At 66.0% G+C, this 52,997-nt stretch carries 47 protein-coding genes, 1 pseudogene and 2 riboswitches; of the genes and pseudogenes, 19 read left to right on the plus strand and 29 right to left on the minus strand.

What is annotated here, in order from left to right:
• The 11 genes from PHI64_RS13970 to PHI64_RS14020 form a co-directional block, all read right to left on the minus strand.
• On the minus strand, positions 1–644 hold a 644-nt coding region (locus PHI64_RS13970), incomplete at its 3' end, for a cobalamin biosynthesis central domain-containing protein (protein WP_299883815.1).
• Entirely contained in the window at positions 641–1,453 is an 813-nt protein-coding gene (gene cobI / locus PHI64_RS13975) for a precorrin-2 C(20)-methyltransferase (RefSeq protein WP_299883817.1), read from the minus strand. The genes PHI64_RS13970 and cobI, both read right to left, overlap by 4 nt.
• Positions 1,450–2,739: a precorrin-6y C5,15-methyltransferase (decarboxylating) subunit CbiE gene (gene cbiE, locus PHI64_RS13980; protein WP_299883819.1), complete on the minus strand. Its 1,290-nt coding sequence runs from the start codon at positions 2,737–2,739 to the stop codon at positions 1,450–1,452. Before cbiE ends, cobI begins: the two co-directional genes overlap by 4 nt.
• Positions 2,726–3,877, minus strand: coding sequence for a cobalt-precorrin-5B (C(1))-methyltransferase (locus PHI64_RS13985; protein WP_299883821.1), 1,152 nt, complete (start codon positions 3,875–3,877; stop codon positions 2,726–2,728). The genes cbiE and PHI64_RS13985 overlap by 14 nt, the downstream gene beginning before the upstream one ends.
• Positions 3,878–3,885: 8 nt before the next feature.
• On the minus strand, positions 3,886–4,563 hold the full coding sequence (locus PHI64_RS13990; protein ID WP_299883822.1) for a precorrin-8X methylmutase: 678 nt from the start codon (positions 4,561–4,563) through the stop codon (positions 3,886–3,888).
• A gap of 7 nt (positions 4,564–4,570) precedes the next feature.
• Positions 4,571–5,455: a sirohydrochlorin chelatase gene (locus tag PHI64_RS13995; protein WP_299883824.1), complete on the minus strand. Its 885-nt coding sequence runs from the start codon at positions 5,453–5,455 to the stop codon at positions 4,571–4,573.
• Positions 5,452–6,252 (minus strand): precorrin-4 C(11)-methyltransferase, encoded by an 801-nt coding sequence (cobM, locus tag PHI64_RS14000; RefSeq protein WP_299883826.1) that lies wholly within the window; start codon positions 6,250–6,252, stop codon positions 5,452–5,454. The genes PHI64_RS13995 and cobM overlap by 4 nt, the downstream gene beginning before the upstream one ends.
• Before the next feature lie 3 nt (positions 6,253–6,255).
• Positions 6,256–6,882 carry an energy-coupling factor ABC transporter permease gene (locus tag PHI64_RS14005; RefSeq protein WP_299883828.1) on the minus strand — a complete coding sequence of 209 codons (627 nt, stop codon included), beginning with the start codon at positions 6,880–6,882 and terminating at the stop codon, positions 6,256–6,258.
• Positions 6,883–7,089: 207 nt separating this feature from the next.
• A riboswitch (cobalamin riboswitch) is annotated at positions 7,090–7,310 on the minus strand.
• 57 nt (positions 7,311–7,367) lie between these two features.
• A complete protein-coding gene (locus PHI64_RS14010) occupies positions 7,368–7,703 on the minus strand; it encodes a hypothetical protein (RefSeq protein WP_299883830.1) in 336 nt (111 codons plus the stop codon).
• Positions 7,700–8,143 (minus strand): MotA/TolQ/ExbB proton channel family protein, encoded by a 444-nt coding sequence (locus tag PHI64_RS14015; protein ID WP_299883832.1) that lies wholly within the window; start codon positions 8,141–8,143, stop codon positions 7,700–7,702. Before PHI64_RS14015 ends, PHI64_RS14010 begins: the two co-directional genes overlap by 4 nt.
• Before the next feature lie 7 nt (positions 8,144–8,150).
• Entirely contained in the window at positions 8,151–12,533 is a 4,383-nt protein-coding gene (locus tag PHI64_RS14020; RefSeq protein WP_299883834.1) for a cobaltochelatase subunit CobN, read from the minus strand.
• A 131-nt stretch (positions 12,534–12,664) separates the two neighbouring features.
• Positions 12,665–12,888, minus strand: a riboswitch (cobalamin riboswitch).
• A 169-nt stretch (positions 12,889–13,057) separates the two neighbouring features.
• Here PHI64_RS14020 and PHI64_RS14025 point away from each other — a divergent pair.
• The gene (locus PHI64_RS14025; RefSeq protein ID WP_299883836.1) at positions 13,058–14,053 is read left to right on the plus strand and encodes a hypothetical protein; all 996 of its coding nucleotides are present in this window, start codon (positions 13,058–13,060) and stop codon (positions 14,051–14,053) included.
• 42 nt (positions 14,054–14,095) lie between these two features.
• On the opposite strand, the gene PHI64_RS14030 is transcribed toward PHI64_RS14025, so the two are convergent.
• Both PHI64_RS14030 and PHI64_RS14035 read right to left on the minus strand, forming a co-directional pair.
• A complete protein-coding gene (locus PHI64_RS14030; protein WP_299883838.1) occupies positions 14,096–15,700 on the minus strand; it encodes an NAD(P)/FAD-dependent oxidoreductase in 1,605 nt (534 codons plus the stop codon).
• 103 nt (positions 15,701–15,803) lie between these two features.
• Positions 15,804–16,160 (minus strand): HPF/RaiA family ribosome-associated protein, encoded by a 357-nt coding sequence (locus PHI64_RS14035; protein WP_299883840.1) that lies wholly within the window; start codon positions 16,158–16,160, stop codon positions 15,804–15,806.
• A gap of 123 nt (positions 16,161–16,283) precedes the next feature.
• Here PHI64_RS14035 and nhaR point away from each other — a divergent pair, with 123 nt between their 5' ends.
• A complete protein-coding gene (nhaR, locus tag PHI64_RS14040; protein WP_299883842.1) occupies positions 16,284–17,222 on the plus strand; it encodes a transcriptional activator NhaR in 939 nt (312 codons plus the stop codon).
• A gap of 99 nt (positions 17,223–17,321) precedes the next feature.
• Here nhaR and PHI64_RS14045 read toward each other — a convergent pair whose 3' ends face one another.
• From PHI64_RS14045 to PHI64_RS14070, 6 genes are all read right to left on the minus strand, one after another.
• Positions 17,322–18,269 (minus strand): Tim44 domain-containing protein, encoded by a 948-nt coding sequence (locus tag PHI64_RS14045; protein ID WP_299883844.1) that lies wholly within the window; start codon positions 18,267–18,269, stop codon positions 17,322–17,324.
• Positions 18,270–18,395: 126 nt separating this feature from the next.
• Positions 18,396–19,241 carry a ChaN family lipoprotein gene (locus PHI64_RS14050; RefSeq protein ID WP_299883846.1) on the minus strand — a complete coding sequence of 282 codons (846 nt, stop codon included), beginning with the start codon at positions 19,239–19,241 and terminating at the stop codon, positions 18,396–18,398.
• A gap of 67 nt (positions 19,242–19,308) precedes the next feature.
• A complete protein-coding gene (locus tag PHI64_RS14055; RefSeq protein WP_299883848.1) occupies positions 19,309–19,641 on the minus strand; it encodes a DUF2149 domain-containing protein in 333 nt (110 codons plus the stop codon).
• A gap of 2 nt (positions 19,642–19,643) precedes the next feature.
• The gene (locus PHI64_RS14060; RefSeq protein ID WP_299883850.1) at positions 19,644–20,123 is read right to left on the minus strand and encodes a MotA/TolQ/ExbB proton channel family protein; all 480 of its coding nucleotides are present in this window, start codon (positions 20,121–20,123) and stop codon (positions 19,644–19,646) included.
• Between the two features lie 27 nt (positions 20,124–20,150).
• Positions 20,151–24,116: a cobaltochelatase subunit CobN gene (gene cobN / locus PHI64_RS14065; RefSeq protein ID WP_299883852.1), complete on the minus strand. Its 3,966-nt coding sequence runs from the start codon at positions 24,114–24,116 to the stop codon at positions 20,151–20,153.
• Positions 24,117–24,118: 2 nt separating this feature from the next.
• Positions 24,119–26,404, minus strand: coding sequence for a TonB-dependent hemoglobin/transferrin/lactoferrin family receptor (locus PHI64_RS14070; protein WP_299883854.1), 2,286 nt, complete (start codon positions 26,402–26,404; stop codon positions 24,119–24,121).
• Positions 26,405–26,756: 352 nt separating this feature from the next.
• On the opposite strand from PHI64_RS14070, the gene rpsD reads away from it, so the two are divergent.
• The 11 genes and pseudogenes from rpsD to PHI64_RS14125 all read left to right on the plus strand — a co-directional run bounded on the left by rpsD (position 26,757) and on the right by PHI64_RS14125 (position 34,225).
• Positions 26,757–27,368, plus strand: a complete 612-nt coding sequence (gene rpsD, locus PHI64_RS14075) for a 30S ribosomal protein S4 (RefSeq protein WP_299883857.1) — start codon at positions 26,757–26,759, stop codon at positions 27,366–27,368.
• A complete protein-coding gene (locus PHI64_RS14080; RefSeq protein WP_299883858.1) occupies positions 27,365–27,664 on the plus strand; it encodes a hypothetical protein in 300 nt (99 codons plus the stop codon). The genes rpsD and PHI64_RS14080 overlap by 4 nt, the downstream gene beginning before the upstream one ends.
• Before the next feature lie 479 nt (positions 27,665–28,143).
• Entirely contained in the window at positions 28,144–29,565 is a 1,422-nt protein-coding gene (gene ccoN / locus PHI64_RS14085; protein ID WP_299883860.1) for a cytochrome-c oxidase, cbb3-type subunit I, read from the plus strand.
• An 18-nt stretch (positions 29,566–29,583) separates the two neighbouring features.
• Positions 29,584–30,195 (plus strand): annotated as a pseudogene (ccoO, locus tag PHI64_RS14090) (cytochrome-c oxidase, cbb3-type subunit II); the annotation flags it as partial.
• 15 nt (positions 30,196–30,210) lie between these two features.
• Entirely contained in the window at positions 30,211–30,561 is a 351-nt protein-coding gene (locus tag PHI64_RS14095) for an OmpA family protein (protein ID WP_299883904.1), read from the plus strand.
• Positions 30,562–30,603: 42 nt separating this feature from the next.
• Positions 30,604–30,795, plus strand: coding sequence for a cbb3-type cytochrome c oxidase subunit 3 (locus tag PHI64_RS14100; RefSeq protein ID WP_296568123.1), 192 nt, complete (start codon positions 30,604–30,606; stop codon positions 30,793–30,795).
• Complete coding sequence (ccoP, locus tag PHI64_RS14105; protein WP_299883863.1) at positions 30,788–31,708, plus strand: cytochrome-c oxidase, cbb3-type subunit III; 921 nt, start codon at positions 30,788–30,790, stop codon at positions 31,706–31,708. Before PHI64_RS14100 ends, ccoP begins: the two co-directional genes overlap by 8 nt.
• 98 nt (positions 31,709–31,806) lie before the next feature.
• The gene (ccoG, locus tag PHI64_RS14110; protein ID WP_299883865.1) at positions 31,807–33,246 is read left to right on the plus strand and encodes a cytochrome c oxidase accessory protein CcoG; all 1,440 of its coding nucleotides are present in this window, start codon (positions 31,807–31,809) and stop codon (positions 33,244–33,246) included.
• A gap of 12 nt (positions 33,247–33,258) precedes the next feature.
• Positions 33,259–33,792 (plus strand): FixH family protein, encoded by a 534-nt coding sequence (locus tag PHI64_RS14115; protein WP_299883867.1) that lies wholly within the window; start codon positions 33,259–33,261, stop codon positions 33,790–33,792.
• Positions 33,793–33,805: 13 nt separating this feature from the next.
• Positions 33,806–33,946 carry a DUF3149 domain-containing protein gene (locus PHI64_RS14120; RefSeq protein ID WP_299883869.1) on the plus strand — a complete coding sequence of 47 codons (141 nt, stop codon included), beginning with the start codon at positions 33,806–33,808 and terminating at the stop codon, positions 33,944–33,946.
• A 36-nt stretch (positions 33,947–33,982) separates the two neighbouring features.
• A complete protein-coding gene (locus PHI64_RS14125; protein WP_299883871.1) occupies positions 33,983–34,225 on the plus strand; it encodes a hypothetical protein in 243 nt (80 codons plus the stop codon).
• 91 nt (positions 34,226–34,316) lie between these two features.
• Here the strand turns inward: PHI64_RS14125 and PHI64_RS14130 are convergent, their stop codons facing one another.
• Positions 34,317–34,760 carry a universal stress protein gene (locus tag PHI64_RS14130; protein WP_299883873.1) on the minus strand — a complete coding sequence of 148 codons (444 nt, stop codon included), beginning with the start codon at positions 34,758–34,760 and terminating at the stop codon, positions 34,317–34,319.
• Between the two features lie 168 nt (positions 34,761–34,928).
• Here PHI64_RS14130 and phaC point away from each other — a divergent pair, with 168 nt between their 5' ends.
• Positions 34,929–36,662 (plus strand): class I poly(R)-hydroxyalkanoic acid synthase, encoded by a 1,734-nt coding sequence (gene phaC / locus PHI64_RS14135; protein WP_299883875.1) that lies wholly within the window; start codon positions 34,929–34,931, stop codon positions 36,660–36,662.
• On the opposite strand, the gene PHI64_RS14140 is transcribed toward phaC, so the two are convergent.
• Positions 36,644–37,171 carry a DNA-deoxyinosine glycosylase gene (locus PHI64_RS14140; protein WP_299883877.1) on the minus strand — a complete coding sequence of 176 codons (528 nt, stop codon included), beginning with the start codon at positions 37,169–37,171 and terminating at the stop codon, positions 36,644–36,646. The two genes, phaC and PHI64_RS14140, sit on opposite strands and share 19 nt — an antisense overlap.
• Before the next feature lie 126 nt (positions 37,172–37,297).
• On the opposite strand from PHI64_RS14140, the gene PHI64_RS14145 reads away from it, so the two are divergent.
• Positions 37,298–38,455, plus strand: a complete 1,158-nt coding sequence (locus PHI64_RS14145; protein ID WP_299883879.1) for an HD domain-containing phosphohydrolase — start codon at positions 37,298–37,300, stop codon at positions 38,453–38,455.
• Between the two features lie 15 nt (positions 38,456–38,470).
• On the opposite strand, the gene PHI64_RS14150 is transcribed toward PHI64_RS14145, so the two are convergent.
• Both PHI64_RS14150 and PHI64_RS14155 read right to left on the minus strand, forming a co-directional pair.
• Positions 38,471–39,328, minus strand: a complete 858-nt coding sequence (locus tag PHI64_RS14150; RefSeq protein WP_299883881.1) for a pirin family protein — start codon at positions 39,326–39,328, stop codon at positions 38,471–38,473.
• A gap of 13 nt (positions 39,329–39,341) precedes the next feature.
• On the minus strand, positions 39,342–39,953 hold the full coding sequence (locus PHI64_RS14155) for an NAD(P)H-dependent oxidoreductase (RefSeq protein ID WP_299883883.1): 612 nt from the start codon (positions 39,951–39,953) through the stop codon (positions 39,342–39,344).
• A 96-nt stretch (positions 39,954–40,049) separates the two neighbouring features.
• Here PHI64_RS14155 and PHI64_RS14160 point away from each other — a divergent pair, with 96 nt between their 5' ends.
• Positions 40,050–40,988, plus strand: coding sequence for a LysR family transcriptional regulator (locus PHI64_RS14160; protein ID WP_299883884.1), 939 nt, complete (start codon positions 40,050–40,052; stop codon positions 40,986–40,988).
• Here the strand turns inward: PHI64_RS14160 and PHI64_RS14165 are convergent.
• The 6 genes from PHI64_RS14165 to PHI64_RS14190 all read right to left on the minus strand — a co-directional run bounded on the left by PHI64_RS14165 (position 40,938) and on the right by PHI64_RS14190 (position 49,954).
• Positions 40,938–41,960: an amino acid ABC transporter permease gene (locus PHI64_RS14165; protein WP_299883886.1), complete on the minus strand. Its 1,023-nt coding sequence runs from the start codon at positions 41,958–41,960 to the stop codon at positions 40,938–40,940. The two genes, PHI64_RS14160 and PHI64_RS14165, sit on opposite strands and share 51 nt — an antisense overlap.
• 5 nt (positions 41,961–41,965) lie before the next feature.
• On the minus strand, positions 41,966–42,922 hold the full coding sequence (locus PHI64_RS14170; protein ID WP_299883888.1) for an ABC transporter permease subunit: 957 nt from the start codon (positions 42,920–42,922) through the stop codon (positions 41,966–41,968).
• 3 nt (positions 42,923–42,925) lie between these two features.
• On the minus strand, positions 42,926–43,957 hold the full coding sequence (locus tag PHI64_RS14175) for an amino acid ABC transporter substrate-binding protein (RefSeq protein WP_299883890.1): 1,032 nt from the start codon (positions 43,955–43,957) through the stop codon (positions 42,926–42,928).
• A gap of 106 nt (positions 43,958–44,063) precedes the next feature.
• Positions 44,064–45,518, minus strand: coding sequence for an efflux transporter outer membrane subunit (locus tag PHI64_RS14180; RefSeq protein WP_299883892.1), 1,455 nt, complete (start codon positions 45,516–45,518; stop codon positions 44,064–44,066).
• 4 nt (positions 45,519–45,522) lie between these two features.
• Complete coding sequence (locus tag PHI64_RS14185; protein WP_299883894.1) at positions 45,523–48,723, minus strand: efflux RND transporter permease subunit; 3,201 nt, start codon at positions 48,721–48,723, stop codon at positions 45,523–45,525.
• A gap of 10 nt (positions 48,724–48,733) precedes the next feature.
• On the minus strand, positions 48,734–49,954 hold the full coding sequence (locus tag PHI64_RS14190; RefSeq protein WP_299883896.1) for an efflux RND transporter periplasmic adaptor subunit: 1,221 nt from the start codon (positions 49,952–49,954) through the stop codon (positions 48,734–48,736).
• A gap of 161 nt (positions 49,955–50,115) precedes the next feature.
• Between PHI64_RS14190 and PHI64_RS14195 the strand changes: the two genes are divergently transcribed.
• The 3 genes from PHI64_RS14195 (at position 50,116) to PHI64_RS14205 (ending at position 52,903) form a co-directional block, all read left to right on the plus strand.
• Positions 50,116–51,132 (plus strand): LysR family transcriptional regulator, encoded by a 1,017-nt coding sequence (locus PHI64_RS14195; protein WP_299883898.1) that lies wholly within the window; start codon positions 50,116–50,118, stop codon positions 51,130–51,132.
• Positions 51,133–51,207: 75 nt separating this feature from the next.
• A complete protein-coding gene (locus PHI64_RS14200; RefSeq protein WP_299883900.1) occupies positions 51,208–51,408 on the plus strand; it encodes a helix-turn-helix domain-containing protein in 201 nt (66 codons plus the stop codon).
• A 61-nt stretch (positions 51,409–51,469) separates the two neighbouring features.
• Positions 51,470–52,903, plus strand: a complete 1,434-nt coding sequence (locus PHI64_RS14205) for a DNA methyltransferase (protein WP_299883902.1) — start codon at positions 51,470–51,472, stop codon at positions 52,901–52,903.
• The last annotated feature ends 94 nt before the right edge of the window (positions 52,904–52,997 follow it).

The raw sequence follows: 52,997 nt of genomic DNA on the forward strand, positions 1-52,997 counted from the left end.
CGGCTGAAGCGCTGGATGTTGGCGGGCAGCGGGCCGCTGCGTCCATTGGCGTGGCGTGCCCACCAGTCGGTGCTGCCGGCCTCCTGGATGAGGGCGATGGGCTCGTCGTTGACCACCGCGGCGCTGGCCCGGACGATTTCATCGTGGCTGGCCTCGAAGGTCCAGCCCAGTTCGCGGCCCAGCAGGTCCACCGCCAGGGTTTGGCGGGCATCCGACGCGGTAGTGAGCACCGGTGTGGCGTCGAGGGCCTGGGACAGGACGCCAGCGAGGGCGTTGGCGCCGCCCAGGTGGCCTGACAGCATGGGAATGACGAAGCGCCCGGCCTCGTCAATCACCACTACACCGGGATCGGATTCCTTTTTGACCAGGTAGGGTGCTACCAGCCGCACCATGGCACCGAGGGATACGATGGCAACGATGCCGTCAAAGTTGGAGAACAGGATGGGGATCTGCTCGGCGGTCTTGCCGGCGTAGCAGGCGTGGGCGCCGGGGGCTGCGGCTGCGGCCTCGGCGGCGAATTTTTCGGGGGCGAACAGCCGGGCGCCAGGCAGCGCGGCAACCACGTGGCCGGCCAGGGCGATGCCGTGTCGGGTGATGGAAACGACGGCGATGCGGTCGTGGGAGAAAGGCAGGTGCTGGGTCATCGGGGGCTCGCTGAGATGAGGGCTTCGGGGGCGGGTGTCAGGGCCGGCTGGCGCTTGCGGCAACCCCGGCGCAGCTCGCCGCGTACCCGTTTGGGGTTCTGGACGAGTAGCAGCGAGAGATAGTTCACCTTTTCGCCAGCCAGGGTCGCCACGTTGCGGACGATGCGTTCGTCGGGTGAGCCGACCTTCTCGACGAAGCAGCTGGTGGCCAGCAGTTGGCGCCGGTCCAGCAGTTCGAGCACCTCGTCGAGGAGCGGCTTGACCTTGAGCAGCACCAGGGTGTCGAACTCGTCGAGGAGGTGGTCGATCAGTTGGACCCCGTAGGCGGCCGGGATGACAGCGAAGGTCTCGTCCTCCTCGGCCAGAGTTGTGCCGGTGGTGGCTGCGGCGGCGGCGAAGGAACTGACGCCGGGGATGGTCTCGACGACGACCTCGGGGGCGAGTTCGCGCACCACCCGGGCCAGGTGGCCGAAGGTGGCAAAGGTGGAGGCATCGCCTTCGACCAGGAAGACCAGGTCGCGCCCTTCCCGCAAGAGCTCCACCGTGCGGCTGGCGGCGCGGGCCCAGGCCTTGGCCAGGGCTGCCGGGTCGCGGGTCATCGGGAAGATCAGTGCTTCGGCGTCATCCGGTACGGCCAGCCCGCCGCGCTGGACGATGCCCAGGGCGTAGGAGGACTCCTCGGCCTTTTTCACCGGATACAGCCAGCGCGCCCCTGACTGCAGGGCGGCCCAGGCCCGGCGGGTGATCAGCTCGGGGTCGCCGGGGCCGAGGGAGGCGCCGATCAGGCGCCCGGGGGGCGGAGTGTTCATGGGTTCTCCTTGGTCGCAGAGACGATCCACACCGGGTTTTGGGCGGCGAGGCGGTGCATGTCGAGGATGGGCTGGCTGCGGGCGGCCTGGAGCTGGACCACGTCCCAGCTTGCGCCAGCCTCGGCCAGGGTGGCGGTGGCGGTGGCGAGGTTCTCCAGGGTCACGAAGTTCATCACCAGCCGGCCGCCCGGGCGCAGGCGGCCGAGGATCAGGCGGATCAGCCCGGCCAGCTCGCCGCCCGAGCCACCGATGAAGACGGCGTCGGGGTCGGGCCAGGTGTCGAGGCCGGCAGGGGCCTTGCCCTCGACCAGGGTGTAGTTGGTGGCCCGCAGACGCAGGGCGTTGGCGCGGGCGTTGGCGGCATCGCCGGCGTTTTTCTCGATGGCCCACACATGGCCGTTGTGGGCGAGGCGGGCGGCCTCCAGCCCCACCGAACCGGACCCGGCGCCGATGTCCCACACCAGACTGTCGGGGCACAGGCCCAGCTTGGCCAGGGACAGGGCGCGGGCTTCCTGCTTGGTGATCAGGCCTTTTTCGGGGGCGCGCTGGATGAAGTCGGCGTCGTCGAAGCCAAAGGTGGCGCGGCGCTCGGGCGGGCCGACGCGCGTCAGCACGACGATGTTGGGGTCGGCAAAGTTTCGGCTGGCGGCCTCGGCCAGGGGCAGGTCGGCGTGCACCACCTCGTCGGGCAAGGCCAGGCGGGCCGCGACCGACATGCGGAAGTCGTCGCCCAGGCCGGCGCTGATCAGTGCCCGGGCAATGCGGTCGGGGCTGTTGGCGGGGCTGGTGAAGGCGCCGATGAGGTGCTGCTGCGAGGCGGCGCGCATCAGGGGGTAGAGGCCGTGATCTGGGCCTGCGCCCGGTTGCCATTCGCCAGCGTCGTGGCCGTGCACCGAGACGATGGTGGCACCCTGCCAGCTCTGGCCGAGGCGGGCGAAGGCCAGCTGCAGGGTGGAGGGGGCCGGATGCACGGCGATGGCCGCAGTACCCAGCTTGCCGGCCAGGAAGCTGGCGATACCGTGACACAGGGGGTCGCCGGTGGCGAGTACGGCGCAGGATTGGCCGGCGCTCCGCGCCGCACGGACCCACTCGGGGACACGGCCAAGGAGGCCGTCCATCACTCGTTGTTCCACCTGGGAGGGGAGGTGGGGGGCAACGAGCTCAAGCGTGCGGCGGGCGCCGATTAACAGATCACATCCGGTCAGGCGGGCGCGGGCGGCTTCGCCCAGGCCGGCCCAGCCGTCGTCGAGGATGCCGATGAGCTGGCAGGGTTCAGGCGAGTTCATGTTCTTCCACGGTGACAATGGGGACGCCTTCGAAATTGCAGGCCAGTACGCTGAGGCGGTGGGGGCCGGGGTAGCGTTGGCGCAGGCTGCGGATGGCCCTTTCGGCCAGGGCCCGGTGAAAGGCCACGGCCAGGTTCAGTTCGGCCAGGCGTTCGGCGGCAAAGCGGGCTGTTTCGGCGGCACGGATCTCGTCCACCAGGTCGGGCGGTGCGCCCACCTCGGCGGCGGCGGCGGCGATCAGCTCCCGGTCCACCTCCTCGCGCCAGGCGTGGGTGACCGACAGGCCTTGGGCGATTTTGGTGAGCTTGCCCACCATGGCGCCGACGATGATGCGCTGCATGCCCTGCTTCACTGCGGTCTGGAAGGCGGCCTTCACAAAGTCGCCCATCTGTACGAAGCAGGCCTCGTCCAGTTCGGGGAAACAGCGCATGGCGCATTTTTCGGTGCGCCCGCCGGTGGTGAACACCACGCTGGTCTGGCCCTGGTTGGCGGCCACGTCCACCGCTTGCACCACGCTGGCCCGGAAGGCTGCAGTGGAGTAGGGGCGCACGATGCCGGTGGTGCCCAGGATGGAGATGCCCCCCAGGATGCCCAGCCGGGCGTTGAGGGTCTTGGTGGCCATCACGTCACCGCCAGGCACCGAGATGGTCACCGCGATGCCGTCGCCAGTAGCGAGGATGGGGCCGCCGGCGGCGCGCACGTTGTCGGTGATGTTGCGGCGGGGCACCGGGTTGATGGCTGGGCCGCCCACATCCAGGCCCAGGCCGGGCTTGGTGACGGTGCCCACGCCGGGCCCGCCGCGCAGCACGATCTGCCCTTCGGCCCCGGGCAGGCGCTCGACCTCGGCGGTGAGGTGGGCGCCATGGGTGGCGTCGGGGTCGTCACCGGCGTCCTTGATGCTGACGGCCCGGGCGCGGCTGCCATCGGTCCAGCCGTCGGTGATGGTGAAGCGCACCCGCTGGGTGTTGGGCAGAACGCATTCCACTGCGTCCGGCACCCGACCATGCACCAGCCCGAGGGTGGCGGCAGCCGCGGCGGCGGCCGAGTTGGCGCCGGTGGAAAAACCCGTGCGGTTGCCGCGATCCCGCGTGGGGTCGCCCTTGCGGACTTTCTCGGGGAGGGTGTGACCTGCGCTCATCGCCATCCTCACGTTGCTGGGCGCTGGTGGGCTTCCGCCAGACCGAGGAGGGCGTGGACGGCCGCCACCACCAGGGTCGAGCCGCCCTTGCGGCCACGGATGGCGATCCACGGCACGCTGTCGATCTCCATCAGCAGATCCTTGGACTCGGCGGCGGCGACGAAGCCGACTGGCATGCCGATCACCAACGCCGGGCGCAGACCTTCCTCGCGGATCAGGCGCACCACCTCGATCAGCGCCGTGGGGGCGTTGCCGATACCGATGATGGCCCCGTCGAGCAGGCCCTGGCGCCAGGCCTTGCGCATGGCCTGGACGGCGCGGGTGGTGTCCTCGGCCCGGGCGGCGGCGATCACGTCGGGGTCGGAGATGAACTGGTGGGTGTGGATACCGAAGTGGGCCAGGCGGGGTGCCGACAGGCCGACGCAGATCATCTCCACGTCGGCCACCAGGGGCGTGTCGCCGGCCAGGATGCGAGCCAGCCCGGCGCTCATGGAGGCAGGGTGAAAGGCGGTGAGGCCGTTGAACTCGAAGTCGGCGTTGGCGTGGATCATGCGCCGCACCAGAGGCCATTGTTCGGGGCGGTAGGCGTGGGGGCCCACCTCCCGGTCGATGATGGCGAAGGAGTCGTGCTCGATGGCCCGGCCGGCGGCAGTGAGCTGTTCGGTGACGGTGTTGGGTGTCGTCATGGCGGACTCAGGCGTGGGCATGCCCGGCGTGGTGGTCGTGGTGGTGGTGATCGCAGCCGGTGTGACTGTGGTCGTGGAGGTGCTCGGCCTCGGCGGCCTGGCGATACTTGCAGCCGTCGCATTCGAGCAGCCCGCCCTCCGCCTTGCCGGCTTCGGTGGCTCGGGTGTCGAGCAGGTCGAACACCCCCTTGTCGAAACCGAAATGGCTGCCCAGGGCAAAGGCCGCTTGCGGGTGCTGGCTGCGCAGGCGCGCCACCTGGGCCTGGATGCGCTCCATCAACACGCCGGTGAACAGGTATACCGGGACGATGCAGATCTGCCCCATGCCCAGGCGCAGCTGGCGCTGGACGACGGTTTCCAGGCGCGGCCAGGTGACGCTGGTGAAGGCCAGGTCCACCAGCTCATGATGGTTGTCCTCGAAGAGCCAGCGGCTCATGCGCGCCAGCTCGCCGTTGGCGCCAGCGTCGGACGAGCCGCGGCCGAGCAGGATCACCCCGGTGGTCTGGGGGTCGGGCATGGCCAGGGACTGCATCAGATGGTCGAGCTGGGCCTGCAGCACGGCGAGGATCTCCCTGCCCATGCCCAGGTGGCGGGTGCACACGAATTCGACGGCAGGATGGCGCTGGCGGGCGGCGGCGATGGCCGCGGGCAGCTCCATCTTGACGTGGCCGGCGGCGTTGAGGATGAAGGGCAGCACGATGACCCGCCGGCTGCCGGCGGCAGCCAGGTCGAGGCCGGCGGGTACCAGTATCTCGGCGTGCTCGATGAAGCACACGTCGATACGCCAGTCGGGGTGGCGGGCCCGCCAGGCGGTGGCGAAGTCCTGAATCTCGGCGTTACCGGCGCGGTTGCGCGAGCCGTGGCCGACGAGGAGGAGGGTGGTGTGTTTCATGCAGGGGTCTCCGGGGCGGGGGCAGTGGCCTTGCGGAAGCGGTGGCTGAAGCCGGGGTCGTAGAGCCGGGAGCGGGCCAGGGTCGGCCAGTCGGCTGCGCCCAGCGTCGGGCTGGCAATGATCATGGCCTGGCTGGCGATCTTTTCGGCCTGACAGCGTCGCTTGATGTCGGCCAGGGTGCCTCGGACGATCTTCTCCTCGCCCGGCCAGCTGGCCTTCTGCACCACCAGAATGGGCGAGTCCTCGGCCCAGCCGGCGGCGCGCAGGGCGCGCTGGACTTCATGCAGCAGGGTGATGGACAGGAAGATGCATAGGGTGGCGCCGTGGGCGGCCAGGGCCTCCAGGTCTTCGCCAGGGGGCATGGGTGTGCGCCCGGCCATGCGGGTGAGGATCACCGTCTGGGTGACTTCCGGCAGGGTCAGGGTCTCGCCGGCGGCCGCGGCCGAGGCGAAGGCCGACGACACGCCCGGAACCACCGCCCAGTCGATGCCTGCGGCGGTGAGGGGGCGGGTCATCTCCACCAGGGCGCCATACAGGCCGGGATCGCCGGTCTGCAGGCGCACCACGCAGGCGTGGCGGGCGGCCTGGTCGAGGAGCCAGGCGGTCATCTCCTCCAGGGTCATGTCCTTGGAGTCGCGGATCTCGCAGCCTGCCGGGGCGAACAGGGTGGCCGCCTGATTGACCAGAGAGCCGGCAAAGAGCACGGCGCCGGCCGACGCCAGCAGGCGCTGGCCCTTGAGGGTGAGCAGCTCCGGGTCGCCGGGGCCGGCGCCCACGAACCAGACCTTGCCGGTCATGGCTCAGGCGCTCCGGGGCAGCAGGGCGTGACGCAGAGGGGCGCTGGCCTGGCGGCGGGCCAGGGCCCGCAGCACGAGCAGGGTGATCACCGGTTCAACGGCGACGATGCTGGCGTAGGACGCCGCGAAGGCCGCCCAGGCGGACAGGGGCGTGGCTAGGTCGCTCAGGGCCAGCCAGAAGCCGACCATCAGGGTCACGCCGGTGTAGTAGGCCGCGTCGAGCTTCATGATGCTGCGCAGGCTCATCGTGTCGAGGCGCTGGCCAAAGGTGGCGTGGACGAGCACCAGGGGCAGGGCCAGGGACAGGAAGTTAACCCCCAGGTGGGCAAGGTCGACCGGGTTGAAGAACAGGCCCTGGACGAGGAGGCCCATGGCAAAGCCGAACAGGGTGGGGATGAAGCCGAGGCTCAGGTAGAGCGGCATGGCCCCCAGGAAATGCAGCTCCGATGGCCCGACCGGCAGATGGAAGGCCTGCATGGCGATGGTGAAGAAGACTGCGGCCAGCAGGCTGCGGAAGATCTGGGTGGGCGCTTTGAGGAGGCGGACCGACTGACTGCCGAGAAGGGCGATGGCGGCAGCGTTGGCGGCGAGGATCTTGGCACTGGCGACGTACCCCGGTTCGATGTGCATCTTTGCTTTCCTTCGTTTGAATTGAACGAAGTGGGGCATGAGGACGGGGGGCGCAGAAGCAAGAAAACCAGGAAACGGACCGGCGGCCGGGAGGCCGGGCAGGCGCTGACGCGGTCGGGAAGGGTTCCGGAAACGGCGGGGAACGGATCGGACGAAGCGGAGCGGGCAAGCCCATCGGTCGGATCTGCCCACACCCCGGGGCCAAATACCACACCACTCGTCACAGGCCGGTCTTCTGGCTCGCCTTCATCCTCATCTGTCACCTTCCCGGGGGCGGACACCCAGTGGCGTGGAGCAGATTTGTCAGGCCTACAGCAGCGGGGGCTGCGCCGGAATGTTCGGGGAGAGCATGCTCACCGAGGTCACCGGACTTCCCGTTTCACCTTGCCCGCAGAAGCGGGCTCGGCACCTTTGACGGCGCGGAGTCTAACCGCTCGCACCGTTCCGGTGCAAGCATTCTGCATGGCGGGGGAGGCGGCGGCGATCTAGGGGCGGGCGGGCGCCGGGCCGGGCTCGATGAGGATCAACTGGCCGGTCTTCGGGTCGCGGAAGACCTCGCCGACCCGATCCATGCCAGCGCCGGCCTGACCTTGGCCGTCGGCAGGGCGTTCGATGGCGCGGCCTTTGTCCACCGGCTTGGGCGGGGGCAGGGCACCCTGGGTGCTGGCCGCCAGGGCCGCGAGCAGGCCGCAGGCGAAGACCAGCATCACGTCCACCAGGTTTACCAAGCTGGCGCGGGGGTCTTCGTCCCGGTCGTCGAAGCGGGCATCCAGACGCGAGTAGAGGCGCAGGCGTTTGCGGGGTGGCCGGGCAGCGCTCATGCGTCATCCTCCAGGTTTTCCAGCAGCTCTTCGTACCAGCGCCGCCGCAGCTTGCCGACCACCAGCCCGCCGATGCCGGCCACCAGCCCGAGCACGGTGGCGTCGAAGGCGGTGGTGACCGCGCTGGCCAGCTCCGAGGGGTTGCCCTGACCCAGGGCGGCGAGGCCCGGTCCGAGGGGAATGATGGTGGCCATCAGGCCTAGCATGGGCGGGATGCGGGCCAGCAGGTCGGCCCGCTCCAGACGGTGGCGGGCGACGCGCTGGATCAGCAGCAGGTCGCCACTGGCTGCGAGGCGGCGCAGGCCCCACAGGCGTTCGCCGGTGGCCAGGCCCGCTTCGGCGAGGGCGATAGCGCAGGCGGCGATGAGGGCCAGCAGCACGGGGGCCAGCAGCCAGGTGACGGCCTGGTGGAGCCAGGCGAGGGTGAGCAAGTCGTTCATGGTGGGATCAGGCATGGGTGGAGGTTGAAGGGCCGCGGCGGCTCCAGGCGAGGCCGAGAAGGAAGAGCAGCGGGGTAAGGGTGAGTAGAGCTACCGGTGGCGCGTGTGGGGTGGCGAGCGGCGCCGGGCGGGTATGGAGTTCGTAATGACGTTCGGCGGCTTCCGGGGGGGCAGCGGCGGCCGGGTTGGCGGTGGGTTGTGGTGCCGCAGCAGCCTGGTCGCGACGGGGTGTCGCGGCCTCGTGGCGGGGGCGCTGTTGTCGGGGCGTGGCGGCCATGGCAGTGGTGGGCGCGATGGGGCCGGGAGACAGCCCTTCACCCTTGGCCCGGGCCAGGGCTACCCCGAGGGCGTCGGCGTCGGCGGCGTCGATGCGGGGTTTGAGCCAGTTCCACATCGGATGGTTGGGGGCGGTGTGGCCGCTGCCGGGCAGGCCGTTCTTCGCCACCAGCCGGGCCAGTTCGCCGCCCATCTGCTTCAGGGTGGCGTCATCGGCCTGCCAGAAGCCCTTCTCGGCGGCGACCATGAAGATGGCCAGCATCTGCGCCTTGACATGGGCGTTGTGGCCCTGGGCAAGAAAGCGCGGCAGCCCCAGCTTGTGCCGGTCGTCGAACCAGGTCTCTTTGACCTCGTCCCAGGCCCATTGCTGGATCAGGTCTGGTCGGGTGACCTGCCAGCCCCACAGGTTTTCCAGGAACTCCTGGCCCATGGTGCGGGCACCGGCATAGCCGTGCTTCATCAGGGGCTTGAGCCATTCCGGGTTGAGGTAGCGGCCGCGCAGTTCTGACAGCAGGGCGGTGGTCAGGGGCTCCACGGCGGGGTGAGCCGGGTCGGCGTGTTGCAGGATCAGGCCTTCGGGGCGACGCCCGGTGAGGGTCTCGATGGCCACCGACATGCCGCCCAGATAGTCGAAAGCATCGTTGTTGTCGAGCAGGCCATACAGGTTGCTGGCGCGGCCGTGGTAGCTGCGGGCCACGCCGGAGAGGGCGGTCTCGAAGGCCTGGTGGGCGGCATCGCCGCTGGCGTCGAGCCCATAGGCGTGGCCCAGGCGGTTGAGGTAGACGCGGCCCAGCTCTTCCCGCTCGCGCCAGGCACCGGAGCGTTCTGCCAGGCGATTGACGCCGGCGCTGTAGCTCCCCGGGGCGTCGCCGAAGATGCGCAGGGCGGCGCTACGGCCAGCTTCGGCGATATTGAGGCCAGTCTGGCTGAGCTGCTTGGTGCGGGCCAGCCAGCGGGCCGCGGCGATGTTGTCGGTGAGTGCCTGCTGCCCCCGGACGACGCTGCTGCCCAGGGGAGCGAGGGCGGCGTCGAGAGCGGTGCCCAGTTCTGGGTGCTGCTCGGCGATGATGCCGGCGGAGGCGGCCAGGGCCAGGCGGCCGGCCCGGTCGATCAGCCTGAGCAGATTGGGGTAGAGGTCGCGGAACAGGCCCGAGGTGGTGACGATCACATCGCGCCGGGGTGTGTCGTCGAGCAGGCGCACGTCGCTGACAATGCCGCGGGCGTTCCACACCGGTTCGGCACCGAGCAGCGACAGGCAGAAGGCGACCATGGCACCTTCGTCGCGCACCGCGTCGGAGGCCCACAGGATGACGGCGTCGCTGTCGGCATCGCCCTGGACCTTGCGGGGGCGGGCGGTGGCCTGTTCTGCCAGGCGGGCGCCGAGGGCGTAGCCCAGCCGGGTGGGCAGCAGGTCGCCATCAACGGCGTGGAAGTTGCGCCCGGTGGGCAGGGCTTCCGGCGAGCGCAGGGGGTCGTTGCCCTTGCCCGGGGCCACGAAGCGGCCGTCCAGGCCGGCCAGCAGGCCTTCCATTTCCAGGCGTGGCGAGGCGGCGAGCTTGTCGGCGATGGTGTCGTCGTAGCCGCCGGCCACCTGGCTCATGGAGTCGGCCATCAGCTTCAATGATTCGGTGCTCCAGTCCTGCCCGAAGATGTGCAGGCCGTGGGGCATGAACTTCTCCTGCAACTTGGTGAGGTAGTGGCCGATTTCGTGGGCCAGCAGGTCGTCGTCGGCGTCTTCGAAGCCGATGCCGCGCACTTCCAGTACGTCGGCCATCGAGGCTTCCAGCTCGGCCCGCAGGTTGAGGGCGGCGACCTGTTCGCGCATGCGGCGGGCGGCCTGGTGTTTCAGGCTCTCGCTGCCGGCGGCCTCGAAGCTCTCCACCACCTGGCGCAATTCCAGCAGCTTGTCGTAGAGCGGGGTGGCGGAGAGGGGCGGGGTGAGATGGTCGACGATCACGGCAAGGCCTCGGCGTTTGGCCTGGATGCCCTCGCCGACGCCGTCGACGATGTAGGGGTAGATGCCCGGCAGGTCAGCGGCGATGAGGCTGGGGTAGTCGTCGGCGGTCAGACCGACCGCCTTGCCGGGCAGGAACTCGTAGGTGGAGTGACGCCCCAGGTGCACCACCGCATCGGCGCGGAAGACGTCGCGGATCCAGTGATAGAAGCCCAGAAACTGGTGGGGGGGAGGTACGCTGGTGTTGGCGTGGAGGAGTTCTTCATCGACCTCCCAGCCCCGGGGCGGCTGGGGACCGACAAAGATCTTGCCGAAGGTGAGCCCGGGTACCAGTAGCTTGCCATCGCTGACCATTACTTTGCCTGGTGCTGGTCCCCATCCCTTGAGGCCTTCGATGCCGTAGCCGACGATCTTCCAGGTGAGGCCGGAATGGCGGCTGCAGGTGCCCTGGGGAATATCCGCGAGGCAAGCCAGGTAACCGGCTTCGAGAGCCTTCAGCCCGGCAATGGCTTCGGTCCGCCGGGGGTGGTCGGCGCCTTCGGCGAGGTGGTGGAGTTCCTTCATCGCCGACTCGACACGCTTGCGGCCGAGGCTGCGTTCGCCGGTACGCTCGGCTTCCAGCACTTCGGCGTGAAGGCGGCCGAGGGGGCCGGAGACCATTTCGCCCTGGACGCGCTCCGGCAGCCCGGCAAACCAGCGCCGGTAGTCGGCGGCACTGAGGCCTTCCACCTCGCCGGCCAGCTCGCGCAGGGCGGTCTTGTCTTCGGGCAGGTTGACCCCGTGGGCCATGATGCGGTCGAGCAGCGCTTCGGGGGTGGCCGGCAGCTCGCCGGTGTCGTAGCCCTCGGCCTTCAGCCGCAGCAGGATGCCGAACAGGGAGGCGGGCACGTCCAGGTTGTCGGCGCCGATGTTCTGCCGGCCGGGCGGGTGGTTGTAGTAGATGATGGCCAGGCGCTTGTCGGCCCGGGCCTTGGCCTGGAGCTGCTGCCAGCGGGCCGCGCGAGACACCAGGCGGCTGATCTCGACGGGGATGGGCTCGGTGCGGCGCAGCTCGACGCCAGTGACGGGGTCGATGCGGCCGGCACCCACGGCGGACACCACGATGGGTTGGCCGATGCCCTGGAGCTCCGGCAGGGCCACCCGGTATTGCACGGAATCCACCGGCAGCCCTTCCGGCGACAGGCGCCACTGGGTAGCGCTGCGTTCGGTAAGGCGGATGGCCTTGATGACCGGGATGTCGAGTCGCTGGAGCGCCTCGGTGACGGCCTCCCGGTTTTCGGCGGCGCCGATGACGAAGTCCTGGAGCACCACCAGGGCGGCCGGACGGGCCGGGGCGAGCAGGGCGGGCAGGCCCTCGATGGCCTCCCGGGAGCTGCCTCCCCAGCGGGTCAGGACTTCGGCGCAGGGCAGATTCTGGCGGCGGGATTCGGCGCAGATGGCGGCGGCCGTGCCGGATTCGATGTTGGACAGGTCCAGCACGGCCAGGGCCGGGCCGGCGGGCAGCAGATGGGCGTTCCAGGCGTCGGCATCGACGCGTTCGACAGTTCCGACGCGCAGGCGCAGGCTGGCCTCGGCCCGGGGTGGGGGCAGGGGGCTGCCGGCCAGCAGGTGCTTGAACAGCCTGCCCAGGTTGTCGCTGCCACCGGCCTGCCAGGTGCGCCGGGCGTCGAACCACTGCTGGGCCGCCGGTGCCGCTGCTGCGGCGGCGAGGGCCTCTCGGGGAGGGCTTTCTGCGGTCAGCTGGCGCAGGGTCTCAGCGGGAAAGCTGCCCAGCGCACCCGCCTTCGAGCGGCTCAGCAGGTTGAGGCGTTGTTCGCCGTTGATGGCCAGTACGGTGCTGGCACGGCTGGCGGGTATGGCCTCGATGAGGCGCCGCGCCGGGTCGCCAAAGGCCGAGACGGTCAGTACGGAATCGGCGTCGAGCCATTGGCGCAATTGCCGGTCGCTGGCCGCCTGGATCTGGGCCGGGGTGCGCAGCAGGATGCGGTCGCGGGGGTTGCGGGCGAGGTGCTGGTGGGCGGCCTCGACAGCCTGGGGCGCGGCGCGGTCGGTGACGACGCCGAACAGGGTGGCGGCGTGCGCACTGCCGACGGCGGCGAGGGCTGCCAGCAACCCGCTGCCGTGGGTGAACATCCGGTGAATCGATCTGCGTACTGCCATTGCGCCTCCGCGTGCCATCGGGCTGGCCGTGGAGCGAGGGGACGATACGAAGTCGCTGGGCGGGCGCTGAGAATGAAGGAGTGCGCGGGAAGGCCGACGTTTCGCTCGCCACTCCCACACCCCGGGGCACAGCTGAACCAGTGTTGTCGGGCCGGTCTTCTGGCTCGCCTTCATTCAACCCGCTCCGACCTTCCCGGGCCAAAAGCCCAGTGGTGTGTGTGGAGGTGGCGTCAGGCTTACAGCAGCGGGGACTGCGCCGGAATGCCCGGCGAGCCAATACTCGCGGAGGTCACCGGACTTCCCGTTTCACCTTGCCCGCAGACGCGGGGTCGGCACCCGAAATGCCGCGGAGTCTAACCGCCGCCCCCGTCGCACTGCAAGTCCAGGCGCCGCTGCGGTGAGACGGGTTCCCAAGCGCAGATAGTTCATTACAATAACGTCATTGTTCCGCTGGTCTCCCGCTCGCGTCTCGCGTTCTTGATGCACGGGTTTTCGTCCGCCCTTTTCTCGCCTTGATTACCGCCGTGCCTTTCAAGCCTTCTGCCACCCCGCCCGACCTCACTGACCCCCAGCATCCGGCTCTGCCCGGGGCTCCGGCGGCGGACAGTGACGCGTCGAGCCTGGATGCTGATGCGGCGGCATTGCTGGCGGATATCGCGTCTTTCGACATTGAGGCGGCGCGCCGGCGGGTACAGCAGATTGATGCCCGTTACACCGGCATTCGCAGAACACAGGCGGATTTTTCCGGTGCGGCCCGGGATCTGGGTTTTCCTGAAGTCAGTGGGCTGCGTACGCCGGCTGTTTCTGATGTGGGTGCATCCGAGGCGCAGCTCCCGGCACCCGAGCCCGCGGCCCGGTCTGTACTGAGTGGTGGGGTGCTTGAGCAGTTGCGCGATGAAGTCGCCCAGCGTCAGCGTGGTGCCAGCATCGCCTCCCAGGAGGCGGAACGGCTGCGCGAGGGTCTGGATCGTTCGCTGCGCGCTGTGTTTGACTACTGCCGGGATCTCAGCACGCAACTGAACTTCCTGAAGCCCCAGGTGGGGCGCAACTACTACCTTCTCGATTCCGACGATCCCATTCGCAACCTGTCCTGGCAGGAGGGCTATGCCGATTTTCGGACCTGTTCGACCGGTGAGGGCGGCAACATCGAGCGCGTGAGCATGGGCTACACCCTGCACGGGCCGGGGCAGCGCAGCCTGGAGCGCGCCGGAGGGGCAGTCGAACGGCTGCGCCAGATGCTCTTCGACCTGGGGCTTAAATTCGAATGCCAGGAGCGTCGCAACCGCATGCGCGAACTGGAGTCGGCGCTGTTTACCGTGGCCGACGAGATCAGCGTGCAGGTGGTGTGGCGGGCAGATTTCGAGAAGGGTGAAGTGGTGGTGGAGTCCCGCAATCTTGAGCGCCTTGGGTTCGTCACCTTCACCCTCAAGCCCGAGGCCATCTGCCCGAGCCTGCTCGACGAGTTCGGGCGCCTGGTGCTGGGCCGGGAAAACCGTTTCCGCTCCTGTCTGGCCCGCTGAGCACTGCGGAGCCTTGCGGCCCCGGGGAGTGGTCCGCTGTGGTTAGCCCTGGCCCAGCAGGCTGGCTGTAAGGGCTTCGGCAACCCGGATACCATCCACGCCGGCTGACAAGATGCCGCCCGCGTAACCGGCCCCTTCACCTGCCGGATAGAGCCCCTTCACATTGAGACTCTGACAGTTTTCCCCGCGGGTGATGCGCAGGGGCGACGACGTGCGGGTCTCCACACCTGTCAGCACCGCGTCGTACATGTTGAAGCCGCGGATCTGCCGGTCGAAAGCCGGCAGGGCTTCACGCAGGGCGCTGATGGCGTAGTCGGGGAGGGCAGTGGACAGATCGCCCAGCTTCACCCCCGGCTTGTAGGAGGGCTCCACATTCCCCAGGGCCGTCGAGGCCTTGCCTTTCAGGAAGTCCCCGACCAGCTGGCCCGGTGCCTCATAGGTGCTGCCGCCGAGCACGAAGGCACGGCTTTCCAGCTCGCGCTGGAAGGCGATCCCGGCCAGGGGGCCGCCAGGGTAGTCGTCCGGGGTGATGCTCACCACAATGCCGGCGTTGGCGTTGCGCTCGTTGCGGGAGTACTGGCTCATGCCGTTGGTGACTACCCGGTTCGGTTCCGAGGTGGCGGCCACCACGGTGCCGCCGGGGCACATGCAGAAGCTGTACACCGCGCGGCCATTGGATGCGTGATGCACCAGCTTGTAGTCGGCCGCGCCCAGCTCCGGGTGGCCGGCGTGGGGGCCGAGGCGTGCCTTGTCGATGAGGCTCTGGGGGTGTTCGATGCGGAAGCCCACCGAGAAGGGCTTGGCTTCCATGAACACGCCGCGCTCGTGCAGCATCTCGAAGGTGTCCCGGGCGCTGTGGCCAAGGGCCAGTACCACGTGCTTGCTGCGGATCTCCTCTCCACTGGCGGTGCTGACACCAAGCACCTGGCCGTCCTCGATCAGGACGTCGGTGACCCGCTGCTGAAAGCGGATTTCGCCGCCCAGTTGCTCGATCTCGGCGCGCATGGCTTCGACCATGCCCACCAGCCGGAAGGTGCCGATATGAGGCTTGGCCACATAGAGGATTTCAGGTGGCGCGCCGGCCTTGACGAACTCGGTGAGCACCTTGCGGCCGTAGTGCTTCGGGTCCTTGATCTGGCTGTAGAGCTTGCCGTCGGAGAAGGTGCCGGCGCCGCCTTCGCCAAACTGCACGTTGGATTCGGGGTTGAGCGTGTGCTTGCGCCACAGCCCCCAGGTGTCCTGGGTGCGTTCGCGCACGGCCTTGCCGCGCTCCAGCACGATGGGCCGGAAGCCGGCCTGGGCGAGGATGAGGGCGGCAAAGATGCCGCAGGGGCCGAAGCCGATGACCACCGGACGTTCGCTGAAGCCTGGCGGGGCCTTGCCGACAAAGTGATACTCCATGTCGGGCGTCGGCTTCACATGCATGTCGCCGGCAAAGCGCTTGAGCACCGCGGATTCGTTTTTTACCTCGGCATCGATGATGTAGATGAAGCTGAGGCGGACGTTCTTGCGGGCATCGTAGCTGCGCTTGTGAACCTTGAAGCCAGTCAGCGCATCGGCAGGAATGCCCAAACGCTGAATGATGGCGGCGGGGAGGTCATCGGCCGGATGGTCGAGGGGCAGGCGGAGTTCGGAAATTCGCAGCATGGCAGTCATGGCGGGGCAGTTGGCCCCGCAGATGGCGTTCGGGCTGCGATTCTAGCCGGAATCACCGGGGGCGGTGAGCCCTCCCGGTGATCGGATCATGGCATCAGGCCTTGATGGGCACCAGCTCTGGTTCGGCGATCATCAGCATCTGGCGGTTGACCCGTGCGAGCTTCTCCATCTGCCGGGCCACGTTGTACTGGACACGCTCGGTGAGGCGGTCGATGACCCGGCGCATGTCGTCGCCGAGCTCTTCCATCACGAGGGAGCGGTTCTTCATCTGGATGACGATCCGGCACAGCTTGTCAGCACCGCCGCGGGGGCCATTGATGTCGGAGAGGCGAACGGTGACGCTCTGGACCGCGTGGCCGAAGCGGCCGAGGGCGGTACGGATACGACGGCTGGCGTGATTGCGCAGGTTCTTGGCGGCCGGCAGGCCGCGGGCCTTGATCTGGACTTCCATTTTCGTCTCCTGTGTGTATCGAAGTGCTTACTATATTGGTATCAATCAATCAGGTAAAGTCGCATTACATGAAGTATTGTTTCGATATATTCGAAGTGTTACATCTTCCCCCGGGAGCCCTGGATGAACCTCAAGCATCTCTTCTATTTTTGGAAAACGGCTCGCAGTGGCGGTGTGGTGAAGGCTGGCGAGGCCCTTCATGTGACGCCCCAGACCATCAGTGGTCAGATCCGCCTTCTGGAAGACAGCCTGGATACCCAATTGTTCGCTCGGGATGGTCGCGCCCTTGAGCTGACCCCCGCCGGGCGGCTGGCCATGGAGTATGCGGATGAGATGTTCTCCCTCAGCGCCGAGCTGGAGCAGGCCCTGCGCCACTATCCCAAGGGGCGTCCGGTGGAGTTCCGGGTGGGGGTGTCGGATGCGGTGCCCAAGTCGATCGCCTACCGCCTGCTCCGTCCGGCGGTGGACCCGGCTGATCCGGTGCGCATCATCTGCCGGGAATGGCGGCTCGACCGTCTGCTCACCGAGTTGGCCATCCACAAACTGGATCTGGTGATTGCCGACTCCCCCATCCCGCCATCGGTGGATGTGCGCGCCTACAACCATCGGTTGGGAGAGTCGGGTCTGAGCTTCGTCGCAGCCCGGTCTCTGCTGGCGGGGCAGAGCACTGACTTCCCTGCCTGCATGGGCACCCTTCCAACCTTGCTGCCTGGTGAGGATTCGGCGATTCGCCGCAAGTTCGAGGATTGGCTCGATCGTAAGCGGCTGCGGCCGCGCATCGCCGGAGAGTTCGACGACACGGCCTTGATGACGGCCTTCGGGTGTGCCGGCGTGGGGGCCTTTGTGGTGCCGACGGCCATCGAGCAGGAAACCCTGGCCAGCGGTGATCTAGTGGTGCTGGGCCGTGCCGAGGAGGTTCGCATCGAGTATTACGCGATCTCGGTGGAGCGCCGTCTGACCCACCCTTGCGTGCTGGCCATCTCCGACGCGGCCAAGGCCGGTCTGGGCACTATGGAGGGGGGGATGAGGCCATCTGAAGGGCCCCCGGGCGGGTCTGCCTGAGGCCTGCCGGGCAAAAAAAGACCCCTGCTACGAGAGGGCCTCGTGCAGGGGCTAGGGGGTACTGCCAGAGTCGGATCGGGCGGCGCAGCCGCCGGGAGCTCAGCCGTTCTGTTGAATGCCGGCCACCAGCCAGCCGTTGTTGCCGCTGCGGGGCTTGGTGAGGTGCCAGACTTCGTCGATGCCTTCGGGGGCGGCGTTGGTTTCTTCGCGCAGCAGGCCGGTGAAGCGGACGCTGACGATGTAGCGCTCTGCTTCCTCGCTCACATCGATGACCTCGGCGTTGAGGGACACCACGTCGGTCTTCTGACCGGCGGCGCCGTCATCCATCCAGTTCATCTTGATCTCGGCGAACATCTCGGGCGTGGTGTACTCGCGAATATCGTCCAGATTGCGGGCGTCATTGGCGGCCTGCAGGCGGATGAAGTTGACCTTGGCGTTACGCACGAAGGCGTCGGCGTCAAAGTCGGCCGGGATGTTGCCGACAGCTGCCGTGGTGGCAGCCGCCGCAGTTGTCGCTGCCACGGGGGCTGCAGCACCACCGAAAGCCGGGGTGGCGGTGGACGACGGTGCCTTGTCGTAAGTACCCTGGTTGGCGGTGTACTGCATGCCACCGGCGCCCGCACCGGCCAGGGCCGGCTGGTTGGCGGCGGCGCGCTTGCGCAGGAAGAAGCCGATCACGGCGATCACGGCAAAGGCGATCAGGGCCATCATCATCATGGAGGCGAGCTCTTCACCGAACCCCAAGTGGGAAGCCAGGGCGGCCAGACCGATACCAGCGGCCAGGCCGGCCAGGGGGCCCATCCAGGAACGCTTGGGCTGGGCCGCGGGGGCCGCGGCTGCGGCCTGGGAACGGGCTGGGGCAGCGGCCGCGCCAGGCTGTTGGGCCGGGGTGGCTGGGGTGGCGGTGGGGGCCTTGGGTTGGCTCAGCTCCTGGCGTTGCATGCCCGACGATTTGCCACCACCGAAACGCTTGGCGGCATCGGCATCGCCGGCAACGAGGGTCAGGCCCAGCGCCAAGGCGGCGCCCATCAGGGCAAAGGATTTCATTCGTGTCTCCTGTAGTTGGGGGATTCAGCCTGGCAAGGATAATCGGGAGTTCGATTAAATAAAATCAGAATTGTTGGTAGTCTGATTTCGATAAAAATTGAATGTCGAGCAGTTTTCCATGACTGTTCAGGATTGCGGAGCTGGGAAGCGCTTGCAGGGGTCGTCCCGCTGGACGGCCGGGGTGATCCAGAGGTGGGTGTAGGCCCGATGCGGTTCTGCGCTGTGCTCACTTTCCAGAAAGGCGATGTTCAGGATGCGTGTACCCGGACGCAGTTGGGCCAGGGTAACGGGCACGCCATAGTCGGCCCGCACGTGGCCGTTGCCGGCCACCAGGATGGCGGGGCGGTCTTTCAGGGCCGCGACGCCGGTGGCCATGGCGGCATCCCGGGCGCGCTGGGCGAGGCGCATGCCCGGCACGCGGGTGGCGGGGAGCTGGCCGCAGTGATCATCCACCAGATCTTTGTCCAGCGCCATTTGTGCTGTGGCCGGCAAAGGGGCTGCCGTCAGGGTGGTAGCGAGGGCCGGGGGCAGGGCGCTCTCCCCTTCGCGTACCAGGCGGCGGGCCAGGTCGCGGGAGATGTTTGCACCTGCCACGCCGATTGATGCCTGGGCCAGGCCGGCGAAAAGGGGTTCGTGGAGGGGCCACTGCCAGGATCGGGCGTCGAAGCCGGCGCTGCTCAGTTGATCCGCCACCGATGGGCCGTTGGGCGACGCCCAACTCACCCGCTGCCCGTCTTCCAGGTGCTCGGCGGCGATTGAGCTGGGCGCCAGCTCGGCGATCAGGGCCGCCCTGCGTTGGTGGTGATAGGGGTTGTCGTGGATCTCCCCCAGGAGGACGAAGTCACTCTGGCGGGCCTGGGCCAACAGGTCGGCCCGGCTGATCTCCCGGCCGGTGGTGGTGTCGATGATGCGGTCGGCGGCCTGGGCTGCACCGGTCAGGCAGATCAGCAGCAGGGTGAGTCGGAGGTTCATGGTCGGGTGTGCCGTTGGGGCCGGAGCACCGGCAGGTCCTGTATGGACGAGCCGGACGGGTGGGAGTTCAGTGCGGGGTGTCGGTGCCTTCGGGGACATACACGATGGAGCCATCCTTCATGCGGTAGGCGACGCCGGCCTTTTCGCCATCACCGCTGCCGATCGCACCGCTGGCCTTGTAGTGCTCGACTTTTTCGCCTTTCTTGATGGTGATCTCCATGTTCGGCTTGCCGGGGTCGGTGATGACGGTGACGTCCTTCTTGCTGAAGGGGTTCATCAGCGGGTTCTTGGCGATGGTGATGAGCAGGGCGGCGATGACGACCAGGAAGATGTCGATGAGATTGACCACCGACAGGATCGGGTCTTCGGTTTCGGGTTCGTGCAGCAGCTTGAGCGCCATGTTCAGCCCTCCTTGCGCAGACGGGCGATGTATACGATCTCCTCGGCCAGCCAGCGCCGCCGCACATTGGTAACCCAGAAGGTGATCGATGCGGCGATGAGAGCCAGGATGACCGCCGAGAACGCCACCGTGAGGTTGTGGGATACCTGGGCCAGGTCACCGTCCGACAGGGACTTGAGCGCCGGGCCCATGGGAATCATGGTGGCAACCAGACCCAGCATTGGCGTGATGCGGCTGGCGACCCGGGGTGCTTCGAGGATGGTGTGGGCCTGCAGGTCGAGTTCGTCGTCGGTAAGCGAGCGGTTGGCCCGGAAGGCTCGGATCAGCGGCCGACCGCCATCGCTGCGGCGGCGCCAGGCGATCATGGCGAATTCTCCCAGGGACCAGAAGGCAAACAGGAAGAGCACGGCGATGAGGAGGAGGGTGGGCAGCAGGAAGAGCTGCGCCACGTCGTACATGGTGTTTTCGAGGGACTGGTTCATAGTGAAGTTCAGGCGGGTTGGCAGGAGTTAGCGGAAGGCGGAGCGGGCCCGCAGCATGCCGCCCAGGCTTGCCATGGCCACGAGGAATAGCCCCCAGGCGGCATGTGCGGGTACGGGCGGGGCAGGGGGCTCGACCCTGTCGAGGCGCATGCCCTGGATGGGCGGCGGTGGTGCCGGGGCAGGTTCGGGTGCTTGTTCGCCCGAGGGCGCTTCGGCGGCGGGGGGCGGCGTGAGCGGGGAAGGCTGGGGGGTGTTCTGGGCCAGACCGAAGCCGACGAAGGTAGGCAGGGCTGCGTTGTCGGTTTTTACTTGGTGACGCCTGGCCAGCTCACGGTAGCGGGCCTTGAGCTCGTCCACAGTGGCCCTGTCGGCCTTCCAGTAGCCCTGGCGGGCGGCTTCAAGCATGCGTTCGATGCTTTGGGCGAGGGCATGGGGGTTCTGGCGCTCGAACCAGTCCTTGAGGCCGAGTCTGTGCTTGTCGCGCACGTAGACGTCGACGAACTCCTGCCATTGGTCATCGCGCACGATCTCCCGGGCTACGGACTGCCAGCCCGAGAAGTTGTTGATGCCATCGAGCACCTGCAGGGTGCCGGCGTAGCCTTCCTTCATCAGGCCCTGGATGTAGCCGGGGTGGAAGTTGCGGGTGGCCAGCTCCTTGGCCAGGAATCCTGCTGCGCCTTCGACCTTGCCGCCGCCCTGGCCGCGCAGGTTGGAGATGTAGAGTTCCGGCGCTTTGCCATCCAGGTGGCGCACGGCGAGGGCGATGCCGCCCAGGTACTGGAAGGGATCGTCGGTGGTGAGCATGCCGTAGAGGTTGGAGCTGCGGGACAACACCGCGCCTTCGGTGCCCTTGAGGTGGGCGGCGTAGAGGTTCTCGCCCCCGGCACCGGACTGGCCCCATTGGCTTTCGTCAGGGCCGTAGCCGAACTGCATGCGTGACAGATATAGGCGGGCGAGCTTGCGATCACCTTCGGCCTTGCCCTTCCAGGTGTCGGTGGCCAGGGCCGCGTCGTCCAGGCCGGTGCCATAGCGGCCGGACTCGGAGGAGAAGATGCGGGTCTGGGCGGCGTTGGTGGCCTGAGCGTCGGTCCAGCCCCGGGCGCGCAGGGATGCAGCGATGCGGCGGGTGTTGGCGGCCACGGGGTTGTCGGCTTCGTCGGCCTCGGCGGCCAGTTTTGCGGCCTTGGCGAGCAGGCGCATCACGTTGGGAAAGTGGTCGCGGTACAGGCCGGTGGCCGACAGCACCACATCCACCCGGGGTCGGCCGAGGGCTTCCCGGGGTACGAGGCGGACATCGTCTACCCGGCCGCCGGCATCCCACACGGGTTCGACACCCAGTGCCCACAGGGCCTGGGCTTCGAGCAGGCCGAAGTGGCGCATGGTTTCCACCGACCACAGGGTGAAGGTGAGCTTCTGCGGCGTCTTGCCCGCTTTTGCGCGGTGGGTGGCGAGGAGCTGATCGAAGGCCTCGCGGCCGGCAGCCCAGGCGGCCCGGGTGGGCACGCGGGAGGGGTCGAAGCCGTACAGGTTGCGGCCGGTGGGCAGGGCGTCGGGGTTCTTGATCGGGTCGCCGCCGTAGCTGGTGGGAATGTGACGCCCCTCCAGGCCGGCCAACAGGGCTGTAATTTCGGGGCTGGCGTCGAGGGCGGCGTACCACTTGCCGGCTTGCTCTGCGGCGGCGCGGGCCCTGGGGGGCAACGCGGAGATTTCGGCCGTGCCTTGCAGGATGGCCTTCAGGCGACGGTAGGGGGAGGACTCCTTCAGCCGGGTGTAGTCGCCGACGAGGAGTTCGACGGCATCTTCGCCCGGGCTGGCGACGCCTTCCCAGAAGTCCTTGCCAACCATCATCAGTACGGTGGCGATGCGACCGTCTTCGCCGGCACCCTGGCCGAAGGTGTGCAGCCCCAGGGGTTGCGCGGTGCGGGCCAGTTCGTGGAGGTGATCGTGGACCTCGGTGACAAAGCCGGCGAAATCCTTGCCGATGCGCGCCTCGTTCCAGCCCAGGTCCTTGTCGATGTTTTCCTTGCGCACCGCGGCGAGAAACTGGCTGCGGATCTTGTCCTTAACCGCGCCTTCGTCCTGGGTTAGCCAGGCGTGAAGTTGGTCGTGGATGCCGGTGAGGGCGGAATGCAGGCCGGCGGGGGCAAAGGGTGGAGTGAGGTGGCTGATGATGGTGGCACGGCCCCGGCGCTTGGCCTGGGTGGCTTCGCCAATATTGTCCACGATGTAGGGGTAAAGCACGGGCACATCGCCGACGGCGAGCATGGGAAAGTCGGATACGGCGAGGCCGCGCTCCTTGCCGGGCAGCCACTCCTGGCTGCCGTGGGTGCCGTAGTGGATGAAGGCGTCGCTCCGGGCCTGTTCCCGGGCCCACAGGTAGGCGGCCATGTAGAAGTGGGAAGGGGCGGCGCTGGTGGAGTGGTAAAGGGCCTTCTCCTTTTCCTCCCAGCGTTCGCCCCGAGGCGGCTGGGGCAGCAGGGCAAGATGGCCAAGGCGCAGGCGCGGGATGACGAAACCGGGTTGGCCCCGGTGGATCACCACCATGGACGAGCGCTCGGGCTCGCCCCAGCGTTCGTGCAACTGCTTGCGCACGCTGTCGGGCTGGCCAGCAAGCCAGCGCCGGTAGGTGGTCAGGGGCAGATGCTCGGCCAGGTCGTCCCGGAGCAGGGATTCGAGGACGCTGTTGTCACCGGCGGGCTGGTAGTAGGGGGCGAGCAGGCGCTGGAGCGACAGGGTGAGCTCGGTTTCGCCGGGGGTCTCGGTGGTGTAACCGTGGGCCTTGAGGGCGGTGAGGGTGGCCACCAGGCTGCGCGGCAGGTTCATGAACGAGGCGGAGAGGTTCTTCTCCCCCGGGGGGTAGTTCCAGAAGAACAGGGTGACGCGCTTGTCCTTGTTGGCCCGGGTCTGCAGCCGGGCCAGGCGCAGGGCCTTGCCCACCACGGCGTCGGCTTGGGCGGCGATGGGGGCGATCTGGTCGTCGGACTTGCGGGTGGCGGCGGCAATCTGGATGTCGGTGACGCCGGCGTATTCAGCCTGGGCCAGGTAGAAGGGCACGTCCATCAGGGCGACGCCCTGGGGGTCGGCGGCCCACGCGGCCTCGTCGCCCTTGCGGTAGGGCATGGCCTGGACGACGGGGATGCCGAGCTCGGCAAACTCTGTTCTACGGCCCTCCGGGTTGAGCATGATCTGGGTGTTGATCAGGGCGTTGGCGAGGAGCCGGCCGTTTGCCCGCAGCATGCGCCGGACGGCGTCCGGATCCATGACCGGGCTGTAGAAGGGCAGGGCCGTGGCGCCGGCCTTTTCGATGCGCCGGATCAGGTCGTCGATGAATGCGGTCTGCTCGGCGGCGATGTACTGCTGATGGAGGGCGATGGCGATGACCGGGGCGTCGGGGGCGGAGCCTCTCCAGCGCAGGTAGGCGGTGGGGTCGGCGAAGACGAGGCCGGGGTGGTCCGGGTGATAGACGCCGCTCTTGGGAAAGACGATCGGGTCGGGAATACCCGCCGTGGATTTGCCTGCGAGCAGGGCGGCGAGGCTGGCGAGGAAGGCATCGCTGTTGAGCCGGCCACCGTTTACATAATAGGTGTGGAGCCGCCGCGCCACGCTGTCGGGCAGGCCTTGCCAGCGGGGCTGACCTTCGTGCAGCCACAGGTGCGGTGCATGCAGGCCGGGGAGTGCGCTGGCCAGGCGACTCTCTACGAAGGCCTGGAGGTGATCCCGCGGGGTATCGAAGAGCACCAGGTCGTAGCCCTTGAAGAGCGCAGGGCCGGTGTCGGAGGGGAGCTTCTCGGCGAAGCGGGACTCCAGCTCCAGGCCATGCCGCCGGGCGCCTTCGGCCATCTTGAGGAACTTGCCCGGCTGGACCGGGGAGGTGCTGATGACCAGGATGCGCCCGGCTGCCGCCGGCCCGCTCCCGGTGAGCAGGAGCAGGCACAGCACGGGGAGGGCCAGCGCGGCAAGGAAGCGCCGGGGCAAACGGGCTAACGAGTGCATGCTCAGAAGTCCACCTGCAGTGCCGCGCTCAGGTTGCGGCCGGGCTGGGTGTAGAAGGCCGGGCCGGCGTCGGTGGTGCTGAGCGCCACCTGGCGCACGTCGCTCCACACCCAGTACTTCTTGTCGAAGAGGTTGTTGAGGGCAAGGTTGACGCGGGCCTTGGGGTGGATCTGAATGCTCGCGCTGAAGTCCACGATGGCGTAGCCCGGGGTGCGGAAGTAATCCACTTCGCTGGTGTCTACGCGGTCTTTCTTGAGGGCGGCGCGCAGGCGCGCATCCAGGGCGACGGGGCGGCTGGCAAGGCTGCCATCCCAACCCAGGTTGAGATAGAGGCGGGCCGGGTCGATGGTGTTGAGGGGCTGGTCGGCGGAGGTGACATCGCCCTGGGACCAGGCCAGCGCGGTGGCGGTGCGGAAGCCTGCGGGCAGGGCCCAGTTGCCACGCACTTCCAGACCCTGGATGCGCACGCTGGACAGGTTGATGGACTGGTACACCGAGCGCACGGCGTTACCCAGGCAGGCAGGGCTGCTGGCGCTGCTGGGGGTGGAGCAGACCAGCTCGTTGCTGATGAAGTTGCTGTACTTGTTGTGGAAGGCGGCGAGCTGCATGTCCCCGCCAACCAGCTTGAAACGGGTGCCGATCTCGATGCCGGTGCTGGTTTCGGGCTTCAGGTTGGGGTTGGGCAGGCTGGCGTAGTTCTGGGCGGCGTTGTAGAAAAGGCCGTTGACCTCCTCGTAGTTGGGGGCACGGAAGCCGCGTACCACCTGGCCATACACGGAGAGCTCCGGGCTGTGGCGCCACACGGCAGCGAGCTTGGGGGAGATCGCTGAGTGATCCTGGCCGGTGGCGCTGAAGGCTTGATTGCCGATGGTCTTGGCAAGGCCCTCGGGGCGAAGCTTGACCGAGTCGACGCGCAGGCCGGGGGTGACGGTGAGACGATCCAGGCGGATCTCGTCCTGCGCGAAGAGGCCGAGGCTGCTCGATTCGCCAGGCGCAAAATCCCGCAGGGGGTAGGTGTCTCCGGCAAGCGATTTGCCTACGGTGCCAGTGGTCTGGTTGGTGACAACGTAGTCGCGCAGCTCGTCCAGCTTGTGCCGGCGCCAGTCGGCGCCAAGACTGAAAAAGTGATCCAGGGGGCCCGTGCGCAGCCCTTTTTCAAGCTGTACGCCTGCGCCGGTGGTTTCCTGACGGAAGTGGAAGTGCATATCCACCAGGCAGCTATTGGTGCCGCGGGTGGTGCCCGAGCAGCCCGCGGTGGTGGCTGTGCGCTGCTGCAGCGTTGTGTCGTGATTGGCGGCGTTCTGGTGATAGACCGTGAGGAGCAGGCGGTCCACCAGGCCGTCGGTGGGCTTCCACTCCCAGTCCGCCGAGAAGCGCTCGCGGCGGGCATCCTCGCTGCCGCTGGCGCCGCTGACTCGGGGTAGCGATGTGGCGAGACGCAGCAGGGAGGCATCGGCGTGCTGATTGCGGTCTTCGTAGGTGAAGCGGATGCGATGCCCCTGCGCAGGCTTGATGATCAGCTTGGCCAGGGTGCCCCGGGAGCGGGTGTCCTGAGGGTTGGGTTGCTCACGCCCGTTGCTGGTGCCGCCGACCTCACCCCGGTTGTCGAGCTCTTCGCCAGTGCGGCGGGTGACGGCCACGAGGCCCTCGACCATTTCATTACGGCCGGCAAAGTACAAGGTGTTCTGAAAGCTACTGTCGGCCCCGCGCCAGGTGCCCTTGTAGCGGACGGCGCTGTCACGCTGGCCGAGTATGTCCGCAGGGTCCAGAGTGAAGTAGCTGACCACGCCGCCCAGGGCATCGGAGCCATACAGGCTGGATGCGGGCCCGCGAAGCACCTCTGCTCGTTTCAGAAAGTCCATCTCGGGGCTGTCCGAGCTCGCGGTGGTGGCGTTGGACGGACCCCCGCCGCTATAGAAGTCGGGCATGCGTACGCCGTCCACTTGCTGCAGCACCCGGTTGCCTTCGATGCCCCGGATATTCACCGAGCTGGCGCCGAAGCGGCGCAGGTCGCGGGCGACAGCCAAGTCGGGCTCGTCGGCAAACAGGCTGGTCTCGTCGTGGGGCATGCGCCGATCAATGCTCTGGCGATCGACGCTGGTGATGGTGGTCGGTATGGCTTCGACCAGTGCTTCGCTGCGGGTGGCCGAGACGACGACCCGATCGAGGGTGGGGGTGCCTCCCTCGCCGCTGGAGTGGGCGAGGGAGGTGCTTCCGGCAAGCGCTGCACCGATGAGGAGAGAGAGGGGATGCTTTCCGTAGAGGAAGGCGTGGCTGGGCGTGGACACGACAGGAATCTCCAGACGTTGAGGGCATCTGGCTAGCTGGCGTGCGGGTGTCCCGTGGTGGCTGGCTTGACGCTTTTCAGGGCGGTGAAGGCAGGCAGGGCTGCCGGAAGGCGCAATGTACCGAAGCTGATTTATAAATGCAAATCATTATCGTTTACATTTTTGTCTTTCGATCTTAAGATTCAATCCGGTTTCCCTGTTTCCGGAGGTCCATCCATGCGCTCGATGCTTCTGAATGTCTGTGTCCTAGGTCTTCTGCTGACGGGGTTTCTTGCGGCCGGCCCTTTCTGAGGGCGGCTCGCATCCAACAATCGAATTGTTTTCTCTCTGCAAGAAAAGGAAATCCCCGTCGATGTCACGCTATACCGGCCCCCGTTTGAAGGTCATTCGCGCCCTGGGTTGCGAGCTACCCGGTCTGTCCCGAAAATCCATGGGGGAGCGGGACTATCCGCCTGGACAGCACGGCAACCGTCCCCGGCGCAAGTCTGATTTCGGCGTCAAGTTGATGGAAAAGCAGAAGCTGCGAATGAACTACGGACTGACTGAATCCCAGCTCCAGCGCCTCTTCCGTGAGGCCAAGGCATCCAGAGCGCCAACTGGCAACAAGCTGCTCGAGCTGCTTGAGCGGCGGCTGGATAACGTGGTGTTCCGCGCAGGCTTTGCGCCAACCGGGGTGGCTGCGCGCCAACTGGTGAGACACAAGCACGTGCAGCTGAACGGACGTCAGGTGAATATCCCGTCCATCCGCGTCAAACCTGGTGACGTGATCGTGCTCACAGAGCGTGCCCGCAAGATTCCCTCTGTGATTGAGTGCATCGAATTGCCGGCTCTGGCGCAGCCTGAATGGCTGAGTTGCGACGGCAAAAGCTTCAGTGCGACGGTGACCCGCCTGCCGGATGCCTCCGAGGTGCCCTTTCCGGTCGAGGTGCAGCACGTGGTCGAGTACTACGCGGTGCGTATATGAGCACGCGCTGCGACTGCGCCCCGGAGGAGGTGGAGGGTGCCCTGCCGGACTACGAGGCCTGCCCGGAACTGGCCCTGGCGGCCTTGATCACTCTCATGACGAGCTTTCCGTCCCGACGTAGCCCGGCTATCGCCCGTTCGGTGCTGGCCCACCTGGAGGTGATAAGTCGTGATGCGGACCTCGATGCCGTGCTCCGCGAATGCGCGTTGCAGTTGATGGGGCGTTGGGCTGCCCTTGAGCAACTGTGTGAGCCGGAAGGCGCCGTTGTGGCGGGAGGCGTCCGCATCCTCAATTGACAAAATCCTGCCCGAAGACAATACGGGTGTTTAATTATTGATCACAATAGACCGGTGCGGCGCCCTGAAATGGGTGCGACCGGTCTTTTTGCCTTTCATTACACCTATTTTTTCTTCCTACCCATTCAGGGTTATGGCCGACTTTTCGTTCCTTGTCGAATGAATAGGGGCTAATGCCTCACGGTGCCGGTGATCGTTGGGCCGTAGTCTTGGGAAGCCTTGCGCTACGCGACTTTCCGCCGCAAGTGCGGATACCGGCCAGTTACTTGCCGGGATCATTTTCGAGCCGAATCCCTGTAAGGCGCCACCTCGTGGAGAGCCTCACGGAGCAACGACTCCCGGCCGGTCAAGGGCGCAGTCGAGTTGATCTGTGTCAAAATGTCGCCCTTATCGCGGCGTATCCTTCCGCGGAAGCTTGCCGACGGTCCGTTGTTGCGCAGGCAGGGGGGTTTTGTTTTTTTTAAGATGAGGTGACTCACATGCAATCGCAGACTTACAACTATAAAGTCGTGCGGCAGTTCGCCATCATGACGGTGGTATGGGGCATCGTGGGCATGCTGGTCGGCGTTATCGTCGCAGCACAGCTCGTGTGGCCCGAATTGAACGTTGCCGAATGGCTGCACTTTGGACGGCTTCGCCCGCTCCACACCAACGCGGTGATCTTTGCGTTTGGTGGCTGTGCTCTTTTTGCCACGTCGTACTACTGTGTGCAGCGTACCTGCCACACCCGTTTGTTCGCCCCGGGCCTTGCTGCCTTCACCTTCTGGGGCTGGCAACTGGTCATCGTTCTCGCCGCGATCACCTTGCCCCTGGGCTGGACGTCCGGCAAGGAATACGCTGAACTCGAATGGCCGATCGACATCTTGATCACGCTTGTGTGGGTTTCCTACGCAATCGTCTTCTTCGGCACCATCGGCACCCGTAAGACCACCCACATCTATGTGGCCAACTGGTTCTACGGCGCCTTCATCCTGACGGTTGCCCTTCTGCACCTCGTCAATAGCGCCGAAGTGCCGGTCACCCTTGGCAAGTCCTATTCTGCCTATGCGGGCGTCCAGGACGCCATGATCCAGTGGTGGTACGGTCACAACGCCGTGGGCTTCTTCCTGACCGCCGGCTTCCTGGGCATGATGTACTACTTCGTCCCGAAGCAGGCTGGCCGTCCGGTTTACTCCTATCGCCTGTCGGTGGTTCACTTCTGGGCCCTGATCTTCACCTACATGTGGGCGGGTCCGCACCACCTGCACTACACCGCGCTGCCTGACTGGACCCAGTCCATCGGCATGGTCTTCTCCCTGATCCTTCTGGCTCCCTCCTGGGGCGGCATGATCAACGGCATCATGACCCTGTCCGGCGCATGGCATAAGCTGCGTACCGATCCGATCCTGAAGTTCCTGATCACCTCCCTGTCTTTCTACGGCATGTCGACCTTCGAAGGTCCGATGATGTCGATCAAGACGGTCAACGCGCTGTCGCACTACACCGACTGGACTGTTGGTCACGTGCACTCAGGTGCCCTGGGCTGGGTTGCCATGGTCTCCATCGGTGCCATGTACTACCTGATCCCGCGCATGTACGGCAAGACCGAGATGTACTCGACCAAGCTGATCACCACCCACTTCTGGATTGCGACCATCGGCATCGTGCTGTACATCGCCTCCATGTGGATTTCTGGTGTGATGCAGGGCCTGATGTGGCGTGCCACCAACCCTGACGGCACCCTGACCTACTCCTTCGTCGAATCCGTGAAGGCCAGTTACCCGTTCTGGGCCATCCGTGTGCTCGGCGGCGTGCTGTTCCTGACGGGCATGCTGATCATGTTCTACAACATGATCAAGACGATTGCCGGTCAAAAGGCCTATGAAGCTCCGGTGCTGGCACCTGCCGGCGCCCACGCCTGATCGGGAGGAATAATAATCATGGCTCAATCGAATCACGACTTTATTGAACGCAAGGTTGGCTGGCTGATCGTCTTCACGCTGATGACTGTGAGTATCGGCGGTCTGGTGGAAATCGTCCCGCTGTTCTTCCAGCACTCCACGACGACCCCCGTCGAAGGCCTCAAGCCCTACGATCCGGTTCGCCTGGTCGGGCGTGACATCTATATCCGGGAAGGCTGTTACAACTGCCATTCCCAGATGATCCGCCCCTTCCGCGCCGAAACCGAGCGTTATGGTCACTATTCCGTCGCTGGTGAGTATGTGTACGACCACCCCTTCCAATGGGGCTCTAAGCGCACCGGTCCCGACCTGCACCGTGTAGGCGGCCGTTACTCGGACCAGTGGCACCGCATCCATTTGCTGAATCCTCGTGATGTGGTGCCGGAGTCCAACATGCCGGCCTTCCCGTGGCTCGACCGTCCCGTCAAGTCCGATGACATCGAAGCCAAGATGAATGCCCTGCGCAAGGTGGGTGTGCCTTACTCCGACGAGGAAATCCAGGGTGCCCGCAAGGCGCTCGAAGGCAAGACCGAGCTGGATGCTGTTGTGGCTTACCTGCAGGGTCTGGGCACCGCTCTCAAGGCCGGCAAGGCAGCCGCCCCGGTTGTGGAAGCCGCCCCGGCTCCCGCTTCGGCGGCAGCTGATGCTCTCGGCAAGGTCTTCTTCGAAGTTGGCTCCAGCACGCTTCCTGCTGACGCCGCCGCTGCGGTCGACGCGACGGCCAAGTTTCTCCAGGACAAGGCTGACGCGAAGGTCGATGTGACGGGCTACACCGACAAGACGGGGGACGTGGAGAAGAACCTCGAACTCGCCAAGGAGCGTGCTAGGGCTGTTCGCGACGCCCTCAAGGCTGCTGGTGTGGCTGAAGACCGGATCAACATGAAGCCACCGGTCAGCATCACCGGGTCGGGCGACAATGCTGAGGCCCGTCGAGTGGAGCTCAATCCGGGTAGCTGATGCTGCCGGGAAAGACCATTCTGAGAACGAAGGAGCGTGAGCGTGGATATCAATGATGCGCGTACGGTAGTAACTGTCCTGGGCTTTGTATGTTTCATCGGTATAAGCCTCTGGGCCTTCAGTGGGCGTGCGCGAAAGGGGTTCGACGAGGCAGCGCTCCTGCCGTTCAGCGAGGACGACTTGCCGGCTCCCGACGCGGGGCGGCAAACCAAGGAAGGAAATAAAAATGGCTGACTTTGTTAGCGGTTTCTGGAACGCCTATGTGATGGTGCTGGTGTTCCTGAGTATCGGCTTCTGCGTGTTCGTGCTCGTCTCGAACATGACGAAGCGGACCTCCGGGCCGGTGGGCCTGCATGATCACATCTGGGATGAGACCTTGCAGGAGTACAACAACCCCTTGCCCAAGTGGTGGATGTACATGTTCTGGATCACGATCATCTTTGCGATCGTTTATCTGTCCATGTACCCCGGCTTTGGTAACAACCAAGGCAAGCTGGGCTGGTCCTCCGGCAGCCAGTGGCAGGCCGAGCAGAAGGCCGCAGCCGAGAAGTACGGTCCGATCTTTGCGAAGTTCCGTAGCATGGATCTCAATGCAGTTGCGGGTGATAAAGAAGCCAATGCAATGGGCCATCGTCTGTTCCTGACCTATTGTGCCCAGTGTCACGGTGCTGATGCCAAGGGTGCAAAGGGCTTCCCCAACCTGACCGATGCTGACTGGTTGTATGGCGGCGAACCCGAGACGATCCGCACCACGGTGCTGGGTGGTCGCATGGGTATGATGCCCCCGTTCGGCCCGGCGCTGGGGGCTGATGGCACCAAGGATGTCGCCAACTATGTGCGTTCCCTGTCCGGGCTGGCCCACGACTCCCTGCGGGCTCAGCGTGGCAAGGAACTCTTTGCTGCCAATTGTGTGGCCTGTCACGGCCCGGAAGCCAAGGGCACGCCCGCACTCGGCGCTCCGAACCTGACAGACAAGACCTGGCTCTATGGTTCTTCCGAAGCCACCATCATCGAGACTGTGACCAACGGTCGCACCAATCAGATGCCGGCATTCAAGGACTTCCTTGGCGAAGACAAGGTACACTTGCTCGCAGCCTATGTGCTGAGCCTTTCCAAGGGCGCGGCCCCGGCCGAAGAGAAGAAGTAAGTTTCAGGAGGAGTACTTCGTGCTCCTGCTGATCGATTCCCCGGGCACGCCCGGGGAGTTTTTGAACTGTAATATTAGAATATTATTATTTGGCAATCATGAGCCAGCCAGACACCCAGACCTCCAAGAGCGCTGAACCGAAGTCAAAGGCTCCGGCAGAAGCTGAAGATACCCTCTACGCAGTCCGGCAGAAAGTGTATCCCCGTGCCGTCACAGGGCTGTTCGCCACTTGGCGATGGATCCTGGTGTGGGCGACCCAGCTGATTTTCTACGGGCTGTGCTGGTTGCCCTGGGGAGATCGGCAGGCTGTTCTGCTGGACGTGGTTGAGCGCAAGTTCTATATCTTCGGCTGGGTCTTCTGGCCTCAGGACGTGTTCTTCCTGGCCATACTGCTGATTATCAGCGCCTACGCCTTGTTCTTTTTCACCGCAGTGGCGGGGCGCCTGTGGTGCGGCTACGCCTGCCCCCAGACGGTCTACACCGAGATCTTCATGTGGGTCGAAGAGAAGATCGAAGGCAACCGCAGCCAGCGCATGAAGCTGGATGCTGCTCCGATGAGTGGGCGCAAGTTCGGTATCAAGGCTGCGAAGTTTGGTGCGTGGGGTGCAATCTCGTTGTGGACCGGCTTTACCCTCGTGGGCTACTTCACCCCTATCCGTGAGTTGGTTCAGGAAGCCCTGACCTTCAGTTTCGGGCCCTGGGAGCTGTTCTGGATCTTCTTCTATGGCGGTTTTACCTACCTGTTTGCTGGTGTGATGCGCGAGCAGGTGTGCAAGTACATGTGCCCCTACGCCCGCTTCCAGGGGGTTATGTTCGACCCGGACACGCTGGTCATCACCTACGACCCGGAACGCGGCGAGCCCCGCGGTCCGCGCAAAAAGGGGATGGATCCGAAGACCCTCGCCAAGGGAGATTGTGTCGATTGCGGGATCTGCGTCCAGGTCTGTCCGACAGGAATCGATATCCGTAATGGCATGCAGTACGAGTGCATCGGCTGCGCAGCCTGTATTGATGCCTGCGATCAGGTCATGGAGAAGATGAACTATCCGAAGGGGCTCATCCGTTACACCACCGAAAACGCGATGAAGCGCCATTGGGGCATGAAGGAGATCATTGGCCACGTGATGCGGCCGCGGATCATGATCTACGCGGTGGTGTTGATTGCCATCTGTGGCGCCTTTGTGTGGGGTCTGGCAACGCGCTCTACGCTGCGGGTCGATGTGATCAAGGATCGCTCAACCCTCAGCCGAGAAGTCGAAGGGGGCTTGATCGCCAACGTGTACAATCTTCAGGTCATGAACATGACCGAAAAGCCGCGCCGCTTTGCCCTTTTGGCCAGCGGGCTTGAGGGTGTGAAGATTACGCCGTCCGAGCCCTTTGAGGTGGATGCTGCAGGCCTCAGGGCAGTGACGGTGGAGGTTGCCGTTCCGCCGGAGTCCGGTAAACCTGGTTCCAATACGGTCTACATTGAGGTCAAGGCGCTCGATGACGAGACGGTCTCTGTTCGTGAAAAAACTGCATTCCTCATTCCACGATAGAGATTTGACCTCATGAATATGTCCGCAACTGAAGCCAAGCGCAGTCCGATCCCCTGGTACAAGGAGCGCTGGACCTGGCTGCTGATGCTGATGCCCGCGACGGCAATTGTCGCAGGCAGCATCACTCTCTGGCTTGCCATCAAGTCTTTTGACGGGCTGGTGACGGATGATTATTACAAGCAGGGGCTGGCGATCAATCAGACCTTGGCTCGGGCCACGACAGCACAGGATATGGGGCTGGTTGCCCAGGTCCGTTTCTCTGCGGAATCCTTGTCGGTCGAGCTATCTGCCAAACCTGGTGTTGATTTGCCCAACCGCTTGAATGCAACACTGGCTCATCCCACTCGTGGTGGGCTGGACCAGCAGATCGTGCTGGAGCGCAAGGATGGCGCCTATCGTGCTGCCATCCCTGTCGCTCTAAGCACGGCGCACTGGAAAGTTCTACTAGAAGACGAGTCCCGCAGCTGGCGGCTGTCAGGGACCGCATTCCTCCCCACAGAGACCGAGATCAGGATCGATTCAGCCGATCTCAAACCTGTTGATTGACAAGGAGGATGTCATGGCCTGGAAAGAGTTGTTCAGTACCGATATTGGGCTCCTGAGCCTGTTCACCATCGGTTTCGTTCTCGTTATCGGTGGGTATATCTACCGTTTTGCGAAAAATCATATCGCTGAGGACGAAAGACATTCACATAGTTGAGGGGAGGGGCATTGCCCACCCCGGGGGAGCCAGAGCATGTTGAAACTGATTCAGGTCTTGTGGCCGTCGTTTCTGGTAGCGGGTGTTGCCGAAGTTGTCTTTTTTACGGTGATCGCGCCCCAGGAACTTTACCTGTTTGGGCAGCCTGTTTATTTCTCGCCTATCGCCACATATTCCATCGGCTTCTTTGGGTTCTGGCTCGTATGTGCCGGATCAAGTCTGATGACGCTCTTCTTTCAGCGAACCTCCGCTGAGATCAATCAGAGCACTTCCGACTAGCAGGGCGCCGCAGCCAGGGATCATGCTGGCATAAGAAGCAATAAGGCCTCGCAGTAGCGAGGCCTTATTGCTTCTGCCGGGTGTTGCAACGTTAGCGATAGACGAGTACCGGGATCTTGCTGTGGGTCAGTACTTTCTGGGTTTCGCTGCCCAGAAGCAGGCCGCTCAGGCCGCGTCGGCCATGGGATGCCATGAAGATCAGGTCGCACTTATTGCGCTCGACGGCTTCGATGATGGCTTCGTAGGGAACTTCACTGACCTGGGTGTCGGCGGACGAGGAAACGCCTGCGGCCTCTGCAGCCGCTCGGGCTTTGGCCAGGATACGCTCGGCCTCCAAGGTGGCCGCGCGACTGAACTGTTCGGGGGTTGTGGGGTCGATCAGGGCACCTTCCCCGTAGATCGGCATGGGGAAATCGGGCTGTGCATAAAAGAAGGTGATACGGGCACCCGCTTCGCTGGCGAAACTGACTGCTCGTGCGACCGTCGAATCAGACAGCTCGGAACCATCGGTGGGAACGAGAATGTTCTTGAACATTGAGTTGCTCCTGCTTGGGTCTGGGTGCTTCCATTATAGGGTCCGTGCTCATTGTACTTGGCTTGACCAATGTCAATCAGGGCGCACTAAGGCAAGCTCAGGATTCAAAACATGGAGTCCGATGTTCAGGATGTGTATTCCGCATCAAGACTTTCAGGAGTGATCATTATGACCCGTCACAGCGCCGCGCCATCCCTTGATCTTGCGCGCAAGTCGATTCAGCAGTTCCATGATTCTGTGGAGTCGTCTATCGATCCTCTCGGCATGGCTGCACCCTTGGTGCATGCCCAGTTGGCCTGGGCCGCGCATCCCCAGGAGCTGGCGCAGGCTCTGGCCAAGGTGTCCTCCAGCCTGTGGGAGCTACAGTGGCACAGCTGGCGACGCATGCTGGGTTTGCCTAGTGCGGATCCTGTGAAGCCCCACGGCGACGACACGCGATTTACCGATCCGGTGTGGGCCGAGTCGCCGACCTGGGATCTCTCCAAGGAGTGGTACCTGGTGCTGACCCGCCACATGCAGGACATGCTCTATGAAACCCCGGGGCTCTCCCAGAAGGAGAGACGCCGCGCGGCGTTCTGGTGGCGCAACTGGCTGAACGCCGTCGCCCCGTCGAATTTTCTGTGGACTAATCCGGTGGCCATGCGTTTGGCCGTCGAGTCGAAGGGGGAGAGCCTGGTGCGGGGCTTTCGCAATTTCCTGGCTGACATGGAGGCTGGGAACATCCGCATGACTGACCCCGATGATTTCAAGGTCGGGCAGAACCTTGCTACGACGCCGGGCAAGGTAGTGTTCCGCAATCGATTGCTGGAGGTGCTCCATTACACCCCCACATGCAAACGCGTGTACCAGACGCCCATCGTCATCGTTACTCCGTGGATCAACAAGTTCTACATCCTCGACCTCAATCCGAAAAAGAGCATGATCCGTTTTCTGCTTGATCAGGGGTTCGAGGTCTTCATCACCAGCTGGAAGAACCCGGGCGAGGAGATGCGTGACGTTAGCTTTGACGACTATCTCGTCGAAGGCGTCCAGGCCCTGGTGGACACGGCGCGGGGGCTGACCGGTGCGGCCAAGGTTCATGCGGTTGGCTACTGCATTGGTGGTACGGCCCTGAGCACCTATATGGCGTGGGCCAACCGGCATTTTGCTGCGGAGGACGTGCCGGTCGCCCACTTCACGCTGTTTACTACGCTGGTGGATTTCCACAAGCCGGGCGATATCGAGGTTTTCGTGGACGAGGGCAGCATCCGCTTCATCACCCAGAACATGGCGCGCAAGGGCTACCTGGATGGCGCGGAGATGGCCTCGTCTTTCCGGCTTCTGCGTTCCAACAGCCTGATCTGGCATTACGTCGTGCATGGTTGGCTGTATGGCGAAACTCCACCGCCGTTCGACGTGCTGTTCTGGAACATGGATACCACACGCATGCCCTACGCCATGCACGCCTGGTATCTGCGGGAGCTCTATCTGCACAATAAGCTGATCGAGAAGGATGCTCTCACCGTGGCCGGGGAGCCCATCGACCTCGGTGCCATCGTTCAGCCTGTGTACGCCGTGTCGGCGGAGGACGACCACATCGCTCCCTGGCGGCAGACCTTCCGTACGATGAATTACGTGGCGGGCTCGAAGCGTTTCGTGCTGTCGAGTTCCGGGCACATCCTGGGGATCGTCAATCCCCCGGTCAAGCCGCCGAAAAGGCAGTACTGGGTGGCACCGGCACGGTGCAGCGACACCGCCGAAGGCTGGCGTGGCGCAGCTGTCGAGAACGCGGGCAGCTGGTGGGATGACTGGATGGCCTGGCTCAAGCCCCAGGCAGGCGAGATGGTGGAGCCGGCCCCCGTTTCAAGCAAGGCCTATCCGGCCTTGGCGGATGCGCCCGGCACCTACGTGCTTGAGCCCTGAGCTCCGGAGGAGGCCGGGCAGAGGATCTGCCAGGCCTCCAGGTGGTGCTGAAGGGTGAAGCGGGCATTCGCCGGGCTGGTGGATGGCAGCCGGTGCAGGCTGCACGACAAGGCCGGCAGGGCCGGTGTTACGAAGCGCCGAAACGCCGTTTCGGCGGCTGAGCCGTTGAAGAATATCCGCCGCACGCCCGGGTGGGCAGCTAGGAATGTGACGAAATCGTTGGGCGTAATGCTGGAGGAGATTATGCTGCTGTCAAGGCTGCCGTGTCGTTCGCAGCTCTGAAGTACATCCCACAGGGCGAAGCCCGCGCCGGTCAGCTTGTCGAGGCGTGCAGGATAGGGCAGGTCGGGGCCGGCCCCCACGAGGGTACCTAGAATTTTCCAGAAGTGATTTCTGGGATTCGCATAATATTCGCCCGCACGCAGCGACGCGTCGCCGGGCATGCTACCAAGGATCAAGGTGTGGGCGTCGTGGGCTGCGGCAGGTGGAAAGCTGTGGATCAGGGCCATAAGGTGGATGAAGGTGCCTGTGTCCGATGAGCGAAAATCGCCGGATATCACTTTTTGCGCTATAGAACAGCGAGGGGGCGCCGTTGTTTACCCCTCACAAACCGGTTACGGAGCCAGGAGCAAGGCATGAAGCAGCGCGCTCACGTGCTGATCGTTGATGATCAGGCGGACAATCTGTTGATCCTGGAAGATGTGCTTTCCGAGCAGTACGAGGTGCACCCTGCCAGCAGCGGTCTGGATGCCTTGCGCTACCTGGCCGGTGGGGGCGTCGCTGATCTCATTCTGCTCGACGTGATGATGCCAGAGCTTGACGGCTTCGAGGTGTGCCGGCGTCTCAAGTCATCCGAGTCCACCCGCACCATTCCCGTCATGTTCCTCACCGGGCTGGACCGGCCCGAAGATGAGGAGCTGGGCTTTTCGTTGGGGGCGGAGGACTTCATCCACAAGCCAATCTCACCGGCAGTGGTCATGGCGCGGGTGCGTACCCACCTGGCCCTGTCCCGGGCCACCCGGGCGTTGGAACGGCGCAATGCCGACCTCGAACTGCTGGTGGCAGAGCGGACGGCGGAAATCAGCGAGCAGTCTCGGCGTCTTGTATCCAGCAAGCAGGAGGTCATTGCCGCCCAGGCCGCCACCATTACTGCTTTCTGTGCTCTGGCCGAAGCCCGCGACAATGAAACGGGCAATCACATCCGGCGTACCCAGCACTATGTACGCATCCTCGCCGAGGCGCTGTGTGATCACCCGCGCTTCAAGGCCGAACTCGATGAAGACATCATCCAGCTGCTGTTCAAATCAGCTCCGCTGCATGATGTGGGCAAGGTGGCCACCCCGGATGCCATCCTCCTCAAGAAGGGCAAGCTCACCCCCGAAGAGTGGGTGATCATGAAGCAGCACTGCGAGTACGGTCGCAACGCCATCCTCCAGGCCGAAAAGGCCCTGGGCGAAGCCGCTGATGCCTCCTTCCTGCGCTATGCCGCGCAGATCGCCTACGGGCATCATGAGCGCTGGGACGGGACGGGCTATCCGCAGGGAGTAGCGGGGGACGCGATCCCTCTGTCGGCCCGGCTCATGGCCGTGGCAGATGTTTACGACGCGCTCATTTCCCGCCGGGTCTATAAGCCGCCCTTCTCCCACGAAACGGCCCTGGCCATGATCGTGGAGGAGAGGGGCAGCCACTTCGATCCGGACATCGTGGACGCGCTGATCCGGGTGGCGAGTCAGTTTGCCGCGATTGCCCGAAACTTCCGTGACGAGCCCGACCCAGAAGAGCCCGCCCCCTGAGCTGGAGGCTGCGCCTTAGGCAGCCAGAGTGCCGTCCCGGTAGTCGGCCAGAGCCTGTTCGATTTCCTCCCTCGTATTCATCACGAACGGACCGTACTGCACCACCGGCTCGCCGATGGGGCGCGCCGCCAGCAGCAGGAAATGCCCGCCGTCCTCGCCGGCCTGTACCTCGATGCAGTCGCCAGCCGACAGCACGCCGGCCTGCCGATTCGGCAGGGGTTGCCCTTCGCTACCGCCCACTCGCAGGCTGCCCGCGTAGGGATACAGGAAGGCCGAGTGTCCGTTCTCCACCGCCTGGCTAAAGCGGGCGCCGCTCTCCAGGCGCACATCGAGGAACAGCGGCGCGGTACTGAGCCCCTGGATCGGACCATCGGCGTGCTGACCGTCGGCCGTTTCCAGCCGGCCGGCTACCACCTTCACCGTGCCGCCGCTGATGGCCAGTTGGGGAATCTCCTCAGGCTGGATGTCCCGGTAGGCAGCGGGCTTCATCTTCTCTTTGGCGGGCAGGTTGATCCAGAACTGGAAGCCGTGGAGGCGGCCGGCCTCCTGCAGCGGCATCTCCGAGTGGATGATGCCCCGGCCTGCTGTCATCCACTGGGCGCCGCCGGCCCGCAGGTGGCCCTTGTGACCCAGGTGGTCCTCATGTTCGAAGTCGCCGGCGAGCATGTAGGTGACGGTCTCGAAGCCCCGGTGGGGATGGGGCGGGAAACCGGCGATATAGTCGTCCGGGTTGTCTGAGGCGAATTCGTCGAGTATCAGGAAGGGGTCCAGCCGCAGCCCCTGGCTCTGGCCCAGGCTGCGCCGGAGCTTGACGCCAGCGCCGTCGGAGACAGGGATCGACGGGATGATCCGGGTGAGGCTGCGGTGGGTCATGGTGTTCTCCGTGTCAGTTGGCGGCATCGGCCAGTTCGGCCAGCTTGCCGTGGGCGGCGGCGAGGGCGGCGCTCTTGCTTTCCTCACCCATGTTCAGGCCTTCAGCGTAGACGAACTCCACGTCGGTGATGCCGAGGAAGCCCAGGAAGTCACGCACATAGGTGGTCTGGCTGTCCTTCGGGGTGCCGGCGTAGAGGCCGCCGCGGGCTGCAAACACGGTCACCTTCTTGCCGGTCAGCAGGCCTTCCGGGCCGGTGGCGGTGTAGCGGAAGGTGACGCCGGCGCGGGCAATGTGGTCGAACCATGCCTTGAGCGTGGAGGGTACGCCGAAGTTGTACATGGGCAGGCCAATGACGATTTCGTCGGCCTGGCGGATTTCTTCGATCAGGGCGTCGGAGTAGGCGACGACGGCCTGCTGCTCGGCGCTGCGCTCTTCTGGCTTGGCCAAAAAGGACAGGAAGCGGGCGGCGTCCAGGTGGGGCACCGGCTCGGCGGCCAGGTCGCGGCTGACGACCTTCAGGTCGGGGGTGGCCGCCAGGCGGGCGGCGACGAAGCGCTCGGCGAGTTGACTGGACTGGCCTTGGGTGGAAAACAGGCTGGCGTTGATCTTGAGCAGGGTGGTCATGGTGGTTCTCCGTGTGGGGTGTCGATGGCTGTATTTAATGATTTACGGAGAAGATAAAAAAGAACAAGATTTCGTTTTTATCTATCGATTTATTGGATGGTTCCGGTTCCCCATGTTTCTCTGGAGCAGTGGCGTGCACTGATTGCAGTGGTCGAGGCTGGCGGCTATGCCCAAGCCGCCGAGGCCCTGCACAAGAGCCAGTCGGCAGTGACCTACGCGGTACAGAAGATCGAATCCCAGCTCGGCATCCAGGCCTTCGAGCTGCAGGGGCGCAAGGCCGTTCTCACCCCCACCGGGCGCATGCTTTACCGGCGCGCGCTTGCTTTGGTGGGTGAGGCGGGTGACCTGGAGCGGGTGGCGCGCAAGCTGTCGGCGGGCTGGGAGGCCGAGATCGGGCTGGCAGTGGAGATCCTCTTCCCCCCGGCGCTGCTCCTCGATTGCCTGGCCCGCTTCGGGCAGGAGGCCGCCCGCACCCGGGTGGAGGTGATCGAATCGGTGATGGGCGGGAGTGGCGAGGCGCTGCTGACCGGCAAGGCCGATCTGGCGGTGACGCCCCATGTGCCGCCGGGCTTTCTGGGGCGGCCGCTGATGCGCATGCGCCTGGTGGCCGCGGCGCATCCGGGCCACCCCCTGCACCAGCTCGGGCGGCCCGTGGAGGAGCGTGACCTGCGCGCCCACCGCCACCTGATGGTGCGGGAGACGGGATCGACCCGCAATTCCCGCAGCCAGACCATCGACGTGGATCAGCGCTGGACCTTCAGCAGCATGGCCATGTCCATCGCCGCCGCCGCCGCGGGACATGGCTTTGCCTGGTATCCCGAAGCCCTGATCGCGGCCGAGCTGGCTGCCGGACAGCTGAAGGTGTTGCCCCTGGGGGGCGCGGAGGTCCGCTTCGTGGACATGTATCTGGTGTTTGCCGACCCGGAGATGTGCGGGCCGGGGGTGGTGCGCCTGGCGGAGATCGTTGCGGCGGTGGTGGCCGAGTCAGGCCTGGGTGAGGCGCTGGCTGATGCGGGCCAGCAGGGCGCAGCCTAGCCAGTAGATGGCGGCGATGAAGAGCCAGGCCTCAAGGTAGAAAGGGCGCCACTGGGCGTCGCCCGAGAGGGCCAGGCCGAGGGCGCCGGTGAGCTCGTAGAGGCTCACGATGGTGACCAGGGAGGTGTCTTTGAACAGGGCGATGGCGCTGTTGGTCAGGGACGGCGCCACGTGGCGCAGCACCTGGGGCAGCACGATCCAGCGCTGGATCTGCCAGGGGCTGAAGCCCAAGGCCGCCGCTGCGCTGCGTTGACCCTCGGGAAAGGCCTGCAGGCCGCCCCGGATGATCTCCGACAGGTAGGCGGCGGCAAACAGCACGATGGCGATGAGCACCCGCCAGAGCATGTCCGGGGCCAGGTCGCCGGGAAAGAACAAGGGCAGCAGGAAGGACGCCACGAACAGCGCCGCCACCAGGGGGATGCCCCGGGCCAGCTCCACGTAGGCGGTGAGCAGCCCGCGCAGCAGGGGCAGGGGGGCACGTCGCCCGTAGGCCACGGCGATGCCCAGGGGCAGGGCCCCGGCCATGCCGAGGCCAGTGAGCAGCAGGGTCAGGGGCAGGCCGCCCCACAGTTCGGTGGGGACCGCGTCGAGGCCGGCAAAGCCGCCGGCCAGCAGGGGCAGGGCGAGCAGGGGGAGCACCGTCAGGGCAGCGATGAGCGCGCGGCCACGCAGCCAGCCCGAAGCGGCGGCCACCCAGCTGCCGGCAATCAGCCCGGCCGCCAGTGCGGGGCGCCAGCCCTGCTCGGCCGGATAGCGCCCGAGAACAATGAAGCGCGCCTTCTCGGTGACTACGCCCCAGCACGCGCCGCTGCGTTCCAGGGCCTCGCAGGCCGCCACATCGGGGGCGAAGCGGGCCTTGAGCAGTGCCCAGTCCACGAGCGAGGGCAGGGTCAGGGCCAGTACCGCCAGAATGAGCAGGCTCAGGGCGGCATTGAGCGGGTCGCCGAACAGGGCACGGCGCAGGGCGATCATCGCTCTCACGGCGCCATACCCCGCAGGCTGCGCCGTTCCAGGCGGTGGCTCAGCGCCGCCGCGAGCAGGGACAGCAGCAGGTACACCCCGATCACGATCAGCAGACATTCGATGGCCCGCCCCGTCTGGTTGAGGCTGGTGCCGGCCACCGACACCAGGTCCGGGTAGCCGATGGCCACCGCCAGGGACGCGTTCTTGAACAGGTTGAGGAGCTGGCTGGTGACCGGCGGCAGGGCGGCCCGCCAGGCCTGGGGCAGCAGCACCAGCACAAAGGCCTGGCGTGGCGTCATGCCCAGGGCCAGGGCCGACAGACGCTGGCCCGGCGGCAGGGCCTGCACCGCGCCGCGCAGGGTTTCGGCGATGTAGGCTGCGGAGTAGGTGGACAGGCCGATGAGCAGGGCCAGGTATTCCGGGGTCAGGCGGGCGCCGCCATCGATGCCGAAGCCGGCGGGCTCCGGCAGCTCCCAACCGGCTTCGCCCCACCAGGGCAGGGCCAGGCCGGATTTGCTGAGGAACACCCCCGGCGCCAGGCGCAGGGCCGCATCGGCCGCCGGCAGCAGATCGGTGAGGATGAAATACCAGGCCAGCAGATGCAGCAGCAGGGGCACATTGCGCACCCCGTTTACAAAGACGCCGGCCAGGGCGCGCACCAGCGGATTGTCGCCCAGGCGCCCGAAACCCACGACCACGCCCACCACGACGGCCAGCAGCGCGCCGGGCAGGGCCACCCGCAGGGTGTTGAGCAGCCCGGCAGCGAAGGCCCGCAGGGTGCTGTCACCGGAGTCGAAGGGCAGCAGGCTCTCCCCCAGGGCAAAGCCGGCGGGCTCCAGCAGAAAATCGAAGCCGCTGCGGATGCCCCGCTCCTGCAGATGCCCGGCTGTGGTGGTCACCAGCAGCCCGCCGAGCACTAGCAGAGCAAGCAGCAGCAGCGCCTGCCAGGCGAGGCGAGCGGGGTGCTTCATCCGTCAGCGCAGGGGCTGGGCGTACATCAGGCCGCCCTTGTTCCATTGGGCGTTGAGGCCGCGGGGCAGCTTGAGGGGGGAATCCGCCCCCAGGTTGCGGTTGAAGATCTCGCCGTAGTTGCCCACCGCCTTGATCGCCCGGGCGGCCCATTCCCGGTCGAGGCCGAGACTCTTGCCCAGGTCTTCGCCTACCCCCAGGAAGCGCTGCACGGCCGGGTCGGGGGAGGATTTGAGGCTGTCCACCCGGGCTTGGGTGATGCCTAGCTCTTCGGCTTCGATCAGTGCGTTGAGGGTCCATTTGACGATGGCGAACCACTCGTCGTCGCCGCGCCGCACGGCCGGGCCCAGGGGCTCCTTGGAGATCAGCTCCGGCAGCACCAGGTAGTCGTCGGGCGCGGGCGCTTCCTTGCTGCGGATGAAGGCCAGGGCCGAAGCGTCGGTGGTGTAGGCCTGGCAGCGGCCGCTGAAGAAGGCCTTGAGGGAGGCCTCGAACTTGTCGAAGACCACGGGCTTGAGCTTGATGCCCTGGGCCCGGGCGTAGTCGGCCAGATTCTTCTCGGTGGTGGTGCCCGATTGCACGCACACCTCGGCGTTCTTCAGTTGTTTTGCACTCGTCACCTTGAGCTTCTTCGGGACCAGGAAGCCCTGCCCGTCGTAGTAGCTGACGCCCGCAAAATGCAGGCCCAGGGCCGCGTCGCGGGTCAGGCTCCAGGTGGTGTTGCGGGACAGGACGTCCACCTCGCCGGACTGGATGGCCGTGAAGCGCTGCTGGGAGCTCAGGGGCACCCAGCGCACCTTGTCCGGATTGCCCAGCACGGCGGCGGCCAGGGCCTTGCACAGGTCCACGTCCAGGCCCTTCCACTGGCCCTGGCTGTCGGCGGCGGAGAAGCCGATCACCCCGGTGCTGACACCGCAGGTGAGCTGCCCTTTGGCCTTGATGGCATCCAGGGTCTTGCCGGCAAAGGCCGACGGGGTGGCAAGGAGGGTGGTGAAGGCAAGGGCGCCGGCAAGGCGCCCGGGGCGAAAGCGGGTCATGGCGGATGCAGGACAAAGGCCGAAGCCCGACAGCTTATCGGGCTTCGGCCATGTGATGCAAAGCAGCAATCGTTCGGAGCTTATGAAGGAATCGGGATGAGGGCCTTCAGCCCGCGGTCCAGCCCCCGCCCAGGGCGCGGATCAGGTTCACCGTTGCCCGGGCCCGCTCCCCGTCCAGGCCCACGGCGACGCGCTGCTGCTGCAGCACGCTGCGCTCCGCGTCGATGACGTTGAGGTAGCTCACGGCGCCTTCCCGGTATTGCAGGCGGGCGATGCGCGCGGCCCGCTCGGCGGCGCCCACGGCGTCGTCCTGCTCCCGGTGCTGTTCGCCCAGGATGCGCAGCTGGGCCAGGTTGTCCTCCACCTCGCGGAAGGCCTGCAGCACGGTCTGACGATAGCGGGCGCCGTCTTCGGCGTGGGCCGCGCGGGCCTGGGCCACGCCGGCCTCCCGGGCGCCACCGTCAAACACCGGCAGGCTCAGGGCGGTGCCCACCAGCGGCCCGAAGACGAAGCTGCGGCTGGCGTACTTGAAGAGATCGCCCAGCCCGTCGGACTCGTAGCCCAGGGCGCCGGTAAGGGACAGGCGCGGGAACCAGGCCGCCCGGGCCACGCCGATGCGGGCGTTGGCGGCGGCCATGGCCCGCTCGGCCGCGGCAATGTCGGGCCGGCGTTCCAGCAGGGCCGAGGGCAGGCCGGCCGGCACATTCACCGCGAGGCGCGTCAGGGGCATCACCGGCAGGTTGAACTCGGCCGGCGACTTGCCCAGCAGGATGGCCAGCGCGTGTTCGGCCACGGCGCGCTGGCGGGCCAGGCCCAGGGATTCGGAGCGGGCCGAGGCCAGCTCGCTGCGGGCCCGGGCCAGGTCCAGCTCGGCGATGTCGCCCTCGTCGAAGCGGCGCTGGAGCAGCTTTGCCGTGTCGGCGCGCAGGCGCACGGTGTCGGCGTACAGGGCTTGGGCGGCGTCCAGCTCGCGGATCAGGAAGTAGGCCTGGGCCACGTCGGCCTGCAGGCTGAGCAGGGTCACGGCAAACAGGGCTTCGCGCTGGGCGCTGTCGAGGCGGGCGGCCTCTTCGGCGCTGGCCAGCCGGCCGAACAGGTCCACCTCGTAGGCGATGGTGGCCTGGCCGCGCCACAGGGTGCGGGCCTGGGTGTCGGCGTCGGCGGCCAGGCCCTGGGCGGCCGGTGACGGCCGCTGGCGGGTCGGGCCAAAGCCCACGCCGACCTGCGGCGCGCGGGCTGCCCTGGCCGACTGCTCCAGCGCCCGGGCCTGGCCCAGGCGGGCGGCGGCGGCCATCAGGTCGGGGTTGGCCAGCACCGCGTCCCGCTCCAGGCGGTCGAGGAGCGGATCGCCGAAGACATGCCACCAGTCGCCCCGGGCGGCGCTGTCGGCGGGCTCGGCGGGTTTCCAGTGGGCGTCGACGGGGGCCGCCTCCTTGAAGGCGGCGGGGGTGGCAATGTTCGGCTTCTCGTGGATGGGGGCCACCGAGCAGCCGGCCAGGATCAGCAGGCTGGCCAGCAGGCCGGTGGCGTGGCGGTGCAGGGGCAGGTTGCGCAGGGTCATCGTCTTACTCCTGGCCGGCGTGGGCATGAACGGGGGCCACCAGGGGCGCTTCGTGGTGAGTGGCCGAATGAAGGGGATGGCGCTTGTCCAGGGTGCGCAACAGCACGTAGAACACCGGCGTCAGGAAGAGCCCGAACAGGGTCACGCCGAGCATGCCGAAGAACACCGCGATGCCCATGGCGTGCCGCATCTCGGCCCCGGCGCCGGTGGAGATGACCAGCGGCACCACGCCCATGATGAAGGCGATGGAGGTCATCAGGATGGGGCGCAGGCGCAGGCGGCTGGCGTCGATGGCGGCCTGCCGCGGGGTGTGGCCCTGCAGCTCCAGCTCCCGGGCGAACTCGACGATCAGGATGGCGTTCTTGCACGCCAGCCCCACCAGCACCATCAGCCCGATCTGGGTGAAGATGTTGTTGTCGCCCCCCGTCAGCCACACGCCGGTGAGGGCCGCGAGGATGCTCATGGGCACGATCAGGATCACCGCCAGGGGCAGGGTCAGGCTCTCGTACTGGGCGGCCAGCACCAGGAAGACCAGCAGCACGCTGATGGGGAAGACCCACACGCCGGCGTTGCCGGCCAGGATCTTCTGGTAGGTGAGGTCGGTCCATTCGAACTTCACGCCCCGGGGCAGGGTTTCGGCGGCGATGCGTTCGGCGGCGGCCTCGGCCTGGGCCGACGAGTAGCCCGGCGCCGGCCCGCCGTTGATGTCGGCGGCGGTGAAGCCGTTGTAGCGCACCACCATCTCGGGGCCGTAGGTGGGCGTGACCCGCAGCAGGGACCCCAGCGGCACCATCTCGCCGCTGGCGTTGCGGGTCTTCAGGCGGGTGATGTCTTCCGGCTGGGCGCGGAACCCGGCGTCGGCCTGGGCGCGCACCTGGTAGACGCGGCCGAAGCGGTTGAAGTCATTCACATACAGCGAGCCCAGGTAGATCTGCAGGGTGTCGAACACGTCGGTCACCGCCACGCCCTGCTGCTTGGCCTTGGTGCGGTCCAGGTCCACGTCCAGCTGGGGCACGTTGATCTGGTAGCTGGAGAACATCGGGCCCAGCTCCGGCGCCTTGCTGGCGGCGGCCATGAAGGCCTTGGCGGCCTTGTCCAGTTCGGCGTAGCCCACACTGCCCCGGTCTTCGATCTGCATCTTGAAGCCACCCACCGTGCCCAGGCCCATCACCGGCGGCGGCGGAAAGACGGCGATGAAGGCTTCCTGGATGGCCGAGTATTGCTGGTTGAGGGCGCCGGCGATGGCCCCCGCCGACAGCTCGGGCGATTTACGCTCGGCAAAGGGCTTGAGGGTGACGAAGACGATGCCGGCGCTGGAGCTGTTGGTGAAGCCGTTGATGGACAGGCCGGGGAAGGCCACGGCGCTCTCCACACCCGGCTGCTTGAGGGCGATCTCGCCCATGCGGCGGATTACCGCCTCGCTGCGGTCGAGGGATGCGCCGCTGGGGAGCTGGGCGAAGCTGACCAGGTATTGCTTGTCCTGGGCCGGCACGAAGCCGCCGGGCACCACGTAGGAGATGCCCACGGTGAGCCCGAGGAGCAGCGCATACACGCCCATGGCCGAGGCCTTCCGCTGGATCACCCCGGTCACGCCGCGGCCGTAGCGCTCGCTGCTGCGGTTGAAGAAGTGGTTAAAGCGCGCAAAGAAGCCGCCGAACCAGCGCTGCATCTGCACCGTGAGCCAGTCGGGGGGCGTGTCGTGGCCCTTGAGCAGCATCGCCGCCAGGGCCGGCGACAAGGTGAGGGAGTTGAAGGCCGAGATCACCGTGGAGATGGCGATGGTCATGGCGAACTGCTTGTAGAACTGGCCGGTGAGGCCGGTCATGAAGGCCAGGGGTACGAACACCGCCACCAAGGTGAGGGCGATGGCGATGATGGGGCCGGAGACTTCGCGCATGGCCCGGTAGGTGGCCTCGCGGGGCGACAGGCCGGCCTCGATGTTGCGCTCCACGTTCTCCACCACCACGATGGCATCGTCCACCACGATGCCGATGGCCAGCACCATGCCGAACAGGGACAGGGCGTTGATGGAGTAGCCGAAGCCCAGCATCAGCGAGAAGGTGCCGATGATGGACACCGGTACCGCCAGCAGCGGAATGATGGACGCGCGCCAGGTCTGCAGGAAGACGATCACCACCAGCACCACCAGGGCGATGGCTTCCAGCAGGGTGGTGATCACCGCCTTGATGCTGGCCCGCACGAACTGGGTGGGGTCATAGACGATGCTGTACTGCACCGAGGGCGGAAAGTCCTTGGCCAGTTCGGCCATGGTCTCGCGCACCTGGGCCGAGATATCCAGGGCGTTGGCGCCCGGTGTCTGGAAGATGGGGATGGCCACGGCGGGCTTGTTGTCGAGCAGGGCGCGCAGGCCGAACTCGGCGGCGGCCAGCTCGATGCGGGCCACGTCGCCCAGGCGCGTAACGCCGCCATCGGGGGCGGTCTTGAGGATGATCTGCGCGAACTCCGCTTCGTCCTTGAGGCGGCCCTGGGCATTGACGTTGAGCTGCATGGGTGTGCTGCGCTCGTTGGGCGGCGCGCCGATCACGCCGGCGGCCACCTGCACGTTCTGCTCGCGGATGGCCTTCACCACCTCGCCGGCGGTGAGGCCGCGCTCGGCCACCTTGCCCGGGTCCAGCCACACGCGCATGGCGTAGTTGCCGGAGCCGAACAGGCCCACCTCGCCCACGCCCTTGATGCGCGCCAGGCGGTCCTTGACGTTGAGGACCGCGTAGTTGCGCAGGTAGGTCATGTCATAGCGGTCGTCCGGCGAGGTGAGGTGCACCACCATGGTGATGGTAGGGGTGCTCTTGGCGGTGGTCACGCCCAGGCGCTGCACGTCCTCGGGCAGGCGCGGGAGGGCCTGGGAGACCCGGTTCTGCACCAGTTGCTGGGCCTTGTCGGGATCGACGCCGAGCTGGAAGTGCACGGTGAGGGTCAGGTTGCCATCGCTGTTGGCCTGGGACTGCATGTACAGCATGTTCTCCACGCCGTTGATACTTTCCTCCAGGGGCGCGGCCACGGTTTCGGCGATCACCTTGGGGTTGGCGCCGGGGAACTGCGCGCGCACCACCACCGAGGGCGGCACCACCTCGGGGTATTCGGCGATGGGCAGCTGGAAGACCGACAGCAGGCCGGCCAGCAGGATCAGGACCGACAGCACCCCGGCAAAGATGGGGCGGTCGATGAAGAACTTGGAGATGTTCATGGGGCGGCCCTCAGATGCGCGTCTTCTGCGCACGGGGCTCGGCCACGGCGCCGGCCGTGGCCAGGGGAGCGCTGCCCTCCATGGCCACCGGGTGCGGTGTCACCGGGTCGCCGGGGCGGACCCGCTGCAGGCCATTGACCACGATGCGCTCGCCCGGCTTGAGCCCCTCCTCGACGATGCGCAGGCCGTCCTGCAGCTTGCCCAGCTGCACTTCCCGGTAGGCGGTGCGGTTGCCTTCGCCCACCACCAGGACAAAGCGCTTGGCCTGGTCGGTGCCCACGGCCCGGTCGTCGATCAGCAGGGCCTCCCGGGGGGCCGCGCTGCCCAGCTGGATGCGGGCGTACAGGCCCGGCAGCAGCTGGCCGTCGGGGTTGCTGAAGACGGCCCGGACGCGGATCGTGCCCGAGCGGGTGTCGAGGCGGTTGTCCACCGAGTGGATGTGGCCGCTGAAGGGGTGGCCCTCGCCATCGGCCAGGCCGAGCTTCACCGGCAGGCGGGCGCCGCCGTCCCGGGCCAGGCTGATGGAGCGGAGGTAGGTCTGCTCATCCACATCAAAGGCGGCGTAGATACGGTCGGACGACACCAGGGTGGTCAGGGCTGGCCCGCTGCCGGGGCTCACCAGGTTGCCCACGGTGACTTCGGCCCGGGACATGCGGCCGTCGATGGGCGCCTTGATGGTGGTGTATTCCAGGTTGAGGAGGGCGATGCGCAGGGCGGCACGGGCAGCCTGCAGGTTGGCGGCGGCGTCCCGGGCGCCGTTCTGCTTCTCTTCCAGGTCGCGGCGCGACACGGCGTTGTCGGCAATCAGGCGCTCGGAGCGGGCCAGGTCGGAGGTGGTGTAGGCCACCCGGGATTCGGACGCGGTGAGCTGGGCCTCGGCCCGGGCCACCTCTGCGGCGAAGGGGCGCGGATCGATGGTGAATAGCACCTCACCCTTGCGCACCACGGCGCCGTCCTTGAAGTGCACCTGGGTCAGGAGGCCGGCGACCTGGGGGCGCAGCTCGACCCGGTCCACGGCCTCGAGCCGGCCCGAGAACGCGTGCTGTTCGGTGATGCTGCGGTGGATGACCTCGGCGGTGTCCACGACGGCGGCCTGGGGAGCGGCGGCGGGCTCGTCACGGGTGGCGTGGGCGGCGATGCCGATGCCTGCCAGCGCAAATCCGGCGAGGGCGGCGCCAATCACGGCACGGCGACGGCGGAGGGCTGCGGGGGGGAATGTGGTGTTGGGCATGCTGTCCTCTCTGATATCGGAAGCGAGGGGTAGGTAGGGATGGGATCATTCTTATTGTTTTGTTGGGCTGGATAAATATTAAAAATTTGACTTCACTATTCGATAGTGACTAATAATTAAGTCATGGTCACCGCCGGAGACCGAAAGCAGGAGCACAGCGAATGGACAGATTTCAGGCGATGCGGGTGTTCATGGGAGTGGTCGAGGCCAACAGCTTCACCCGCGCGGCCGACAACCTGAGCATGCCCAGGGCCACGGTGACGACCACCGTCCAGGCTCTGGAGAATCTGCTCAAGGTGCGCCTGCTCAACCGCACCACGCGCAGCGTCAGCCTGACCCCCGACGGCGCGGCCTACTACGAGCGCTGTGTGCGCATCATGAAAGAGCTCGAAGAGATGGAGACCGCCTTCCAGGACGCTGCGCGACGCCCCCAGGGGCGGCTGCGGGTGGATGTGGTCGGACCCATCGGCCGGCGCATCCTGATCCCGCGCCTGTGCCAGTTTCGCGAGCGCTACCCTGACGTGGAGCTGGTGATCGGCATTGGCGACCGGCCGGTGGATCTGGTGCAGGAGGCGGTGGATTGCGTGATCCGGGCCGGCGAGCTGGCGGATTCATCCCTGGTGGCGCGGCGCATCGGCAGCCTGAGCTTCGTCACCTGCGGCGCCCCGTCCTACCTGGAGCGCTACGGGGAACCCCGCACCCTGGAAGAGCTGGCGCAGCACCACGCGGTGCATTTTTTTTCCAGCGTCACGGGGCGCAACTTTGACTGGGACTTCGTGGTGGACGGGGTCAGCACCCCGGTGCGCATGCAGGGGCAGGTGGCGGTGAACGACGCCGATGCCTACAACGCCTGCGGCCTGCAGGGCCTGGGGCTGATCCAGCCGGCCCGCTTTATGGCCTTGCCGCACCTCGAAAACGGCGAGCTGAAGGAGATCCTGCCCGCCTGGAAACCGCCCCCGCTGCCCATGTCGGTGCTCTATCCCCAGAACCGCCACCTGTCCCCCAAGGTGCGGGCCTTTGCCGACTGGGTGGCCGAGCTGTTCAGCCAGTGCCCGCTGCTTAATGGCAGCGACGGCGAGGGCTTCACGGCGGGGGAGTGCCGCTACCCGGAGCGCCCGGCCACCTACACCGTGCGCGAGATGCTGGAGCAGGAGAACCAGCTGGCGGGGCTGAGCTAATTCGGGTTGAGTGGATGGTAAACTTGGCCAAACTTTGGAAGACTTCACGGTGCGATACCAAGCGAGCCGCCTGACATGAACCAAGCCGATAGCGAAATTCTCACGCTGGATGAAGTGGCGGTCTACCTCAAGGCAGGGAAGAAGACCGTCTACCGGCTGGCCCAGCAGGGGGAGATACCGGGGTTCAAGCTGGGCGGAACCTGGCGGTTTCGTCGCAACGAGTTGGATCGCTGGATTGCCGCGCAGATAGCCGAGAAGACGCAGGACAAGACATGAGCAGCACCCCGCAAAACAACAGTAGTCAGGCGGCCTCGCCCAGAGGGAGGGCTGCACGCCCATGAACGCCGTAGAAATCGAACAGGCCATCACAGACCTCGCGGAGCAGCCCTTCGACCCTGCAGAGTTTCCCTATGCCTTCCTTGAGGCTTTCGGCAACAAGGCGACGACCCTCAAGCGCCTGCGCGCAGGGGCATCGAACAAGTCCGACCTCGGCGGTGTTCTCCAGACCAGCAACATCCACATTCTGAGTTGCGATGCTGGGCGGGTGACGCAAATGCTGGCCGCCCTCAAGGCCAGCCCGGCCACGGCCAAGGCCAAGGCCAAGTTCATCCTTGCCACGGACGGCGCGGACTTCGAGGCCGAAGACCTGGCCAGCGGCGAGACCGTCGCCTGCGCCTTCAAGGACTTCCCGGATCACTTCGGCTTCTTCCTGCCGCTGGCGGGCATCAGCACCGTTCGCCAGATCAGTGAAAACGCCTTCGACATCCGGGCCACCAGCCGCCTGAACCGGCTGTACGTCGAACTGCTGAAAGACAACCCCGCCTGGGGCACGGCGGAGCGGCGCCACGACGTGAACAAGCTCATGGCGCGGCTGATCTTCTGCTTCTTTGCCGAGGACACCGATATCTTCGGCGGCAGGGGCAAGTTCACCGAGACCGTCGCGCGGATGAGCGCGGGGGATTCGACCAATACGCACGAGGTCATCGCCACGCTGTTCCGCGCCATGAACACCAAGCGTGAGAACCGGGCGGCCGCCGGGCTTCCCCGGTGGGCCAATATCGACGACTTCCCTTACGTTAATGGCCAGTTGTTCTCCGGCAGCGACGAAGTGCCGCGATTCAGCAAGATCGCCCGCTCCTACCTGCTGCACGTCGGCGGGCTGGACTGGACGAAGATTAACCCCGACATCTTCGGCTCGATGATCCAGGCCGTCGCCGAGGACGAGGAGCGCGGCGAGCTGGGGATGCACTACACCAGCGTCCCCAACATCCTGAAGGTGCTGAACCCGCTGTTCCTCGACGACCTTCGGGAGAAACTGGAGGAAGCGGGCGATAACGCCCGCATGTTGCTCAACCTGCGCAAGCGCATGGCGAGGATCAGGGTTTTCGACCCGGCCTGCGGTTCGGGCAATTTCCTGGTCATCGCCTACAAGGAAATGCGCGCCATCGAGGCCGAGATCAACCGTCGGCGCGGTGAGCCGGATCGTGCCTCAGAAATTCCGCTCACCAATTTTCGCGGGATCGAACTGCGCGACTTTCCGGCGGAGATCGCCCGCCTTGCGCTGGTCATTGCCGAGTATCAGTGCGACGTGCTTTATCGGGGGCAGAAGCTGGCACTGGCTGAATTCCTGCCATTGCGCAACGAGAACTGGATCACGTGTCACAACGCACTGCGGATCGACTGGTTGAGCGTGTGCCCGCCGACCGGTACCGGCGTGAAACTCCAGGCCGACGACCTTTGGGCACCTCGAATAACCCGAGGTTTTCAATGAATTCCGCCGCGCAACGATGATCGCGACCCAATTCGATTCAATTTCGCTGAGCAAACGCCGCCTTTCCCTGCGGTGTAGCCCCGTTTTTGCCTCG

The organism is Zoogloea sp. (genome assembly GCF_028689785.1).
Taxonomy (GTDB): domain Bacteria; phylum Pseudomonadota; class Gammaproteobacteria; order Burkholderiales; family Rhodocyclaceae; genus Zoogloea.

Coding starts and splice junctions, on each gene's coding strand:
- PHI64_RS14165 (WP_299883886.1), bottom strand. CDS start 41,960: ATGATCGCCCTGCGCCGTGCCCTGTTCGGCGACCCGCTCAATGCCGCC.
- PHI64_RS14155 (WP_299883883.1), bottom strand. CDS start 39,953: ATGACCACCCTGCTCAAGATCAACGCCAGCCTGTTTTCCACCCAAGGC.
- PHI64_RS14060 (WP_299883850.1), bottom strand. CDS start 20,123: ATGAACCAGTCCCTCGAAAACACCATGTACGACGTGGCGCAGCTCTTC.
- rpsD (WP_299883857.1), top strand. CDS start 26,757: ATGTCACGCTATACCGGCCCCCGTTTGAAGGTCATTCGCGCCCTGGGT.
- ccoP (WP_299883863.1), top strand. CDS start 30,788: ATGGCTGACTTTGTTAGCGGTTTCTGGAACGCCTATGTGATGGTGCTG.
- PHI64_RS14005 (WP_299883828.1), bottom strand. CDS start 6,882: ATGCACATCGAACCGGGGTACGTCGCCAGTGCCAAGATCCTCGCCGCC.
- PHI64_RS14160 (WP_299883884.1), top strand. CDS start 40,050: ATGGTTCCGGTTCCCCATGTTTCTCTGGAGCAGTGGCGTGCACTGATT.
- PHI64_RS14115 (WP_299883867.1), top strand. CDS start 33,259: ATGAATATGTCCGCAACTGAAGCCAAGCGCAGTCCGATCCCCTGGTAC.
- PHI64_RS14170 (WP_299883888.1), bottom strand. CDS start 42,922: ATGAAGCACCCCGCTCGCCTCGCCTGGCAGGCGCTGCTGCTGCTTGCT.
- PHI64_RS14130 (WP_299883873.1), bottom strand. CDS start 34,760: ATGTTCAAGAACATTCTCGTTCCCACCGATGGTTCCGAGCTGTCTGAT.
- PHI64_RS13985 (WP_299883821.1), bottom strand. CDS start 3,877: ATGAGCGCAGGTCACACCCTCCCCGAGAAAGTCCGCAAGGGCGACCCC.
- cobN (WP_299883852.1), bottom strand. CDS start 24,116: ATGCACTCGTTAGCCCGTTTGCCCCGGCGCTTCCTTGCCGCGCTGGCC.
- PHI64_RS14020 (WP_299883834.1), bottom strand. CDS start 12,533: ATGGCAGTACGCAGATCGATTCACCGGATGTTCACCCACGGCAGCGGG.
- PHI64_RS14050 (WP_299883846.1), bottom strand. CDS start 19,241: ATGAACCTCCGACTCACCCTGCTGCTGATCTGCCTGACCGGTGCAGCC.
- PHI64_RS13990 (WP_299883822.1), bottom strand. CDS start 4,563: ATGACGACACCCAACACCGTCACCGAACAGCTCACTGCCGCCGGCCGG.
- PHI64_RS14125 (WP_299883871.1), top strand. CDS start 33,983: ATGTTGAAACTGATTCAGGTCTTGTGGCCGTCGTTTCTGGTAGCGGGT.
- ccoN (WP_299883860.1), top strand. CDS start 28,144: ATGCAATCGCAGACTTACAACTATAAAGTCGTGCGGCAGTTCGCCATC.
- PHI64_RS14205 (WP_299883902.1), top strand. CDS start 51,470: ATGAACGCCGTAGAAATCGAACAGGCCATCACAGACCTCGCGGAGCAG.
- PHI64_RS14185 (WP_299883894.1), bottom strand. CDS start 48,723: ATGAACATCTCCAAGTTCTTCATCGACCGCCCCATCTTTGCCGGGGTG.
- PHI64_RS14010 (WP_299883830.1), bottom strand. CDS start 7,703: ATGAGCGCTGCCCGGCCACCCCGCAAACGCCTGCGCCTCTACTCGCGT.
- PHI64_RS14140 (WP_299883877.1), bottom strand. CDS start 37,171: ATGGCCCTGATCCACAGCTTTCCACCTGCCGCAGCCCACGACGCCCAC.
- PHI64_RS14045 (WP_299883844.1), bottom strand. CDS start 18,269: ATGAAATCCTTTGCCCTGATGGGCGCCGCCTTGGCGCTGGGCCTGACC.
- PHI64_RS14055 (WP_299883848.1), bottom strand. CDS start 19,641: ATGGCGCTCAAGCTGCTGCACGAACCCGAAACCGAAGACCCGATCCTG.
- cobI (WP_299883817.1), bottom strand. CDS start 1,453: ATGAACACTCCGCCCCCCGGGCGCCTGATCGGCGCCTCCCTCGGCCCC.
- PHI64_RS13995 (WP_299883824.1), bottom strand. CDS start 5,455: ATGAAACACACCACCCTCCTCCTCGTCGGCCACGGCTCGCGCAACCGC.
- PHI64_RS14145 (WP_299883879.1), top strand. CDS start 37,298: ATGAAGCAGCGCGCTCACGTGCTGATCGTTGATGATCAGGCGGACAAT.
- PHI64_RS14150 (WP_299883881.1), bottom strand. CDS start 39,328: ATGACCCACCGCAGCCTCACCCGGATCATCCCGTCGATCCCTGTCTCC.
- PHI64_RS14200 (WP_299883900.1), top strand. CDS start 51,208: ATGAACCAAGCCGATAGCGAAATTCTCACGCTGGATGAAGTGGCGGTC.
- PHI64_RS14190 (WP_299883896.1), bottom strand. CDS start 49,954: ATGCCCAACACCACATTCCCCCCCGCAGCCCTCCGCCGTCGCCGTGCC.
- cobM (WP_299883826.1), bottom strand. CDS start 6,252: ATGACCGGCAAGGTCTGGTTCGTGGGCGCCGGCCCCGGCGACCCGGAG.
- PHI64_RS14030 (WP_299883838.1), bottom strand. CDS start 15,700: ATGCTGCGAATTTCCGAACTCCGCCTGCCCCTCGACCATCCGGCCGAT.
- PHI64_RS14180 (WP_299883892.1), bottom strand. CDS start 45,518: ATGACCCTGCGCAACCTGCCCCTGCACCGCCACGCCACCGGCCTGCTG.
- PHI64_RS14080 (WP_299883858.1), top strand. CDS start 27,365: ATGAGCACGCGCTGCGACTGCGCCCCGGAGGAGGTGGAGGGTGCCCTG.
- nhaR (WP_299883842.1), top strand. CDS start 16,284: ATGAACCTCAAGCATCTCTTCTATTTTTGGAAAACGGCTCGCAGTGGC.
- PHI64_RS14035 (WP_299883840.1), bottom strand. CDS start 16,160: ATGGAAGTCCAGATCAAGGCCCGCGGCCTGCCGGCCGCCAAGAACCTG.
- PHI64_RS14175 (WP_299883890.1), bottom strand. CDS start 43,957: ATGACCCGCTTTCGCCCCGGGCGCCTTGCCGGCGCCCTTGCCTTCACC.
- PHI64_RS14120 (WP_299883869.1), top strand. CDS start 33,806: ATGGCCTGGAAAGAGTTGTTCAGTACCGATATTGGGCTCCTGAGCCTG.
- PHI64_RS14195 (WP_299883898.1), top strand. CDS start 50,116: ATGGACAGATTTCAGGCGATGCGGGTGTTCATGGGAGTGGTCGAGGCC.
- ccoG (WP_299883865.1), top strand. CDS start 31,807: ATGAGCCAGCCAGACACCCAGACCTCCAAGAGCGCTGAACCGAAGTCA.
- cbiE (WP_299883819.1), bottom strand. CDS start 2,739: ATGAACTCGCCTGAACCCTGCCAGCTCATCGGCATCCTCGACGACGGC.
- phaC (WP_299883875.1), top strand. CDS start 34,929: ATGACCCGTCACAGCGCCGCGCCATCCCTTGATCTTGCGCGCAAGTCG.
- PHI64_RS14015 (WP_299883832.1), bottom strand. CDS start 8,143: ATGAACGACTTGCTCACCCTCGCCTGGCTCCACCAGGCCGTCACCTGG.